Origin of the sequence: Streptomyces sp. ISL-98 (genome assembly GCF_018614055.1) — a bacterium.
GTDB classification, from domain to species: Bacteria; Actinomycetota; Actinomycetes; order Streptomycetales; family Streptomycetaceae; genus Streptomyces; species Streptomyces spiramyceticus.
Genome location: NZ_JAGGPB010000070.1, coordinates 55090 through 96666, shown reverse-complemented (window position 1 = coordinate 96666; position 41577 = coordinate 55090). Strand labels below are relative to the sequence as shown.

43 protein-coding genes (1 of these 43 only partly in view) are annotated in these 41577 nt (G+C 69.4%); 29 read left to right on the top strand and 14 right to left on the bottom strand.

Annotated features, from left to right (window positions below):
- Nucleotides 1-983: 983 nt before the first annotated feature.
- Nucleotides 984-1577 carry an SAV_6107 family HEPN domain-containing protein gene (locus tag J7I98_RS35585; protein ID WP_374225208.1) on the top strand — a complete coding sequence of 198 codons (594 nt, stop codon included), beginning with the start codon at nt 984-986 and terminating at the stop codon, nt 1575-1577.
- 83 nt (nt 1578-1660) lie between these two features.
- Here J7I98_RS35585 and J7I98_RS35580 read toward each other — a convergent pair whose 3' ends face one another.
- From J7I98_RS35580 to J7I98_RS35570, 3 genes are all read right to left on the bottom strand, one after another.
- Nucleotides 1661-1888: a hypothetical protein gene (locus J7I98_RS35580; RefSeq protein ID WP_214929193.1), complete on the bottom strand. Its 228-nt coding sequence runs from the start codon at nt 1886-1888 to the stop codon at nt 1661-1663.
- 381 nt (nt 1889-2269) lie between these two features.
- On the bottom strand, nt 2270-3517 hold the full coding sequence (locus J7I98_RS35575) for an XRE family transcriptional regulator (RefSeq protein WP_214929192.1): 1248 nt from the start codon (nt 3515-3517) through the stop codon (nt 2270-2272).
- 119 nt (nt 3518-3636) lie between these two features.
- The gene (locus tag J7I98_RS35570; protein WP_214929191.1) at nt 3637-4059 is read right to left on the bottom strand and encodes a GntR family transcriptional regulator; all 423 of its coding nucleotides are present in this window, start codon (nt 4057-4059) and stop codon (nt 3637-3639) included.
- Between the two features lie 498 nt (nt 4060-4557).
- Here J7I98_RS35570 and J7I98_RS35565 point away from each other — a divergent pair, with 498 nt between their 5' ends.
- The 4 genes from J7I98_RS35565 to J7I98_RS35550 are packed head-to-tail and all read left to right on the top strand — an operon-like array spanning nt 4558 to nt 7200.
- Nucleotides 4558-4857: a hypothetical protein gene (locus J7I98_RS35565; protein WP_214929190.1), complete on the top strand. Its 300-nt coding sequence runs from the start codon at nt 4558-4560 to the stop codon at nt 4855-4857.
- Nucleotides 4854-5180, top strand: a complete 327-nt coding sequence (locus J7I98_RS35560; RefSeq protein ID WP_214929189.1) for a hypothetical protein — start codon at nt 4854-4856, stop codon at nt 5178-5180. The genes J7I98_RS35565 and J7I98_RS35560 overlap by 4 nt, the downstream gene beginning before the upstream one ends.
- Nucleotides 5180-6865: a hypothetical protein gene (locus tag J7I98_RS35555; RefSeq protein ID WP_214929188.1), complete on the top strand. Its 1686-nt coding sequence runs from the start codon at nt 5180-5182 to the stop codon at nt 6863-6865. Before J7I98_RS35560 ends, J7I98_RS35555 begins: the two co-directional genes overlap by 1 nt.
- A complete protein-coding gene (locus J7I98_RS35550) occupies nt 6865-7200 on the top strand; it encodes an RRQRL motif-containing zinc-binding protein (protein ID WP_214929187.1) in 336 nt (111 codons plus the stop codon). Before J7I98_RS35555 ends, J7I98_RS35550 begins: the two co-directional genes overlap by 1 nt.
- Nucleotides 7201-7202: 2 nt before the next feature.
- Here the strand turns inward: J7I98_RS35550 and J7I98_RS35545 are convergent, their stop codons facing one another.
- On the bottom strand, nt 7203-7463 hold the full coding sequence (locus tag J7I98_RS35545) for a hypothetical protein (RefSeq protein ID WP_214929186.1): 261 nt from the start codon (nt 7461-7463) through the stop codon (nt 7203-7205).
- 445 nt (nt 7464-7908) lie between these two features.
- Between J7I98_RS35545 and J7I98_RS35540 the strand changes: the two genes are divergently transcribed.
- From J7I98_RS35540 to J7I98_RS35485, 12 genes are all read left to right on the top strand, one after another.
- Nucleotides 7909-9246: a hypothetical protein gene (locus J7I98_RS35540; protein ID WP_214929185.1), complete on the top strand. Its 1338-nt coding sequence runs from the start codon at nt 7909-7911 to the stop codon at nt 9244-9246.
- Nucleotides 9247-9359: 113 nt separating this feature from the next.
- Nucleotides 9360-11534, top strand: coding sequence for a hypothetical protein (locus J7I98_RS35535; protein ID WP_214929184.1), 2175 nt, complete (start codon nt 9360-9362; stop codon nt 11532-11534).
- Nucleotides 11535-11788: 254 nt separating this feature from the next.
- Nucleotides 11789-11983 carry a hypothetical protein gene (locus J7I98_RS35530; protein ID WP_214929183.1) on the top strand — a complete coding sequence of 65 codons (195 nt, stop codon included), beginning with the start codon at nt 11789-11791 and terminating at the stop codon, nt 11981-11983.
- A 214-nt stretch (nt 11984-12197) separates the two neighbouring features.
- Nucleotides 12198-12506: a hypothetical protein gene (locus J7I98_RS35525; protein ID WP_214929182.1), complete on the top strand. Its 309-nt coding sequence runs from the start codon at nt 12198-12200 to the stop codon at nt 12504-12506.
- A 28-nt stretch (nt 12507-12534) separates the two neighbouring features.
- A complete protein-coding gene (locus tag J7I98_RS35520) occupies nt 12535-12906 on the top strand; it encodes a hypothetical protein (RefSeq protein ID WP_214929181.1) in 372 nt (123 codons plus the stop codon).
- Nucleotides 12907-12916: 10 nt separating this feature from the next.
- Complete coding sequence (gene ssb / locus J7I98_RS35515; RefSeq protein ID WP_214929180.1) at nt 12917-13378, top strand: single-stranded DNA-binding protein; 462 nt, start codon at nt 12917-12919, stop codon at nt 13376-13378.
- A gap of 91 nt (nt 13379-13469) precedes the next feature.
- Complete coding sequence (locus J7I98_RS35510) at nt 13470-14201, top strand: DNA methylase (protein ID WP_214929179.1); 732 nt, start codon at nt 13470-13472, stop codon at nt 14199-14201.
- Entirely contained in the window at nt 14198-15103 is a 906-nt protein-coding gene (locus J7I98_RS35505; RefSeq protein ID WP_214929178.1) for a bifunctional DNA primase/polymerase, read from the top strand. The genes J7I98_RS35510 and J7I98_RS35505 overlap by 4 nt, the downstream gene beginning before the upstream one ends.
- Complete coding sequence (locus tag J7I98_RS41730) at nt 15100-15465, top strand: hypothetical protein (RefSeq protein ID WP_251021651.1); 366 nt, start codon at nt 15100-15102, stop codon at nt 15463-15465. The genes J7I98_RS35505 and J7I98_RS41730 overlap by 4 nt, the downstream gene beginning before the upstream one ends.
- The gene (locus tag J7I98_RS35495; RefSeq protein WP_251021650.1) at nt 15462-16904 is read left to right on the top strand and encodes a phage/plasmid primase, P4 family; all 1443 of its coding nucleotides are present in this window, start codon (nt 15462-15464) and stop codon (nt 16902-16904) included. The genes J7I98_RS41730 and J7I98_RS35495 overlap by 4 nt, the downstream gene beginning before the upstream one ends.
- Before the next feature lie 26 nt (nt 16905-16930).
- Nucleotides 16931-17212: a helix-turn-helix domain-containing protein gene (locus J7I98_RS35490; RefSeq protein ID WP_214929177.1), complete on the top strand. Its 282-nt coding sequence runs from the start codon at nt 16931-16933 to the stop codon at nt 17210-17212.
- A gap of 78 nt (nt 17213-17290) precedes the next feature.
- Nucleotides 17291-18559 (top strand): site-specific integrase, encoded by a 1269-nt coding sequence (locus tag J7I98_RS35485; RefSeq protein WP_214929176.1) that lies wholly within the window; start codon nt 17291-17293, stop codon nt 18557-18559.
- A gap of 75 nt (nt 18560-18634) precedes the next feature.
- Here the strand turns inward: J7I98_RS35485 and J7I98_RS35480 are convergent, their stop codons facing one another.
- On the bottom strand, nt 18635-19996 hold the full coding sequence (locus J7I98_RS35480) for a glutamine synthetase family protein (RefSeq protein ID WP_069929022.1): 1362 nt from the start codon (nt 19994-19996) through the stop codon (nt 18635-18637).
- A 344-nt stretch (nt 19997-20340) separates the two neighbouring features.
- Between J7I98_RS35480 and J7I98_RS35475 the strand changes: the two genes are divergently transcribed.
- The 3 genes from J7I98_RS35475 (at nt 20341) to J7I98_RS35465 (ending at nt 22964) form a co-directional block, all read left to right on the top strand.
- Nucleotides 20341-20628: a MerR family transcriptional regulator gene (locus J7I98_RS35475; protein WP_374225207.1), complete on the top strand. Its 288-nt coding sequence runs from the start codon at nt 20341-20343 to the stop codon at nt 20626-20628.
- A 287-nt stretch (nt 20629-20915) separates the two neighbouring features.
- Nucleotides 20916-21119, top strand: coding sequence for a cold-shock protein (locus J7I98_RS35470; RefSeq protein ID WP_028811307.1), 204 nt, complete (start codon nt 20916-20918; stop codon nt 21117-21119).
- 321 nt (nt 21120-21440) lie between these two features.
- The gene (locus J7I98_RS35465) at nt 21441-22964 is read left to right on the top strand and encodes a DEAD/DEAH box helicase (protein ID WP_214929174.1); all 1524 of its coding nucleotides are present in this window, start codon (nt 21441-21443) and stop codon (nt 22962-22964) included.
- A gap of 60 nt (nt 22965-23024) precedes the next feature.
- Here the strand turns inward: J7I98_RS35465 and J7I98_RS35460 are convergent, their stop codons facing one another.
- Nucleotides 23025-23513, bottom strand: a complete 489-nt coding sequence (locus tag J7I98_RS35460) for a DUF6328 family protein (RefSeq protein WP_214929173.1) — start codon at nt 23511-23513, stop codon at nt 23025-23027.
- A 153-nt stretch (nt 23514-23666) separates the two neighbouring features.
- Here J7I98_RS35460 and J7I98_RS35455 point away from each other — a divergent pair, with 153 nt between their 5' ends.
- From J7I98_RS35455 to J7I98_RS35445, 3 genes are all read left to right on the top strand, one after another.
- On the top strand, nt 23667-24005 hold the full coding sequence (locus J7I98_RS35455) for a hypothetical protein (RefSeq protein ID WP_251021649.1): 339 nt from the start codon (nt 23667-23669) through the stop codon (nt 24003-24005).
- 69 nt (nt 24006-24074) lie between these two features.
- Nucleotides 24075-24722, top strand: coding sequence for a DUF3105 domain-containing protein (locus J7I98_RS35450; RefSeq protein WP_214929171.1), 648 nt, complete (start codon nt 24075-24077; stop codon nt 24720-24722).
- A complete protein-coding gene (locus tag J7I98_RS35445) occupies nt 24722-25411 on the top strand; it encodes a DUF305 domain-containing protein (RefSeq protein WP_214929170.1) in 690 nt (229 codons plus the stop codon). Before J7I98_RS35450 ends, J7I98_RS35445 begins: the two co-directional genes overlap by 1 nt.
- A gap of 60 nt (nt 25412-25471) precedes the next feature.
- On the opposite strand, the gene J7I98_RS35440 is transcribed toward J7I98_RS35445, so the two are convergent.
- Nucleotides 25472-26374, bottom strand: coding sequence for an alpha/beta hydrolase (locus J7I98_RS35440; protein ID WP_308378046.1), 903 nt, complete (start codon nt 26372-26374; stop codon nt 25472-25474).
- The gene (locus J7I98_RS35435; RefSeq protein ID WP_214929169.1) at nt 26371-27057 is read right to left on the bottom strand and encodes a DUF998 domain-containing protein; all 687 of its coding nucleotides are present in this window, start codon (nt 27055-27057) and stop codon (nt 26371-26373) included. Before J7I98_RS35435 ends, J7I98_RS35440 begins: the two co-directional genes overlap by 4 nt.
- Before the next feature lie 170 nt (nt 27058-27227).
- On the opposite strand from J7I98_RS35435, the gene J7I98_RS35430 reads away from it, so the two are divergent.
- Both J7I98_RS35430 and J7I98_RS35425 read left to right on the top strand, forming a co-directional pair.
- The gene (locus J7I98_RS35430) at nt 27228-28067 is read left to right on the top strand and encodes a DUF4190 domain-containing protein (RefSeq protein WP_214929168.1); all 840 of its coding nucleotides are present in this window, start codon (nt 27228-27230) and stop codon (nt 28065-28067) included.
- Between the two features lie 129 nt (nt 28068-28196).
- The gene (locus J7I98_RS35425) at nt 28197-29951 is read left to right on the top strand and encodes an NAD+ synthase (RefSeq protein WP_214929167.1); all 1755 of its coding nucleotides are present in this window, start codon (nt 28197-28199) and stop codon (nt 29949-29951) included.
- A 325-nt stretch (nt 29952-30276) separates the two neighbouring features.
- Here the strand turns inward: J7I98_RS35425 and J7I98_RS35420 are convergent, their stop codons facing one another.
- Both J7I98_RS35420 and J7I98_RS35415 read right to left on the bottom strand, forming a co-directional pair.
- Nucleotides 30277-31503 carry an MFS transporter gene (locus J7I98_RS35420; RefSeq protein WP_214929166.1) on the bottom strand — a complete coding sequence of 409 codons (1227 nt, stop codon included), beginning with the start codon at nt 31501-31503 and terminating at the stop codon, nt 30277-30279.
- 111 nt (nt 31504-31614) lie between these two features.
- The gene (locus J7I98_RS35415; protein ID WP_214929165.1) at nt 31615-32640 is read right to left on the bottom strand and encodes an endonuclease/exonuclease/phosphatase family protein; all 1026 of its coding nucleotides are present in this window, start codon (nt 32638-32640) and stop codon (nt 31615-31617) included.
- Nucleotides 32641-32953: 313 nt separating this feature from the next.
- On the opposite strand from J7I98_RS35415, the gene panB reads away from it, so the two are divergent.
- The 3 genes from panB (at nt 32954) to J7I98_RS35400 (ending at nt 35787) form a co-directional block, all read left to right on the top strand.
- Nucleotides 32954-33817 carry a 3-methyl-2-oxobutanoate hydroxymethyltransferase gene (gene panB / locus J7I98_RS35410; RefSeq protein ID WP_214929164.1) on the top strand — a complete coding sequence of 288 codons (864 nt, stop codon included), beginning with the start codon at nt 32954-32956 and terminating at the stop codon, nt 33815-33817.
- A gap of 99 nt (nt 33818-33916) precedes the next feature.
- Complete coding sequence (locus J7I98_RS35405; protein ID WP_214929163.1) at nt 33917-34945, top strand: ATP-binding cassette domain-containing protein; 1029 nt, start codon at nt 33917-33919, stop codon at nt 34943-34945.
- Nucleotides 34942-35787: an ABC transporter permease gene (locus J7I98_RS35400; protein ID WP_214929162.1), complete on the top strand. Its 846-nt coding sequence runs from the start codon at nt 34942-34944 to the stop codon at nt 35785-35787. Before J7I98_RS35405 ends, J7I98_RS35400 begins: the two co-directional genes overlap by 4 nt.
- Nucleotides 35788-35808: 21 nt before the next feature.
- Here the strand turns inward: J7I98_RS35400 and J7I98_RS35395 are convergent, their stop codons facing one another.
- Nucleotides 35809-39366 (bottom strand): BTAD domain-containing putative transcriptional regulator, encoded by a 3558-nt coding sequence (locus J7I98_RS35395; RefSeq protein ID WP_214929161.1) that lies wholly within the window; start codon nt 39364-39366, stop codon nt 35809-35811.
- A gap of 4 nt (nt 39367-39370) precedes the next feature.
- Complete coding sequence (locus J7I98_RS35390; protein WP_214929160.1) at nt 39371-39904, bottom strand: DUF6578 domain-containing protein; 534 nt, start codon at nt 39902-39904, stop codon at nt 39371-39373.
- Nucleotides 39905-40032: 128 nt separating this feature from the next.
- Between J7I98_RS35390 and J7I98_RS35385 the strand changes: the two genes are divergently transcribed.
- On the top strand, nt 40033-40830 hold the full coding sequence (locus tag J7I98_RS35385) for a site-2 protease family protein (RefSeq protein WP_214929159.1): 798 nt from the start codon (nt 40033-40035) through the stop codon (nt 40828-40830).
- On the opposite strand, the gene J7I98_RS35380 is transcribed toward J7I98_RS35385, so the two are convergent.
- Both J7I98_RS35380 and npdG read right to left on the bottom strand, forming a co-directional pair.
- A complete protein-coding gene (locus tag J7I98_RS35380; RefSeq protein ID WP_214929158.1) occupies nt 40820-41017 on the bottom strand; it encodes a hypothetical protein in 198 nt (65 codons plus the stop codon). The genes J7I98_RS35385 and J7I98_RS35380 overlap by 11 nt on opposite strands.
- A 78-nt stretch (nt 41018-41095) precedes the next feature.
- Nucleotides 41096-41577, bottom strand: the 3' portion of a protein-coding gene (gene npdG / locus J7I98_RS35375; RefSeq protein ID WP_214929157.1) for an NADPH-dependent F420 reductase. Its footprint extends 265 nt past the window's final position; only the last 482 of its 747 coding nucleotides appear in the window; the start codon falls outside the window, past its right edge; it ends in the stop codon at nt 41096-41098.

Sequence of the window (41577 nt, the reverse complement as noted above, 5' to 3'; positions counted from 1 at the left end):
CAGTTACGGGACAGCCCTTAGGAAAGCAGACGCCTCAAGCGTCAACTGTGGTGTTCTCCCGAGCTCCCACCGCGGTACCCCGGTGCCAGTGCCCTGGTGTTGTTGCTGCCTTCCGGGGGCCGCTCAGACGCATTGCGGGAAGGGGAGGAAGCTCCCGTGTGGCTGGGCTGTGCTGCGGCGGATGGGCTGGCAGTGGATCGGCTCGCTGCCCGAACCGTGGGCGGGCAGCGAGCGAAGCGAGCTACTTGATGAAGTAGAGAAAGTTCTACCGCGCTCGCACAGTGATGGCTTTCAAGACCGTCGCTCTGACCACGTCCACAATGCGTGTGACCTGCCAGAACGCCGTCCTAGTCGCGCTCGACTGGCCTCCTGGCCCACAGATGGCCCAGCCGCGCATGGGCCACGACGCCAGTCATCTGTGGGAGCGCCGGCGCCCATCCGGCAGATTGACAGCGGGCTCCATCTATCACGTCTGACCTGTGATTTCCCTTCTAGATCCCGCAGTTGGGGAACGCCTGGGGGAACCAGGCTTGTGACTGTTCTGAGGGTGCTTCAGCTAGCGCACCCTCGGACCGTCGCTGACGCCAGCAACACGCCGGACTCGGTGGCTGTACGGCCGTGTCTAAATCAAGGACAACGCGGCGTTCACTCTCACGGCGCCCCCTCCCTTTGGTAGCTTGCACTGCAAGTAATTGGGGGTGGGGAGCATGGCATGGTTCGTGGCACCTCTGGTTCTGCTTACCGTTCTGGCTGCCTACGGAGCTTGGAAGCTGATCCAGGAGACTCCGCTTTTGCGGAAGCCAGCCAAGGCGCCGCTGACGCATCCAGATCCTTCGCCTGAAGATCTTCTTGCGGACGCCTACCGCCAAGCGCTCCGGTCCGTAGGTGACAACGAGTGGCTGACAACTGATCGCGCCGCCGACGCCTCGCTCACAGCGCTGCAGGCGAGATGGCGAGAGGTCAGTCGTAAGCGGCCCATCCAGCTGCATCTTGCGCCGCGAGCGCGGCCCATTCGACGCACCCCAACAGTTGGTGCCATGCCCCCCGCCGCTCTGGACCTTATCGCTCAAGCACGCGTCGGGCTCAGGGAGGCTGTAGCCCTGGGTACTCCAAATGAGCGGTACGCCACTGCTCACCTCGCCGCACTACGCACAGCAGCTGCGGTGCTTGCCGCGCGAGGGCGTCCTGAGGAACCTGAAGGTCGACAGGCTCGAATTCGTTCCGCGTGGGAGATCTTGCCCGAGGTCGCCCCTGAACTAGCCGAATGGAGTGCTCTATTCGCGGCTAGTGCTCGGACGCGAGCGCGCGCGGAGGCAGGTGTACCCGGTGCCGCAAGCGAGCGGGAAGCTGACGATCTCGTCCGCGACGCCACCATGTTTGTGCGCCTGGTGGAACGGATACTGCCGCAACTCCCGGCTCCGGACTTGTTCGAACTGACGGAAAACCAGGACACTGGCGCTGCGGTCCGTCAGCTTTCTCACGGATTCGATGAACTATTTAAAGCCCTCGGCCCTCCACCGCCAGGACTCAGGCAACTACAACCAGTACCTGACGGCGGAGGAGGGACGGAGCGATGACGCGTGAGGCAGCAGACGTCCCACGACACCAGCACACTGGCCTGGAGATCGCGATGCAATGGGCGGATCTCCCCGCCGAGCATCTACAGGTCGCCCTTAAGGCCCTTGAGCCGCAGCTGCGGCGCGAACACGAACTTCGGATGGCCGAGCAGTCGGCAATTCGCCAAATGGAGCTTGAAACTCTTCGAGCGCAGACCCGAGACGCCGCAGCACGTCGATCCCACACTCTGCTGATCGTCGGTCTTGTTGCGGGCTTCTTGTTGAGCGCTGGCATGCTCGCCGGAGCGGTGGTTGTTGGCATGGAAGGACACGTGGGCTTGGCATCTATGTTGTCGGGGCCGAGCGTGCTCGCCCTGGCTTCACTGTTTGTGCTGCGCCGATCAGACAACGCCCAGACGCGGGCGGTGGCCCGCGCCCAAGCCGCGACGGCCCAGGCAGCGGCTCCTCCCCCGTAGCCGTAGCCCTGTTCATACCAAGTGACTCGTAAAGCCAGCCGAGCGCAGCCGTTCATAATCTCAGGGGTAGGGCTCTGACCAGCCAAGAGCCGGTCAAGCGGTGCGCGACGCTTAGACCGGTCTTGATACGAAAGAAGCCCCAGGCTGCCTCTGGGTCCGGGGGCAGCGTCGTGCCCGGTTCCACTCCCGGGCCGCCTTCGCACCCCGACAAACGTTCGTGCAGGGGCTATTGCGCGATCACTGTCGCAGGAATCCAGGCTTCTCTTGGCCAAGTGCTTGCAGCCGTGCGAGGTAGTCCTGTGCCGCCGGTTCGGAGCTGTACCGGCGCTTCATCTCGGCAGCAAGTTCCCGGCTGGTCATGATTAGCGACGGCACAGACTGACGGTCCCCTTCGAGGGCTCGTTCTCCCATTGTGAGTGCCTGCTCCAAGTCGCCCTCACGCGCTGCCGTGACTCCGAGCGTGACCCGCGCTTCCGCGTTGCGCATCGGTGAGCGCTCGGTGCCGTCGAAGTCCGTTCCTGCCCTCAGCACCTCTTCGGCGAGCGTGTGCGCGAGCCTGTCCTCACCGACCAGGCGGTAGCAGTCCATCGCGTAGAAATCGAACTTGGAGGGGTCCACTACGAAGTGGTTGTCAAGGTTCTCAGGGTGCGGCATCCCTTCGAGCATCCGCCGTCCCTTGTCGAGGGCCACCTCAACCTGTCGGCGGTCCCCGAGCCGCGCCCACGCCTTGGCTTCCTGTGCGGCAAGCTGCACTGCCACACCGTGGTGCTGCGCCATGTCCGCTCCGGCCTGCGCCGCCGCGATGACGCCGCGGTAGTCGCCAGTCGTGAGCGCGAACCATGCCCGCATCTCGTGCGCCCACCCGGCCACCTCTGCGTGCTCGGCCTCGGTCGCGAGAGAGAGGGCGGCGCGGCGTGTCGACTCGGCGGCGTGACGGTCGCCCGTGTCGTACTCGACACAGCCGACCAGTAGAGCGAGCCAGCCGGACAGGGCGAGTACTTCGCGGTGCTGTGCGAGCGTGAGGCTCTTCGTGTGGAGTTCGACGACGCGGCGCAGCCACTGCCGTCCCTCGATGAGAAGCTGTTCGCTCGGCATGAACGGGTACTCCGAGGAGAGCCGGTCCGTCGTGATCCGCAGAGCATCAAGCGTGGCGTTGTCGACATCGGACCGGTTGAGACGGCTCACGATCTCCAGCGTCTCCATGCCGCTCGCTGCCAAGATCTCCTTGTTTCCGTCTCGGCGCGAGGGAGCAGGGAAGAGCGCGTGTGTCACGGTGCCGAAGACGGCCGCAATGATCGGTTGGTAGAAGTCGTTCGGTGTCTGGCCCGACTCCCAGCGCTTCCACTGGCGAATCATGCTGTCTTCCGCGGGCAGCTCCGTGGGAGCGTGCGCCCGCAATGCCCTTACGGCGTCACGTTGCGACCAGTCGCGCGCCATCCGTTCAGCCGCGATGCGCCGCGCCCACGCGGGCCTGTCGTCGGTCATGCGCCCTCCTCCGAGTGCTTGCTCCGAGTCTCGCGCGCGAGCCCGGGGGACAGGGAAGGTGACAGGGGGGTGTCACCAGACATGTCCCCTGCTCCGTTGTGCCGTCCCCTGGCTGTCACTTACTTCTCAACTCCCCTTCCTTGCATGCTGGTTGCAGATCGCGCATCACCCGGCACGGAACGGCTTTCGAGCGCTTCGAGCCTGCCGCGAAGTTCCGAGACTTGGGAGGTGAGATGTTCGAGCTGGCGCAGGACTTCGGGAAGGTCGACTCCCGCGTCGGCTTCGCTGTCTTCGGTGGTCTGCTGCGGATCGCGGGCGTAGCTGCCGCGCGACGTGGTCAGGATGAGCCCATCTTCACGGAGGATCGCAAGGGCTCGCTGGACCGTCATTCCTGAGATCTTGAACCGCGTGGTCAGGTCTCGCACGGAGCCCACGTGGCCCCCAGGCTTGATGTCACCCCGCAGGATCTCTTGCCGCAGGATGTCGGCCGCCTGCTCGGACTCCGACCTGGGGTCATCTTTAGAGATTTCAGCGCTCGTCACGCCATCGAGCGTACCCACCACTAGTACGACCTAGCACGAATCTGCGGCGCCTCCTTGCGCCGGAGCTCGTACTAGTACATGCTGTTACGCATCAGCACGGTAGGTGCCCGAAAGGGCTTCACCGGCTGTGCCTGCAAGTGCTTGACCTGCAAGAGAAGGCCCCGCGAGGGGTCAGGAGCCCCGCATCGGACGGGGGGAGGCGACCCGGCGCCTTGTCATTAGCCGGAGGGCTTAGACCGAAAGGTCATGTCTCCATACGCCTACTTCGAGGCCGGACAGCTCTACCTGAGACGGGAGCGCGGTCGCGATGAAGGAGACATGCACTACCTCAGCTTCCGCCGCGCTGCTGCGCGGCGGCCGGTTGCCTGTCCTGCCCGTCTCGTACGGGCGGGGCTGAGGGGAGCCGGATTCCCCTGGTCTCCAACGGCGCGCGGCCCCGGTGTTCGAGCACCGGGGCCGCTGTTTTGGGCCGTCCCACTGTGAAGGAGTACACGACCCATGAAGTACATCGTTGCTGGTCATGTGGCTGTTACGGCTACAGAGTTTGTTGAACTTGCGCTCGGTACCCCGTTGGAGTTGTGGCTGGGTGTTGAGGGTGAGAGTGAGATGGAGCGGGTCGCTCGTGAGGATGCTGCCCGCGACATCCTTGCCGCGTATCCGGAGCTGGTGGACACCGTGAGCCGCGTGGCTGCGGAGGCCATCGAGTCGTTCGCTCCGGACCTGTTCCAGGTCTCTGTGCTGCCCCGGCCTGCCCGTCGCCGCCGGCAGGCCGCTTCGGGGAAGCAGGTCGCAGCATGAACGCGGCGGCCACGGTGAACGACCTCGCTGTCCCGGTTCGCGGTCTGCTCGCGGTGTGTGCTGAGTTTGGGGACCTGCCGGCCTTCTACGTCGGCATTTCCTCGCTCTACCCGAAGCGGTTGGATCTGTCGTTGCACGACGGGCTCGGATCGTTCGAGCTGTGGCGGGCAGCGTTGGACATCGAGGCGCACGATGTGCGGTTCGCCGTGCAGAGCGCCGGCACGACCTGGGTGCTGGAGGGGTCCACGACGTATGCGGGGGCTGAGCTGCGGCTGATCGCCTACGGCGACGCCCCGCAGCCGCTGCCGGTCGGGGAGGGCTGATGAGCACCCTCCTCAACATCGCGTCCGGCCCGTGGGCCTGGCAGGCAGGGGCCGTTGCCGTACTGGCGGTGACGGCTCTTGTGGTAGTGGTGGCGCGGTTGCGGAAGTCGCAGTGGCTGTCCGGGATCGGCCCGCAGGCGTTCGTCGCTCTAGGTGGCGTTGCGGTCAGCGTGCACGGCCTGTGGGGCTTCGCCACCGATACCTCACACCTGCCGTCGCCGCTGGCCATCGCGTTTATCGCGGTGTTCGACGCGGCGGAGATGACGCTGCTGGTGATGATGTACCGCACCGCCAACCCCAAGGACGGGTGGACGCGGGAGCTGCGGTTGATGCACCGCACGGCGTGGCTGCTGGTCGGCTTCTCCGCGGCGATGAACGCCGTTCACGCGCCGAACTGGTGGGCCCGTCCGGTGCTTGCGTCGGTGCCGGCGCTGGCGGCGTGGCTGATCGAACTCCAGCTACGGTCCAAGCTGCACCACACCCGCCCCCACGATGGCGACGAGACTGGCCGGCCGGGGCCCGCGCGGCTGCTGGTGCTGCTGTGGCAGCACCTGTGGGCTGCGGTCTTCGCCCGGTTCGGGCTGGACGCCCGCACTTCTTCCTCGGCGATTGCCCGTGCTGCGCTGGTGCAGCGGGCAGCACGGCGCGTCTACCGGCTGCGTCTGATCCTTGAGTCCGGCAGGCCGCAGCGGGCCCGCAGGATCAACCGTCGGCGGCGCAAGGCGCAAACAGCCCTGGATCGTGCGGACGTGGCGACCGACTCCGGGCAGGCTCTCGCCCTTGTGCGCCGACTGGCCGCGCTGAACCGCGCGGACGATGTGGCATTGCTCGACTACGCCAACCCGCCGGCCGTGCTGGCCATGATCGAGGAACTCGCCGTGGTGCCGGCTGCCGAGCGCATCGAGTCGTCCGCACTCGCTGCTGAGGCGCAGGACGCGCGGCAGCGCGCGGAAGCCGCGCGGCAGGAAGCCGAGGACGCGCGGCAGCGCGCACAAGAGGCCACGGCCACCGCGCGGCAGGAACTGGAGGCCGCGCGCCGACAGCACGCCGAACTCCGCGAAGCCGAGGAGGGAGCGAGCCAGCAGACGGTAGCTGCGCGGCAGCGCGCGGAAGCCGCGCGGCAGGAGGAACAGGACGCGCGGCAGCGCGCGGAAAACATCATCACTGCTGCACGCAACGAAGCGGCACGGCTCCAGCAGCAGGCCGGCCTGGACCTTCAGCGACTGCGGGCAACGGCCGAACAGCAGCAGCAGGCGCTACGCGACATGAACGCCTTGCATCGGCAGGCCGAGGAGCAGCACGCTGCGGGACAGGCGGCGTTGCAGCAGGTCAGGCAGCAGGTGCAGGAAGCCACTCTGCTCCGTGACCGGCTGCACGGTGACCTCGCCGGCATGCAGCCGCAGGCCCCCGAAGCGGCTGTGAACGGGGACGGGCCGGTATGGAAGTCCGAAGCCAAGCAGGACGGCTGGACCCTCTACCTCCACACCCTCGACAGCACAGGCGGGCAGACAGAGCCGAGCGCCGCTGACCTTGCCACCCGGTACGGCATCGACCCCGGTAACGCGCGGAACTGGGTACGGGACTTCCGTGCCGCGCGCGCCGCGCAGCTTGCCGCGCACCCGCACGGTTCAGCCGCGCGGACACCCGCAGCAGTCAACGGCAGTGACCGCGCCGGGGCGCTGTGATGGCCGCCATCCCCGTCTACCGGTGGCACCTCGCCCCGCCTGGCTACGCGACCTTCCGGCAGCTTCGAGCGATGGGGTTGCGGCCGGGTGGGCAGGGCGTCGCCGCGGAACTCGAGCGCCTGCGGAGGCGCCGGGGGCCGTTGGTCGCCTATCTCTACCGCGTTGACCAGGCGAAGCCGGTCCGGCCGATGACACCGGCTAAGTGGGCGGCTCTCGCCAAGGCGAACGCCGCGCAGCAGGTCTGCCCGAACTGCCGCCGGGATGCCGGGTATCGCATACCGGCCTCGCTCGGCATGTGCGTGACCTGCGCAGACGCACCCGAACTCGCCGCCTGAGATCAAGGAGTCAGACCAGTGTCCGACACCAAAACTCCGCAGGCATCACCGGACACCGAGGCCGCGACCGTGACCTCGGTGGTCGATGGCCCGGACGGGCAGAGCCTGCCGATCGAGATCACCCTCAACCAGAAGACGGACGGCGCTGACACCGCCTCCACCACGAAGGGGCCGCGCAGCTCGCTGCGGGCGTGGCCGCTTGCTTTGTTCGGCACGGAGGCCGCTTCGACTGGGGCGTCCGCGCTGTATGCGTCGGCGGGCACGGCCGGGATGCTGACCGCGGCCGGTGTCGTTGCCGGCGGCGGCGTACTCGCGGTCGCCACCGCAGCCCGCCGCGCCCGCAAGTCCAACACAGCACGAACCGGTGGACGGGGCCTGCACGGTTCCGGGCATCGTTCGACGCTCGGCAGCACCGGTGCGGGCCGGTCCGGTGGCCGCGGCTTGGGTCTGGGGCGAACAGGCGGGGGCGGCAGGGCCGGTGGCCGTGGTCGTTCCTCCGGACTCGGTGCAACCAGCTCTGGTGCATCCTCGCCCCGCACCAGCCCTCACCGCTCTCCCTCTCAGGGGGGTGGGAGGTCCCAGTCGAAGACGCCTTTCGCTAAGGGCTCCTCCGCCACAGGCGCAGGTTCCGTCGGTCGGGGTGTGGCTTCGGGGAAGTCCAGGGCTGGGAACGGTGGCCGCGATGCTGCTGGTGGGCGCGGTGGGATATTGCAGCGCCTCAGCCAGCGCCGGGGCACCGGGAAGACGCCCGCCGGGCCCGGAAGTGCTGAAAAGAAGCAGGGCCCGAACAGCACCAGCGCTCTTGAGGGCAAGGGCGGTGGGCGGGCACGTTCGACGCTCGCCGCCTGGACCCGCAAGGCAGCCCGCACCGGGATGCGCGGTGTGGCTGCGGCCCGTGGTCTCGGCCGCAAGGTCGCCGAGTCCCCGACAACGCAGTCGATGCGGGAGCGGATCCGTAGCGCCCGCCGCGAGGCCGTGAAGAAGGGCAAGGCCGGTATGCGCTACCTGCTGCGCAGCGCCGCGGCAAAGGTCGCCGCCGGTGCGGTCGGCGCTCTGGCGTTGGTGCCCGGCCTGCTGCTGCGTGGCCTTGCTGCCACCGCCGGGGGCGTCCTGCGGGGTCTGCGTCTGGCACCTCGCAACGGCGTCAAGTGGGGTGCCTGCTTCACCCGCTGGAGCGTCCTGGCAGCCAAAGCCGTGCACACGCGGCTGATGCGTAGGGCCAAGGACGCCTGGATCAAGGCCACTAGGCCCGATGTCCTGACCGACTTCGACGAGCCCGGCCACACCCGATCCGCCAAGCCGGCCGATGGGTTCGGCGCTGACTATTTCGGAGGAAATCTGGTGTCTGTGTTCCAGCGTGAGACCGAGGCTGTGCGCGACGCGTACGCCACCTACGATCCGCCGATGATGCTCGCGGTCGCCGCCGAGTACTGGGGCCTGCCCGAGGGGCTGTCCTCGGCTGCTGAGGCGGTGCGGCAGCTCGCGGTGAACACGGCTGACAAGTACCCGGCCGACGCGAAGATGGCTGACCTGGTCGCCCAGGTCTATGCCCTGCTTCACCAGGCGTCCCAGAAGGCGCAGGAGATCGGGCCGCTGTTCGCGAAGGTCCACGAGCACGACCTGCGCCGCTACGAGGAGCCGCGGCCGGGTGAGCACATGTGGAACATCCTGGAGCGCCGCCAGGACGGTGGCTTCGACCAGCGTCAGCCGTCCCGGTTCGTCGCGGTCGCCCAGGACGTCGCCCATGTCTATGCCCGCTACGAGCCCGGCCACATGAACCAGGTCGCAGCCGAGTACGAGGGTGTTCCGGCGGGGATCGAGAACGTGGCCGCAGCGATCAACCTGCTCCAGGTCCGTTCCAACGACCGCTACCCCGTCGACAAGGCCATTGTCGACGCGATCGCAGATGTCCACCAGCTCCTCATGGCTGCCGCGTCTGCGGCTCAGGAGCTGATGCCGAACTTCCGGCGCCTGCACGCACCAGACATCTCCCGCCACGAGGCCCCTCGCAACGGCGAGGAAGCCGAAGGCATGTGGGACGTCTGAGCAGCAAAACACCACAGCTACACCCCCTGCGGGTCGCACACCAGCTGGTGTGCGACCCGCGCCCGTCCCGCCCAGTTCTCGCGCTTGCTCTTCCGCCTACGAAGGAGCCGTTGATGGCTGCCAAGTCCGCTGGTTTTGCCCTGGACTGGGGCTGGAACCATTCGCCCGCTACATCTGCCGCCCTGGTCGCGGGCGGCGCCTACACCGTCGCCACCGCCGGAGCCGTCACTGGCCTGCCGGCCTCGCACGCCCTGCTGGTCACCGGGATTGGTGCCGTTGCCCAGGTGGGCGCCGACTTCTACCAGCACCGCCCCACCGGCCACACCGTCGCCCGGTGCGCGGCCTGGCTCACGGCCGGAGGCTGGACCGCCGCCGTGCTGAACCACGACACCGCCCTGACCTGGGGCGCCGCCGGATGGTGGGCCGCCGGGACCGCAGCCGGTATGACCCTGGCCCGCGGCCTGGTCCGCGCCGAGGACACCGCCCGCACCGAACGCACCCAGCGCCGGTTGCAGAAGTGGGCGAACAAGCAGGCCGGCCAATGGCACGAGCGCCTGGAGCGCCTCTTCCGCTTGGAAGGCCACGAAGTCGAAGGCGTCCGGCCGTGGAAGGGCGACGTCGGCTACACCGTCCGCGTCCGGATGCCTTCCAATACCCCGGAACTCCCGGCCAACGCCGTACGCAAGCTCGCCGTCGACCTGCGCCTGCCCAAGGGCGGCGGCGTTCAGATCATGGACGGCGAGGTCTACGGGCAGACCCTCATCCGAGTCACCGCCGTGGATGTCCTGGCCAAGGTCATCGACCTGCCTGATGCCCCGGAGGACACCACTGTCACCAGCATCTACGACGGAATCCCGCTCGGCCTCAAGCCCGACGGGGAAGAGGCCAGGATCGCTGTCGTCGACGAATGCGCCCTCGTCGTCGGGCAGACAGGATCCGGCAAGACGAACACGGTCAACACCGCCAACGCCGGGGCCCTGCGCACCGACAACACGGTGGTCATGCACATCGACGTCACCGGCGCCGGTATCAGCCTTCCCTGGCTGCACGCCTGGGCCGTCGACGGCACCGCGAACGTGCCGCTGATCGACTGGACCGCCGACACCATCGAAGAAGCTCACATCCTCTGCGACACCGTCATCGCCGGAATCGGCGCCCGCAAGTCCGGCCACCAGGACCTGCTCACCGAGGACGACAAGCTCACCGTCACCCACGACCTGCCCGAAGTCCTGGTCGCGGTCGACGAGATCGCCGAGCTGACCCCCGGCCTGCTGCGCAAGCTCGACACCATCGTCAACACCGGCCGCGCCGTCCGCGTTCGCGTGCTGATCTGCGGACTGCGCGCCACCCAGGACGTCATCACCGCCGCAATGAAGAAGCAGTCCCGGGTGCGGGTCGGCATGCGCGTCTCCGACCCCGAGGAACTGTCCCACCTGTTCCCGACCGGTGGCGGGCGCATCAACCCCAAATCAGCGCCGTACAAGGGGTGCGGGTTCTACTCCTCACCCGACGAGGACGACGTCGTCAACGACCCGACGGCGTTCAAGGGCTACCGGATCAAGCCCAAGCAGATCCGGGCCCTGAGCGTCGCCTACGCCGACCGGCGCCCCAAGCTCGAGCCGGTCTTCCTGGACACCGAGCCTGCGCTCTACTACGCCAGCCGCTGGGGCCGGATCCTGCCGCGCATCTACAAGGCGAAGCAGCTCGCCCCCACGACCATCGCCTACACCGACATGGACGTCCTCTATCCGCCGGTCGACGAGTTCACCGGCATCCCGATCACCAGCAGCACCGAAGATGACGAAGACGGCAGCAGGGGGCCCCGGGTCGTATCCGGCACTTCGACTGCCTCGACCGCGGTGGGAGAGCAGGAGCAGCCGGCACGGTTCGGCAGCGACCTGCTATCCGACATGCTCAACGCCGCCCGCACGATTGACGGCGGGCACGACAGGGCCAGCACGGACGATGCGACGGTTATCCAGGCCGACTTCGGCCGCGTTATCCAGCAGGCCGGGGCACCGGAAGATCGGCCCAGCCCCGTCCCGCAGCTCCTGGCCGACGCGCATCAGCACGTCGTCGCCGCCGGCGGACGGATGTGGAGCGGAGACCTCGCAGCAGCCCACGGGCTCGAAGCACGAGCCTTCGGAACGGAGCTGAACCGGCTCCTTCGCGAGGTCGGAGTCGAGCGCCCCGGCGCCGGAACGGTGCGCATCGGAGACGACTCCAAGAGTGGCTACCTCGCCGAAACCCTCGCCGAAGCCATCAAGCGGTACCGCGACACAGAGTGACAGTCGGTACAAGCCTGCCCCACACGCCCGACCGACACAAACACCCACACGGTGATCCACACGCCCCGTGTGCCACACACACCGGCATGTAGGGAACTGAACTGCGCGTGTAGGCCGTGTGACGCACACACCGCGTGCCGGAGAAGGAGCCGAAATCCGCCCCTGAAACCCCGGGGCGGGCTTCCCGCCCCCTCCTCGGGCACGTGTCCCCCCACCACCTCACACATCACCCAACGTCACGATTGAAGGCTGCCATGGCCGTGACCATTTCCACTGTCGTCCTGCTCCTGATCACCGTCGCGATCCTGCTGCGCACGGGCTATCTCCGCTTCGGGCCCGCGCTCGCTGCCGCCCTGCTCGGCTTCTTCGCCGCCTCTACCGGCATCGCCCCCACCGTCAACTCCGCAGTCAGCAGCATCTCCTCCCTCCTCGCTCAGATCACGGCCTGACTCGTTTGTCTGGACGCCCCTGTGGGGGCCGGAAACGGCTTGTGACCTGCGGGGCGGCAAGCGACAAGACAAGGCAAGCGACAAGCCACACGACAAGTCAGACGACAAGCGACACGACAAGCGAGCGGCCTCAGCGAAGCGGCCGTGCACCGCCCCGAAGGGCCCTGCCAGAACACCTGCGGCAGGGCCCTTCCGCACCCGGAAGGGGAACGCCATGCCCGCCTACGAACCGCCCGGACCCACCACGCCGCACATACCCGCAGAGATCTACCAACAAGCCCAGCGCGAGGGGCGACCGATCATCGTCGTCCACACCCCCACCCCGCCCACCCGACGCCCGGCACGCACCTACCTGGTGCCGATCGCCCTCGGACTCGCCATAGCCATCGGCGTCTTAGGCACCGTCGCCGCTGCGCTGGCCCTGTTCGAGTTCGCCGCCCGCACCGCCGCCCTCGTAGCCGGTGCAGCAGGGCCGATCGGGCTCGGGCTCACATTCAGGCTCGCCCGCACCAAGAACAACTGACCGCGACGTAAGGAAGTCCATGAACCACATGAGCCCCCTGCCCCTTCCTCGCCCCGAAAAGCCGATCGGCCCTGAACCCCTCCCGGACACTGTGCGGGCGAGGATCCAGGCACGCTGCCTGATCTGCCGAACCTCGATCGGGTGGATCGACTGCCCGACCGGTGGCTGGTGGGCGCACGACACTCACCCGGGCGACGGCCACGACGCTGTCCCCATTCCCGTCTCCGACGGCCCCCTGGGCGCCGCCGTGGCACGCGTGGACGCCGCCCTGACGTTGGAGGCCGACAACGAGCAGGCCGCACTGCTCTACGGGCTGCTGATCCGCCTGTCCGCCGCGGAGTTCGACTTCACCGACGGGGCCGCTCTCGTTCCCGCCCACACCCTTCACCCCGAAGCCTGAGGAGTCCCGCATGTCGTTCGGAGAGACCCCGATCACCATCGTCGGCAACCTGACCGGTGACCCCGAGCTGAAGTTCACCGAGGGCGGGGCTGCGCTCGCCAAGTTCACCATCGCCGTCACCCCGCGCTCCTTCGACCGCACATCGAATGAGTGGAAGGACGGCACCACCGCGTTCTACCGCTGCGCGGCCTGGCGCACCCTCGCGGAGCACGTCGCCGAAAGCCTCAAGAAGGGCTCACGCGTCGTCGCCAGTGGGCGGATGCGACAGCACGACTGGACCACCGACCAGGACGAGAAGCGCTCCATGCTCGCCGTGGAAGTCGATGACATCGGCGCCTCGGTCCGCTTCACCACCGTGACCATCAACGCCAAGCCCGCCCAGAAGCCGGGCCCGGCAGGCGACGACCCCTGGGCCAGCAAGCGCGGCGACACTGCGGGCGGCTCGCAGTACAGCGAAGAGCCCCCCTTCTAGATACGCCAAGGGCGGCCCCCACATCTCGCCAAAGAATCCGGGGCCGCCCTTGTCCACCTACCAGCAACAGACCAACTGGAGGTCTTCCAGCATGACGCAACCCACCGACATCCGGCGAGTATCGGCGTTAGCCGAACCGTTCCGGGTGCTGGACGCCTACTGCTGCATCGGCGGCGGCACCAAGGGATACAAGCGCGGTATCCCGGGCGTGCACGTGACCGGCGTCGACCATGAGATGCAGCCGGACTACTGCGGCGACGCCTTCCACCAGGGCGACGCGATCGAGTACATCCGCGCCCACGGGCACGAATTCGACTTCATCCACGCCTCCCCGCCCTGCCAGGGCGAAGGCGCACCCACCAAGGGCACCAACGCCGCCCGCAACACGGCCATCGGCCGCACCTACCCCCGCCTCATCGCCCCGACCCGCGCCGCGCTGGAAGCAACGGGCCGGCCGTACGTGATCGAGAACGTGCCCGGCTCCGAAGTCCGCAAGGACATCCGCCTGTGCGGGGAACAGTTCGGGCTCGGGGTGCTCATGCACCGCTACTTCGAACTCGGAGGCTGGACCACCGCACAGCCGGCCCATCCACGGCACCGGGGCTACGTGCGAGGCTGCCGTCACGGCGTATGGCGTGACGGCCCCTACGTGGCCGCGTACCGCAAGGGCGGCGGCAAAGCCACCGTCGCGGAGATCCGTGCAGCGAAGGGCATCGACTGGTCCACCGACCACTTCCGACTGCGCGAGGCCCTGCCACCCGCCTACACCGAGTGGATCGGCCGCGCGTTCCTCGCCTCCGCACGGCTGGAGATCGCGGCATGACCGGCCTCAGCCTGGCCCTGCTCGCCTGGGCCCTGGACGCTGCTCACCGCGGCCGGCACGTGATCCCGCTGCGCCCGCAGGACAAGCGGCCCGCCGGGCACGCGGAGAAGCTCTGCCCCGGCACTGGGCGCTGTGCGGACGGGCATCTCAAGCCCGAGCAGCGCGCCACGACGGACGTGGAGCTGATCACCGCCGCGTGGACGCAGCAGCCCTACAACATCGGTATCGCCACCGGACCTTCCGGGCTGCTGGTCGTCGACCTCGACACGCTCACGCCTGAAGAGCCAGAAGGAACGCCTGACGGCGTCCAAAGCCTGTTGGCGCTCTGCGAGCGCGCCGGCGAGAGCATCCCGGACACCTACCAGGTGCGGACCCCCAGCGGGGGCCACCACCTGTACTTCACCCAACCCCCTGGCGTGCGGCTGCACTCCACGGCCGGACGCCTGGGCCACCACATCGACACCCGCGGCTGGGGCGGGTACGTCGTGGCCCCCGCCAGCACCACCCTTGAGGGCTCCTACAGCCTCGTGGACGACCGACCCCCCGCCGTGCTGCCCGGCTGGCTGTGCGAGGCACTCACGCAGCCGCACAGGCCCGACCGTGCGGCTTCGGCAACGCCGGTCACCACGAACGCATCCGGGTACGCCGCGGCTGCGCTGCGGGGCGAGGTGTCCAGCGTGGCCACGGCCGCGGACGGCAGCCGCAACGCCGTGCTCCTGCGGGCCGCGCGCGCTCTGGGTCGGCTGATCGCGTCCGGCGACCTCGACCGCGCGGAGGTTGAGGAGGCTCTTAGTAGGGCCGCAGGGGGAAACGCCACACAGCCGCAGCGCTACTACGACGACGTCATCACGCGTGGGCTGGACTGGTCGATCGCCCACAACCCGCAGCGGAGGGCCGCATGAGCAACCCCCCGCCTACTAAGAGCAATCCCGCCACTCCGCTGGCTCCCGGCCCCGCCGCCGTCGGGCGAGGAACAACAGGCGGGGTGCGGTCGAAGGACGACGCCGAAGGCGTCCTTTCAGCTCTTCCCTTCACCGTCCTCACCGAGGACGACAGCCGCGCCGATGACGGACGCCGGCCGATCGCCTGGCTGATCGTCCGCACCCCGTACCGGCGCACTCCGACCGCAGAGTCCACCTGCGTGTGCGGACGGCACAACGTCGCCGCCGGGCACGCCGACGTGTGGGCGCTGATCGACGACCACGAAGCCCATCGTGACCTGTGCCCGATCCGCACTCTCCAGGAAGGGAGGACAGCCGCATGACCGAGAGCGAGGAACTGCCCGCGCCCTCCAACCCGATGGCGGTTGCCCGACGGGTCATCCCGGATTGGCAGTCCCCCGACGGACGGCTCACCTTCCGGCGCTGGCGGGCATCGTGGATGCGGTGGAACGGCTCCTGCTGGCGCGAGGCGGAAGAAGCACAGATCCGCAAGGCGATGTACACCCGCCTCGAACACGCCGTCTACCAGGCGCCGGGCAAGGACGGGCAGACCGAGGAACGCGACTGGGCGCCCACCAAGCAGAAGATCGGCAACCTTCTCGATGCCCTCGGATCGATCACTCTGCTGCCCACCGACACCGACGCCCCCGCGTGGATCGACGACCAGGGCGACACCGGACGGGATGAAGGCCCCATCGTGGCCTGTGTGAACGGGCTGTTGCGGATCCGGGATCGTGCGTTGCTGCCGCACGTGCCGGCCTTCTTCAACCTCGTCTCCGTGCCGTTCGCCTACGACCCGGGCGCGAGCGCGCCGACGTGGGAAGGCTTCCTGCATCAGGTCTGGCCCGACGACCCCGACGCCATCACCGCGTTGCAGGAGTGGTTCGGCTACATCCTCTCCGGGCGCACCGACCAGCAGAAGATCCTGCTCATCGTCGGCCCGTCCCGCTCCGGCAAGGGCACCATCGCCCGCGTGCTGAAAGAGCTGGTCGGCAAGGAGAATCTGGCCGGGCCGACCCTAGCCGGCCTCGGTACGAACTTCGGCCTGTCCACCCTGGTGGGCAAGTCCCTCGCGGTCATCTCGGACGCCCGCCTGTCCGGCAACGACAACACCCAGGTCGTAGAGCGGCTGTTGACGATCTCCGGTGACGACACGATCGACATCGACCGCAAGTACCGCGAACCGTGGACCGGCAAACTGCCCTCCCGGCTGATGATCCTGTCCAACGAACTGCCGCACTTCGGCGACTCATCCGGCGTCATCGCCAACCGGTTCGTGCTGCTCAGCATGAGGCTGTCGTGGCTCGGCAAGGAAGACCCCACCCTCATCGACCGGCTCATCGCAGAGATGCCCGGCATCCTCAACTGGGCGCTGGAAGGACTCGCCCGCCTCCAGCGCAACGGGCGGATCACCCAGCCGCCGTCCAGCCGCGAGGCAATCACCACCATGCAGGACACCGCCTCACCCACCAGCGCATTCGTCCGCGAACGCTGCACCACCGGACCCACATGCAGCGTCCCCGTGGACACCCTGTGGAACGTCTGGCGCGAGTGGGCCGAAGACAACGGCGTCCGCCCCGGCACCAAGCAGGTCTTCGGCCGCAACCTGCTCTCCGTCGTCCCCCAGCTCAACCGCACCCGCCCCCGCGACGCCTACAACCGGCAGGTGGCCACCTACACCGGAATCACGGTGAAGCCGTCCGAACCACATTTGCCTGAGTCGCGACTCATCGCGACTCAAGCCCCCTCCAGCCCCCTTTGAGTCGCGATGAGTCGCGACTCAAAGCAATGTCACTCCAACATTCGGAGGACAAAGTGACCCCACTCCCACTCCCCCTCTCCGAGGAGACCGACCCCCGCTCTGTCCTCCGGGGCGGCCTACCCGACCGGTATCTCAAGCCCGATGACATCGCCGAGATCTTCGACGTCCCCGTCGAGACCGTCTACCAGTGGCGAAAGAAGCGCACCGGCCCGCCCGGCTTCCGCATCGGCAAACACCTCCGCTACGACCCCGCCGACGTGCGCACCTACGTCGTGCAACGCAAGAGCGCCGACCAGGCAGCCGCCTGAGGCCACGCACCGCTTCTTCCCGAGGGAGGGCCACACCGTGGCCCTCCCTTCCCCTTGCCCCGAAGGGAACGCCGCAGCATGGCAGGCCACATTCAAGATCGCTGGTTCAAGACCGAGACCAATGCCAACGGCAAGACCGTGCGCGTGAAGACTGAACGCCACGGTTCCGGCCTCCGCTACCGCGCCCGGTACATCGGCCCTGACGGCACCGAGAAGTCCAAAAGCTTCCCCGACGGACAGAAGCGCCTTGCCGAGAAGTGGCTGACGAAGATCGCAGCCGACATGGACAGCGGCCGGTACATCGACCCAAACGCTGGCCGAACCACTTTCCGGCAGTACACCGAGAAGTGGCTTGCAGCCCAGACCACGGAAATGACAACGCGCGAGTCGGTAGATGTGCAGCTCCGCCGCCACGCAATCCCCTACATGGGATCGCGCCCCCTGGGTTCGTTCAAGCCTGAGCACATCCGCGATTGGCTCAGCGAGCTGGAGCGGGCCGTGCCTGCCTCCTCGTACCGCCGCGTCATCTACGCCAGCGTGTCGGCCGTATTCACCGCAGCCGTAGAAGACGATCACGTGCATCGGAATCCCTGCAAGGCCAGCACCGTGCGCGCCCCTGCCCCCAATCAACGCCGTGTCGTTCCATGGACGGCGAAGCGCACATTCGCTGTGCGGTCATCGTTGCCGCTGCAGTATCAGGCAGCGGTTGATCTCGGAGGCGGATGCGGACTTCGGCAAGGCGAAATCTTCGGGCTTCCGGTCGACGAAATCGGCTTTGACACCGGCTGGCTGCACGTCGGCTACCAGGTCAAGGTCGCAGGGGGGAAGCTTGTCTTCGCCCCTCCCAAGCGCAACAAGGAGCGGGATGTGCCGCTGTCTGACCGGGTGGCTCACGCGCTCAAGGCGCACATGGACGCGCATCCGCCGGTTGAGGTCACGCTGCCGTGGTTACGCCCGGACGGCGACGCACTCACCAAGCGTCTGTTGTTCGTGCGTCCTGACGGGGACGGCGCCGTTAGGCGTACGGACTTCAACAACCGGTACTGGAAGCCTGCGCTCGTCGCGGCCGGCATCATCCCCGCGCCCAAGCCAGGTGAGCGCTTCCAGGCGGCACGAGAACATGGGATGCACGCGCTGAGGCACTTCTATGCCTCCTTGCTCCTGGACGCCGGCGAGAACATCAAGGCACTGAGCACCTACCTGGGGCACACCGACCCTGGCTTCACGCTCCGGGTCTACACGCACCTTCTGCCGAGCAGCGAAGGGCGCGCCCGGAGGGCCGTGGACAGCATGTACAAGGGCACCGTTTCCGGGCCGGACGGCCCACAGACGGCCCAGGCGCAGTGAAGTTAGGCGCGGGGCCTGCGGTCATCGACCGCAGGCCCGTTCGCCGCATGCAGGCAAAGCCGCTCCGACCTGCGCTTACAGCACCGGAAGGTTTTTGCGGAGCTCGAAGGCGGTGACCTCGCTCCGGTACTCCTCCCACTCCTGCTTCTTGTTCCTGAGGAAGAAGTCGAAGACGTGCTCGCCCAGCGTCTCGGCGACGAGTTCGCTGCGCTCCATCAGCGCGATCGCCTCGCCGAGGTTCTGCGGCAGCGGCTCGATGCCCATGGCGCGGCGTTCGGCGTCGGAGAGCGCCCAGACGTCGTCGTCGGCGCCCGGGGGCAGCTCGTAGCCCTCTTCGATGCCCTTGAGACCGGCGGCGAGCAGGACGGCGTACGTCAGGTACGGGTTCGCGCCGGAGTCGATCGAGCGGACCTCGACACGCGCCGAGCCGGTCTTGCCGGGCTTGTACATGGGGACGCGGATCAGCGCGGAGCGGTTGTTGTGGCCCCAGCAGATGTACGAGGGAGCCTCGCCGCCGGAGCCGGCTGTGCGGGTGGAGCCGCCCCAGATGCGCTTGTACGAGTTGACCCACTGGTTGGTGACGGCCGAGATCTCCGCGGCGTGCTTGAGCAGGCCCGCGATGAAGGAACGGCCGACCTTGGAGAGCTGGTACTCGGAGCCCGACTCGTAGAACGCGTTGCGGTCGCCCTCGAAGAGGGAGAGGTGGGTGTGCATGCCGGAGCCGGGGAACTCCGAGAACGGCTTCGGCATGAAGGTGGCCTGGACGCCCTGTTCGAGCGCGACCTGCTTCATGACCAGGCGGAACGTCATGATGTTGTCGGCCGTCGAGAGCGCGTCGGCGTAGCGGAGGTCGATCTCCTGCTGGCCGGGGGCGCCCTCGTGGTGGCTGAACTCGACCGAGATGCCCATGGATTCGAGCATGGTGATCGCCTGGCGGCGGAAGTCCATGCCGACGTTCTGCGGGGTGTGGTCGAAGTAGCCGGAGTTGTCGGCCGGGGTGGGCCTGGTGCCGTCGAGCGGCTTGTTCTTCAGCAGGAAGAACTCGATCTCGGGGTGGGTGTAGAAGGTGAAGCCCAGATCCGAGGTCTTGGCGAGGATGCGCTTCAGTACGTACCGGGGATCGGCGAAGGACGGCGAGCCGTCCGGCATCAGGATGTCGCAGAACATCCGGGCCGTGCCCGGGGCCTCGGCCCGCCACGGAAGGATCTGGAAGGTGCTCGGGTCCGGCTTGGCGATCATGTCGGACTCGTACACCCGGGCAAAGCCCTCGATCGCGGAGCCGTCGAAGCCGATGCCCTCGTCGAAGGCCTGCTCAAGCTCGGCCGGGGCCACCGCGACCGACTTCAGGAAGCCGAGTACGTCGGTGAACCACAGGCGCACGAACCGGATGTCGCGCTCCTCAAGTGTACGGAGCACGAATTCCTGCTGCTTATCCATTTCCACCCATCCTTGCTGGTCAAGCCGCCTGCTCCCACGCCTCGGGCGCACGTCGGGGCACCTGAGCATCCCACCACACGGTTACCGGCAGATTGCGGCCCCTGGTACGGATGTCCTCCGGACACTCTCCATAGTGCCCATGGGACATCCGGTGGGTCATCCGGCCGGACACGGACTGGTCCGACGACACCCGGAAATCTGTCGTGGCGGGTGCAGACATGCCACACTCGTAGTGTCCGCTCCACGCGTTACAGAAGATGGTGCAAGTGACCGCTGAGACCCACCGGAATGGCAGGACCGACCGCTTGGACCGCTTGGACGACGACGACTTCCCCGCGTACACCATGGGCCGGGCCGCCGAGATGATCGGCACCACCCCCGCATTCCTGCGGGCCGTCGGCGACGCACGGCTGATCACCCCCCTTCGTTCCGAGGGCGGCCACCGCCGCTACTCCCGGTACCAGCTGCGGGTGGCGGCCCGCGCTCGCGAGCTGGTCGACCAGGGCACCCCGATCGACGCCGCCTGCCGGATCGTGATCCTCGAGGACCAGCTGGAAGACGCTCTGCGCATCAACGAGCAGCTGCGCCGGCCCGCCCGCCACACCTCCGCCGAACCGCAGCAAAATATCTAGTGCGGCAACAACAGAATTTAATGCGGCGCGCGTGGAGAGATCGCGTGGAGGGATTACGACACCACGACAGGTGTGACTAAAGACCCCTGGCGGTCCGCACGCATCGTGCTACTGTGGATCTCAGTTGCAGTTGTGGTTCCCAAAACTTCAAGTGCTCCCGCGGCTTCCACAGCTACGGGCGCACTTTCGTATTTCCGGTGCTTTATTTCCGGACGGGGCATCATCGCGGCAACGCGACTCGGAGTCCGCACAGGGCGGGCCCCGGCACTGCTCCAAAGGAGAATGACATGGCTTCTGGCACCGTGAAGTGGTTCAACGCAGAAAAGGGCTTCGGCTTCATCGAGCAGGAGGGCGGCGGCGCCGACGTCTTCGCTCACTACTCGAACATCGCCACCCAGGGCTTCCGTGAGCTCCAGGAAGGCCAGAAGGTGACCTTCGACGTCACGCAGGGCCAGAAGGGCCCGCAGGCCGAGAACATCGTTCCCGCCTGACGCTGACGCGTAAGACACGGTCGGGGCCCGCACCTGAGGGTGCGGGCCCCGACTCGTTGTCTTGAATCGTCGCCCCGACCCGGTCGCCGTACTCCGCGACCGGCTCATAAGCGGTCGGCCACGATTCACGCCGATCCAATTTCCTTCCGCGCTTTCTCCGCGCGGATTCCAGCCACTTCGAAGCGCCCGATCCGAAGGCATCCAAACCTTCTGGGCCCGCTTCATTTCGGCTTCTTATTTACCGGCTCGTTCTTGCGATTCCTTGCGGCAGTCACTGCTGCCCGGAATTCCTCGATACGTGCCCATCGAGGAAGGTTCTGAATGAACCGCGCAGCACGTTCGAACGACCGTGAACGATTCGCCCGTACCCGCGCCGGCGGCAACTACGCCGGCCGCAGCGAAAACCGCACCGACCGCGGCGAGCGCTTCCGCCCGGCCGCACCCGGCCGCTCGCAGGCACCCGGCCGCTCCTCCGGCCGGCCCCCGCAGCGCCGGTCCTCCGCCCCGCAGGGTGAGTTCGCCCTGCCGGTGAGCACCACCCCCGCGCTTCCCTCCGTCGAGGCCTTCGACGCGCTGGACATGCCGGCGCCCCTGCTCGCGGCACTCACCGCCGAGGGCGTGACCGTGCCGTTCCCGATCCAGGGCGCCACCCTGCCGAACTCGCTGACCGGGCGCGACGTCCTGGGCCGCGGGCGCACCGGCTCCGGCAAGACCCTCGCTTTCGGCCTCGCGCTGCTGGCCAGGACCGCCGGCAAGCGCGCCGAGCCGCGTCAGCCGCTGGCTCTGGTGCTCGTACCCACCCGCGAACTGGCCCAGCAGGTCACCGACGCGCTCACCCCCTACGCCCGCGCCGTGCGGCTGCGGATTGCCACGGTCGTCGGCGGCATGTCGATCGGCCGCCAGGCCGGTGCGCTGCGTACCGGGGCCGAGGTCGTCGTGGCGACCCCGGGCCGGCTCAAGGACCTGATCGAGCGCCGTGACTGCCGCCTGGACCAGGTGAAGATCACGGTTCTCGACGAGGCCGACCAGATGACCGACATGGGCTTCATGCCGCAGGTCACCGAGCTGCTGCAGCAGGTCGCCCCCGAGGGCCAGACGATGCTGTTCTCGGCCACCCTGGACCGCAATGTCGACAAGCTGGTACGCAACTACCTGACCGACCCGGTGGTGCACTCGGTCGACCCGTCCCAGGGCGCGGTCACGACGATGGAGCACCACCTGCTGCACGTCCACCCCGCCGACAAGCAGGCCACGGCCACCGAGATCGCGGCCCGCGACGGCAAGGTGATCATGTTCCTGGACACCAAGCACGCCGTCGACCGGCTGACCCGGGACCTGCTGGCCAGCGGTGTACGGGCGGCGGCGCTGCACGGCGGGAAGTCGCAGCCGCAGCGCACGCGCACGCTCGACCAGTTCAAGAGCGGGCACGTGACAGTGCTGGTCGCGACCAACGTCGCGGCACGCGGCATCCACGTCGACAACCTCGACCTGGTCGTCAACTTCGACCCGCCGACCGACCACAAGGACTACCTGCACCGTGGCGGCCGTACCGCCCGTGCCGGTGAGTCCGGCAGTGTCGTCACGCTGGTGCAGCCCAACCAGCGCCGCGAGATGGCCCGCCTGATGCAGGCCGCGGGTATCACCCCGCACACCGCCCAGGTCCGCTCCGGCGACGCCGAGCTGACCCGGATCACCGGTGCGCAGGCCCCCTCGGGTGTCCCGGTCATCATCTCGTCGCCGGTCAGCGAGCGGCCGAAGCGCAGTGCCTCGTCGCAGCGCGGGCGCCGCAGCGCACCGGCGCAGTCGCGTCGCCGTGCGTCCGCCCCGCGTGGCGGCGCCGCGTAGGCACCGCCGCCGTAACGGCGACAGCTCACACGCTCCAGTGCGGCCAAGGACTGACTCAGGTCAGTCCTTGGCCGCACTGGCATGCCGGGCCCAGACCGGCAGGGCGAACCAGCACAGCACGAACCAGACCACCAGTCCCACGACCAGCCACAGCGCGAAGGTGTCGTGCAGCGCCATCCTCAGGATGAGGAGGAGGGCCGAGGCCATGGTGCAGAGCATGAGCACCAGCCCTACGACCGTCAGGCGCGAGGCCCAGGTCACCGTCTGCGGCTTCAGCCGCAGCCCGGTGACGAGCCGGTGGAAGGACACAGGGCCGACGAGTGCGCCCACCGTCGCCGCTCCCAGCACGACGGTGACGACGTAGATGTCCCGGTCGGTCGTCGAGAGTTCGTCGAAACGCGGCTGGAAGACAACGGTCAGCAGGAAACCGAACATGATCTGCACGCCGGTCTGCGCGACCCGCAGTTCCTGGAGCAGCTCGGCCCACCGCCGGTCCGCGCGCTCCTCCGGCGTCTCGTCGCGGCCCCGGCGGTATTCCTTTTGCGACATGCAAGAGGGGTAGCCGAACCCTACCGCGTGAAACCTCCGGCCCAGTGGCCACAACCCGTATGACCGGTGTCCGGCCGTCGCCCACTACGATCTCCGCCTATGGGGGGATCGCGGCAATCCCGCACCGGGCGCATCAGGCGCACCGTACGTCCCATGGCGCTGCTGAGCGCCGTGGCGACGCTGCTCGTCGCGCTCTTCGTCTGCCTCGGTGCCGCCGCGGCAGAGCCCCGGGCGCACCACGACGCGGCTGCCGCCTACAGCGCCGCCCCTCCCGCGCCGGGCGCCGCGGCGTACATCTGCCCGTACGACTCCCAGCACTGCGGCGCCTTCGCACACCTCTCCCCCGCCGTGCTCACCGCGCCGCCGCCGGCCACCCCGGTGGCCGCCGAGCCGCTGCACTTCGCGCCTCCGGCCCCCGCGAATCCGGTCCGTGGCGCCGGGGCCCTTCCCCGCGCGCCGGGACGCCATGCCCTTCAAGTGATGCGGACGTAGCCGGGCCGCCCGATTCATTCCGGGCTTTCGTCATCCCTCAATCCCTTTTCGCAGGCAGAAGGACACACCATGGCTTCCACCAAGACCTCCAACGCGTCGCGCAAGGCCCGAATAGAGGAGATGCGCCGCGCCGAGCAGTCGCGCGAGCGCCGCAACCGGTTCCTGACAATCGGCATCAGCACCGTCGTCGTGGTCGGCCTCGTCGGCTTCGGTTCCTACGTCTTCCTCCAGCAGTCGGAGAAGAAGGAACAGAAGGTGGCCCTGGCCAAGGCGCCCGTGAAGAAGGAGAAGTCCTGGGACGCGAAGAAGCTGGGCCGCAATCACGTCACCAAGGAAGTCTCCTACCCGATGACGCCGCCGGTGGGCGGCGACCACAGCCAGGTCTGGATGAACTGCGAACGGGATGTCTACAAGAAGGAAATCCCGAAGGTGAACGCGGTGCACTCGCTGGAGCACGGCGCGGTGTGGGTGACGTACAACGACAAGGCGTCGGACGCGGACGTCAAGAAGCTCGAGGAGAAGGTCCGCAAGACGTCGTACTCGCTGATGAGCCCGGTCAAGGACCAGTCCGGTGCGCTCATGCTCAGCGCGTGGGGCAAGCAGGTGACGGTGGACAGCGCCTCCGACCCGCGGGTCGAGCAGTTCTTCACCAAGTACGTGCAGGGGCCGCAGACGCCTGAGCCCGGTGCGCCGTGCACGGGCGGAATGACCCTGTGATGACCCGTACGCACTGGGCCGCCGTCACGGCGGTCGTCCTGGCGCTGCTCTTCGCAACGGCGGCCGTCACCGCGGCCGCCGGGAGCGGGGGCGAGGACGATACCCACGGTGTCGGTACGCCCGCCGCGGACTCCGCGGACGCGGGCTTCGCGCGGGACATGTCGGTGCATCACCAGCAGGCGGTGGAGATGTCCTTCATCGTGCGCGACCGTACGAAGGACGAAGAGGTGCGCCGGCTGGCGTACGACATCGCCAACACCCAGGCCAACCAGCGGGGCATGATGCTCGGCTGGCTCGACCTGTGGGAGCTGCCGAAGGTGTCGTCGGACGAGCCGATGGCCTGGATGGCGGGCGCGGGGGGCTCCTCCGGACACGGCGGTCACGGTGCCGTCGGCGGTGCGGCGCATGGGGCGCATGAGGTGCGTGACGGGGCGCTCATGCCCGGCATGGCCACCAAGAGCGAGCTGGACAAGCTCCGCGAGGCGGACGGCAAGCAGGCGGAGATCCTCTATCTCCAGCTGATGACCGACCACCACAAGGGCGGCGTCACGATGGCTCAGGGCTGTGTCGAGCGGTGTGAAGTCGGCACAGAGCGGGCCCTGGCCCAGGGCATGGTCGACGCGCAGGAATCGGAGATCGCCCTGATGACGGATCTGCTCAAGGCGCGGGGTGCGGCTCCGCGTTCCTGAGTCTGCCCCAGGGGGTGTCCGGTCGGTCTCCGCGGCGTCGCGGAGACCGACCGGACACCCCTAGCGCTGAATCTCCTGGACCGCCCGGACCACCAGGTCCGGGCGGTCCAGCATCATCAAGTGGCCGGACGGCTCGGCGACTTCGAAGCGGGCGCCGAGCTGTCCGGCGAGGGCCCGCTGCCGGTCGAGCCAGCGCAGCGAGGAACGGCCACCCTTGCCGTCGTGCGCCGCCAGGACCGCCACCGGGACGCCGTCGGGCAGCGGGGAACGGTCGCGCAGCGCGAGGAGTTCGGCGGCGACCGCGCGGTAGTGGGCGTTCTCCAGGAGTGCGCCGCGCAGGACGCGCGAGGTGCGGTAGCAGCGGCGTACGAGAGCGTCGGGCGCCGGATCACCGCCGTCGCCGGTGCGGCTCAGGCGGACCGTCGCCCGGCGGGCGAGGGGGCCCAGCGCCGCCGGGGCGCCGGTCGCGGTGAGGGCCGCGGCGAGGGTCCGGGCGGCGGCGGTGCGCAGGGCCGGCGCGCCGGGGGTGCGGGCGTGCTCCTCGACGCTGGAGTCGACCAGCACGACGGCTGCTGTACGGGCCGGGTGGAGGCGGGCGAAAGCCTCCGCGTGGAATCCGGCGACGGAATGACCTACGACGGTGGCGGGCCGGCCGGCAGTGGGCCTGCTCGCGACGGCGGGCAGCGCATCGAGGATCGCGGCGATACGGTGCGCCTCACCGGCGGCGGTCGGCGGCGTGGTCGCGGGGCCGCTGAGGCCGTGCCCGGGGCGGTCGAACCGTACGACCGTGAAGGACGGCGCGAGCAGCCGTGCCACGGGGTCCCAGTCGAACCAGCTCATCCCGAGCCCTGTGCTCAGCACACACACCGGGCCACTGCCGTCGACGACCACATGGTGCGGTACGCCGCCGATCCGGATGAAACTGCGGTGTGAGGAGGAAGCCGAAGTCGAGGTCGAAGTCACTCGTACAGCTTCTCGCGTGCCACTGACAATGCGAGCACAGCCAGCCAGACCGCCACCAGCAGCACCTGGATCCGCTGTCCGGTCCCCAGCAGCCAGGTTCCCTGTCCGGCCTCGAAGGCGGCGATTGCGGCCAGGGTCCATACGGTGGCGAGGAGTTCGACGGTGACGATGACGGGTCCGGTACGGGCGAGGGGCGCCCAGCGGCCGTACCGGCGGGCCGCGAGCGTGAGCGCCACCATCGCGACGACGGCTCCGGTCGTCGCGAGGCTGCTGCTCCACGAGTGCGCCGCGTGCGTGACCGGGACGAGGCCCGCCGCCTCGCGGGCCGCGCACTGAGGGTCGGCGGTCGGCGCGCAGCTCAGCGGCAGCCGGGAGTCGGCGGCGGTGACGGCGCCGAAGAAGGCGATGCCGGCCCAGCCGGTGACCGTCCAGAGCCTGCGCGGGCGGTACCTGACGAAGGCCCAGAGCGCGCCCGCGAGCACCAGCAGGCCCGCGATCAGGTCGGTGGCCCGGAAGAGGCCACCGCGCGGCTGGTCGGCCGCGGCGAGCTCACTCACGTACGTTCGCGCGGGGTCGAGGCCGGTCACGAGGACGGCCTCAAGTGCCCAGGCGGTGTACGTGACGGCGCCGAACGCGAGGAGGGCGGCGACGGGCCGGGTACCGCGGAGCAACTCAAAGGACATGGTTGGCGCAACGCTACTGCGGAATCGGGGCGCGTCGGCCGTCTTTCGCGCCCTCGTACGCCGCCGCAACCGGGTGGGCTCGGCTACCGGCGCATATGGGACTACGGGACACATGTGTGCCCTGTTAATGTCATCGAACTCTTATTCGCCCATGGCCTGAAGGACGTCGGATGACCATGCCCGCCCCGCCCAGCGGCCAGAGTCCGTGGGGCCCGACGCCGGCCGGCTTTCAGGGGCCGCCGCCCCAGATGACGCAGCCGCGCAACGGCCTGGGCGTCGCGGCCCTGGTGCTCGGCATAGCCGGTGTCGTCCTCGGCCTGGCCGTGTTCCTGTTCTGGATGTCCTGGCTGCCCGCCCTGCTGGCGCTGGTCTTCGGCATCATCGGACTCGGTAACGCCCGCAAAGGTCTGGCGACCAACAAGGGCATGGCCCTCACCGGCCTGATCCTCGGCGCGGTGGGCCTCCTGCTCGCCGTGGGCGGTGGGGTGTTCACCGTCACGAAGGTCACGGAGATCACCGACGACATCCGCGCGGAGGTCGAGTCGGCGGAGGCGTCCGCGAAGGCCTCGGCATCGGCGGAAGCCTCGGCGTCCGCCGCGGCGGAGGCGGCCAGGAACCTGGAGTTCGGTGAGACGTACACGTACGAGAACGGCCTGAAGATCACCGTCTCCAAGCCTCAGCCATACGTTCCGGATGATTACGTACTCGGTCACGCAAAAGGCAACAAGGCGGTCCAGGTGATAGTCACCGCCGTCAACGACGGCACCGCGAAGGTCGACTTCAAGACGGGCCTGCCGAACGTCAGCGACGCCGACGGGGCCGATGCGGAGCTCCTGATCGACGGCAGCGGCCGGCAGAAGGTCCTCACCGGCAACCTCCTCCCCGGGAAGCGGGCCGTCGGCAAGTACGCCTACTCCCTGCCTCCCGGCGCGGCAGACCGGATACAGGTTGAGTTCAGCCCCGACGTGATGGAGTACGACGACGCGGTCTGGACCGGCCCGGTGAAGTGAAGCGGTGCGCGGAGGCGTCCTCGGGAGGCCAGGAGGGCGCGGGTGTCGGCCGCCGGAGTGGGGCGCCCCACACGTGTACGTACGACTCCTGCCAGGACATCGCGTCAATCTGACGGTTAGGCTGGCTACGTGCCTCAACTACGCCTCGCTCTGAATCAGATCGACTCGACCGTCGGCGACCTCTCCGGCAACGCGGAAGCGATCGTCCACTGGACCCGCCACGCCGCCGAGCAGGGCGCCCACCTAGTGGCGTTCCCCGAGATGGCGCTGACCGGGTACCCCGTCGAGGACCTCGCCCTGCGGTCGTCCTTCGTCGAGGCGTCGCGCGACGCCGTCCGGTCGCTCGCGGTGCGCCTCGCCGAGGAGGGCTTCGGGGAGATCCCGGTCGTCGTCGGCTACCTCGACCGCTGCGAGAAGGCCCAGCCCCGCTACGGCCAGCCCGCCGGGTCGCCGCAGGACGCCGCCGCCGTGCTGTACCGCGGCGAGGTCGCACTGTCCTTCGCCAAGCACCACCTCCCCAACTACGGCGTCTTCGACGAGTTCAGGTACTTCGTGCCGGGCGACTCGATGCCCGTCATCCGCGTCCACGGCGTCGATGTCGCCCTCGCCATCTGCGAGGACCTCTGGCAGGACGGCGGTCGCGTCCCGGCGACCCGGTCCGCCGGAGCGGGGCTGCTCGTGTCCATCAACGCCTCGCCGTACGAGGTCCACAAGGACGACAGCCGGCTCGACCTGGTGCGCAAGCGCGCCCAGGAGGCGGGCTGCACGACGGCGTACGTCGCGATGATCGGCGGCCAGGACGAACTGGTCTACGACGGCGACTCGATCGTCTGCGACAAGGACGGCGAAGTCATCGCGCGTGCGCCGCAGTTCTCGGAGGGCAGCATGCTGCTCGACCTGGACCTGCCGGCCGCGAGCGGGGACGCGCCGACCGGAATCGTCGACGACGGGCTGCTGATCGACCGCGTCGTTCTCTCCGAGGAGCCGGTCGCGGCGTACGAGCCGGAGCTGACCGGCGGTTACGCGGAGCGCCTCGACGACGACGAGGAGGTGTACTCGGCGCTGGTCGTGGGCCTGCGGGCGTACGCCGCAAAGAATGGTTTCAGCAGCGTCCTGATCGGGCTGTCCGGCGGCATCGACTCGGCACTCGTGGCCGCGATCGCGTGCGACGCGCTGGGCGCGCAGAACGTGTACGGCGTTTCGATGCCGTCGAAGTACTCGTCGGACCACTCCAAGGGCGACGCGGCGGAGCTGGCGCGGCGTACCGGGCTGAACTACCGGACCGTCGCGATCGAGCCGATGTTCGACGCGTACATGGACGCGCTGGGCCTGACCGGGCTCGCCGAGGAGAACCTCCAGTCGCGGCTGCGCGGCACGACGCTGATGGCGATCTCCAACCAGGAGGGCCACATCGTGCTCGCACCGGGCAACAAGTCCGAGCTGGCGGTGGGCTATTCGACGCTCTACGGCGACTCGGTCGGCGCGTACGGTCCCATCAAGGACGTCTACAAGACGTGGGTCTTCGCGCTTGCGCGGTGGCGCAACAAGGCGGCGGAGGAGCGGGGCCAGACGCCGCCGATCCCGGAGAACTCCGTCTCCAAGCCGCCGAGCGCGGAGCTCCGGCCGGGGCAGGTGGACACGGACTCCCTCCCGGACTACGACGTCCTGGACCGGATCCTGGAGATGTACGTCGACAAGGACCAGGGCCTGGAGTCGATCGTCGCGGCGGGCTACGACCGGGAGTTGGTCGCGAAGACGCTGCGGATGGTGGACACGGCGGAGTACAAGCGGCGGCAGTACCCGCCGGGCACGAAGATCTCCGCGAAGGGCTTCGGCAAGGACAGGCGCCTGCCGATCACCAACCGGTGGCGCGAGTCGGTCTGAGCGGTGGGTGGCCACCCCGCCTGCCCGTTCGGGGGGCGCGAGACGGTGGACGCCTCCCGTGGGGCACCGGGCGGGTGCGGGCCGGTGGGCGGTGCGCCCGCCTGCGGCGGGCACTTGCCCCACCCCGCCCGCCCGTTCAGGGGGCCACGGCGGTGGACGCCTCCCGTGGGGCGCTGGGCGCCGTCGGCCGTCGGAAGGGCCGCCCCGGTTGATTTTTAGGCCGTCCGGCGTCTGAGGACCACGCCCGGAGGGCGTCCAGGGGGCCGAGGGCCTGGGGGCTTGTCCCCAGTTCGGGAAGGGGCGGGGTGGGGAAAAGAACCCCCCGTCACGCCACCGCGTCCCGCGCCCGTTCCCGCGCGCTGCGGGAGGCTACTACGCGCGAGCGCGACGGCGACGCCGACCGGGCCAGGACGCCCGCCGTCGCCGCGATTCCCAGGCCCGCCGCCGCCAGCCCCGCCCCCACCAGCGTCGGCGACATCCAGCCCCAGCCCGCCGTGATCGCCATGCCGCCGAGCCACGCGCCGCCCGCATTGGCGAGGTTGAACGCCGAGTGGTTGGAGGCGGAGGCCAGGGTCGGGGCGTCCTTGGCCGCCTTCATGACCAGCATCTGGAGCGGCGTCGTGGTCATGAAGCCGACCGTGCCCAGCACCACCACCGTGACCAGCGCAGCCCACTGCACATGGGCGGTGTAGTTGAAGGCGAGCAGGACGACCGCGAGGGCGGCCAGAGAGCCGTAGAGGGTGGGGCGGGGGGCTCGGTCCGTCAGCGGGCCCGCCGCCAGCGCACCCAGCGTCATGCCCGTGCCGAAGAGGGCGAGGATCAGCGTTACTGACGACTCGCCGAAGCCCATGACCTCGGTCGTCATGGACGCCAGGTAGGAGTACACGGCGAAGACGCCAGCGAAGCCGAAGACCGCGGTGAGCAGGCCGAGGAGGACCTGGCCGTTGCGCAGGGCGCGCAGTTCGCGGGCCACGCTCTGCTGTGCGTCCACGGGGACGTACGGGACAAGGCGGGCCAGCGCGGCCATCGCGACCAGGCCGATCGCCGCGACCACCAGGAACGTCGCGCGCCAGCCGAGGTGCTGGCCGAGCAGCGTCGCCGCCGGTACGCCGACGATGTTGGCGACCGTAAGGCCGAGGAACATCGTCGCGACGGCCCGCGCCTGGCGCCCGTCCGCCACCAGCCGCGCCGCGACCACAGCGCCGACCCCGAAGAACGCCCCGTGCGGCAGCCCGGCGAGCACCCGGCCCGCCACCAGCCAGCCGAAGCCGGGCGCCAGGGCGGAGGCCAGATTGCCGACGGTGAACAGGGCCATCAGGAGGAGGAGCATCCGCTTTCGGGGGATGCGCGAGCCCAGGACCGTGAGCAGCGGGGCCCCGATCACGACACCTATCGCGTACGCCGATACGAGATGGCCGGCGCTCGGTACGGAGGTGTTCAGGTCGTCGGCGACGTTGGGCAGCAGGCCCATCATCACGAATTCGGTGGTTCCGATGCCGAAGGCGCTCACAGCGAGGGCGAGCAGGGCGACGGGCCGGGGCGGCCTGGGCATGGGTGACCTTTTCCACGAGAGAGAGGGAGTACGTTCCTGTGCGGAACAAAGTCTCTCAGGTGAAGTGCTCCGCGACGTAAACGCCGGGTTGCGACAGAGCGTGCGCGCCCGTCAGATCTCCACCCGCGCCGCGATCGGCAGATGGTCGCTGCCCGTGTCCGGCAGCGCCCAGGACGACACCGGGTCGATCCCCTTCACCATGATCTGGTCGATCCGCGCCATCGGGAACGCCGCCGGCCAGCTGAAGCCGAAGCCGTCGCCCGCCGCGCCCTGCGTGGACCGCATCTGGGAGGTGACCGCGTTCAGGGCCCTGTCGTTCATGGTGCCGTTGAGGTCGCCGAGGAGGACGACCTTGCCGAGGGGCTCGCGGGCGATGGCCTCGCCGAGGGCGTCCGCGCTGTCGTCGCGCTGGCCGGCCGTGAAGCCGGCGTTGACCTTGACCCGTACGGAGGGGAGATGCGCGACGTACACGGCGACCTCGCCCTCCGGCGTCGTCACCGTGGAACGCATGGCGCGGGTCCAGCCCATCTTGATGTCGACGGGCCGGGTGTCGGACATCGGGTACTTGCTCCACAGCCCGACGGTGCCCTGCACCGAGTGGTACTTGTACGTGCCGGACAGAGCGCTCTCGTACGACGGCACCGCGCTCGCCTTGAGCTCCTCAAGGGCCACCACATCGGCACCGGATTCGGCCAGTTTGCGGGCCGTGCCTTCGGGGTCGGGGTTTTCGGCGTTGACGTTGTGGGTGGCGACCGTCAGGTTGCCACCCGTGCCCGCCTTGTCCGTGAGCAGGCCGCCGAAGAGATTCAGCCAGACAATCGCCGGCAGGAGCAGGGCGACCAGCGCGGTCGCCGAGCGGCGCACCAGCGACATGACGAGCAGCACAGGGATGCCGACCACGCCGAGCCACGGCAGGAAGGTCTCGGTGAGGCTGCCGAGGTTGCCGACGGTGTTGGGGATCTCCGCGTGGAAGACCATCAGCAGTGTGAGCAGGACCGCGCAGACCGCGAGGACGACGCCGCGCCGCCAGATGCCCCTGTCGCGGCGCCAGCGGTCGAGGCGGAGCCGGAGACGGGACCCCGAACGCTCGGATTCCGAGCTGCCGTTCCCCGAGTCCGTCTTGTACGCCTGTGCCATTCCGCTGTCCTCACTGCCTTGCCATGCCCTGCACACCGGCCACGCCTGTGACCCTAGGGGATTGCCGGTGCCTTTCTCTGCCGCCCAACACGGCGGCCGTCTTGACACGAGGACGACGGGGCGGGGGTGCGGGTTCCGGTTCCTGTGCGCGGAGGGCCCGCTGTGACGAAACGCGCACAAACCAGCCAGCGGCGCGGACAGCCCTCAGCAGCCGCACCGCCCCCACTTCCCGTAAGCCCCGGTGGGGTGTCACCATGGTTGTGGTCCGGGGACGCCGTCAGGGCGCCTCGAGATTTCGAAGGAGCCGTTAGCCATGACGCTTCAGGCTGCCCACAAGACACCCGCCGACAGCAGCAAGGCGCTGTACGGCGGCAAGGGCACTCGCCGCATCACGGTCCATGACATCGCCGCCGCCAAGGAGCGCGGCGAGAAGTGGCCCATGCTCACCGCGTACGACGCCATGACCGCCTCGGTCTTCGACGAGGCCGGTATCCCGGTCATGCTCGTCGGCGACTCCATGGGCAACTGCCACCTCGGTTACGACACCACTGTGCCGGTCACTCTCGACGAAATGACCATGCTGTCCGCCGCTGTCGTACGGGGCACGAGCCGCGCCCTCGTTGTCGGCGACCTCCCCTTCGGCTCCTACCAGGAGGGCCCCGTCCAGGGCCTGCGCAGTGCTATCCGGCTGGTCAAGGAGGCCGGGGTCGGCGCGGTCAAGCTGGAGGGCGGCGACCGCTCACTGGCCCAGACCGAGCTGATCGTGCAGTCCGGGATCCCGGTCATGTCGCACCTGGGCCTGACCCCGCAGTCCGTGAACACCATGGGTTACCGGGTGCAGGGCCGCGACGACGAGACCGCCCACAAGCTGCTCCGTGACGCGAAGGCCGCGCAGGACGCGGGCGCGTTCGCGGTCGTGCTGGAGCTCGTACCGGCCGAGCTGGCCGCCGAGGTCACGCGGTCGCTGCACATCCCGACGATCGGCATCGGCGCCGGTCCCGACACGGACGCCCAGGTGCTCGTGTACACCGACATGGTCGGTCTCACGGGCGGCAAGGTGCCGCGCTTCACCAAGCAGTACGCGAACCTCCGGCAGACCCTCGGGGACGCGGCGAAGGCGTTCGCCGACGAGGTGGTCGGCGGGGCGTTCCCGCAGGAGGAGCACACCTTCCACTAGCCACTGCCCGCACCAGAGACAGCCCGCCGACTTCCCCCATCGGCGGGCTGTCGGCGTTCTGTCGGTGCGTTGTCAGTGGCGGCTGTTCTCATAGTCGGCATGACGCGAATCGACAAGAACCCCACAGGCGGCGCGGCCAACGCCGTCGAGGTAAGGGGACTGGTCAAGCACTACGGCGAGACCAAGGCACTGGACGGCGTGGACCTGGTCGTACAGGAAGGCACCGTGCTCGGTGTCCTCGGGCCCAACGGGGCCGGAAAGACCACCCTCGTGCGCTGCCTGTCCACCCTGATCCAGCCGGACGCCGGCACGGCCGTCGTGGCCGGTTACGACGTGGTGAAGCAGCCCCGGCAGCTTCGCCGCACCATAGGCCTGACCGGGCAGTACGCATCGGTCGACGAGAAGCTCGTCGGCTGGGAGAACCTCTACATGATCGGGCGGCTGCTCGATCTGTCCCGCAAGGACTCGCGCAGGCGCGCGGACGAGCTGCTGGAGCGGTTCTCGCTGACCGAGGCCGCGAAGAAGCCGGTCATGCAGTACTCCGGCGGTATGCGGCGGCGCCTCGACCTGGCGGCTTCCATGATCGGGCAGCCCTCCGTGCTCTACCTGGACGAGCCGACGACCGGACTCGACCCGCGTACCCGCAACGAGGTGTGGGACGAGGTGAAGCGGATGGTGGGCGAGGGGGTCACCGTCCTGCTCACCACGCAGTACATGGAGGAGGCCGAGCAGCTCGCGAGCGAGCTGACGGTCATCGACCGGGGCCGGGTCATAGCGGGCGGCAAGGTCGACGAGCTGAAGGCAAAGGTCGGCGGCCGCACCCTGGAGGTCCGCCCGTCCGACCCGGCGCAACTGACCGAGATGGCAAGGGCGTTGAGCGAGGCGGGGCTCGACGGGATCGCAGGGTCGAAGGCCGACGAGGGGATGCTCTACGTACCGATCCTCAGCGACGAGCAACTGACCGCGGTGGTCGGCCTGCTGGGTGCGCGGGGCTTCGGCATCGCGGAGATCGGGACCCATCTGCCCAGCCTGGACGAGGTGTTCCTGGCCATTACGGGCGAGAAGACGAGCGACGCGCTCACCGAGAACGTCGAAGACATCAAGCAGCACGAGGGGGTCGCGGCATGAGCGCGGCGACAGTGACACCGACAACGGCGCCCGAGTCGCCCGCGAAGGCGCGCGGCGGCGGTGAGGGCCGGATCGGTCTGCGGGCCAACGCACGGCACATCGTGGCTCTCGCCCGCCGCAACGCCATGCAGATCAAGCAGGACCCGGAGTCGATGTTCGACGTCCTGCTGATGCCGATCGTCTTCACCCTGCTCTTCACCTTCGTCTTCGGCGGCGCGGTCGCGGGCCCGGGCAAACAGTCCGAGTACGTCAGCTATCTGGTCCCCGGCCTGATGGCGATGATGGGCATGAACGTCTCGATGGCGGTCGGCACCGGCGTCAACGAGGACTTCCAGAAGGGGGTCATGGACCGGTTCCGGACGATGCCGATCGCCCGGTCCTCGGTCCTCATAGCGAAGATCGTCGTCGAGATCGGCCGCATGATGGTCGCCTTCGTGATCCTGCTGAGCGTGGGCTTCGTCCTGGGTATGTCGGTCGAGACTTCGCCGCTGCACATCCTGGGCGCGATCGCGCTTTCGCTCCTCTTCGGCGCCTCGCTGATGTGGATCTTCATCCTGATCGGGCTGACCGTGAAGACGGCGCAGGCTGTGCAGGGCATGGCGTTCATGGTGCTGATGCCCCTGCAGTTCGGGTCGTCGATCTTCACGCCGCCCTCGACGATGCCGGGCTGGTTGCAGACCTTCACCGACTACAACCCGCTGTCGAGCCTGGCGGACGCGGCCCGCGGGCTGTTCATCGGCGGTCCCGTCGCCCGCGACGTGTGGATGGTGCTGGCGTGGACGGTGGCCATCACGGTGGTGACGGCTCCGCTCGCGGTGTCCAAGTTCCGCAAGAAGACCTGACGTACGGTCCCGCCGGTCGCGTCAGCGTCCGGCGGCCAGGGCGGCGGCCTCGTCCAGAGTGAGGCCGCTGCCTTCGGCGTACGCCGCCTCGTACGCGGTGTCGCCGAGCGCGGCGCGGGCAGCCGCCTCGGCGTCCGCCCTCGTCTCGCGCTCCTGCGTCGTCACGAAGTGGCCCGGCGGGAGCAGGGCGTCGTGCGCGTGGAGCAGGCGTGCGGCGTCGCGGGCCATGCCCGGGCCGCCGAGTCCGGCCAGGGCACGGGCCGCGATCATCAGCTGGATCGCGGGCATGTGCGGGGCGACCATCCGCGACAGCGGCACGCAGGACCGTTCCAGCGCCTGACGTGCCTGGTCGAGCGCGGCGGCGTACCGGCCGTCCAGATTGTCCAGCCAGGAGAGGAGGCCGAGCACGAAGCCTTCGAAGATCGCCAGGGTCGACTTCTTGAAGTCCCTCCGCACGCGCTCCAGTTGTTCGCGGCCCTCGTCCCTGCGACCGCTGCGGGCGAGCCACGTCGCCAGGTATATGCGGGCTGCGGGCTCGCACTCGTGGCCGCTGTGCTCGACCTCGGCGAGGACAGCGCGCAGCATCGCCTCGGCCTCCTCGCCGTCGCCCGTCTCCACCATGACGCCCGCGAGCCGCACCCGCAGCAGCGCGACCTGCTCCTTGGCTCCGAGCTGCCGCGCGTGGCCGATCGCGGCGCGGAAGTCCTCGGCGGCGAGGGCGAACCTGCCTGTGCGCTCGCGGGCCTCGCCACGCGCCGACAGGGCCTCGGCCGCGCCCCACGCGTCTCCGAGCCGGGTGAAGATCTCCAGGCTCTCGTCGGCGTCGCGGCCGGCGTCACCGGCCCAGTCGCTGCGGTTGGCGAGGATGTTGGCCCGCATCTGGAGCGCGGCGGCGAGCTCCCATACGTAACCGAGCTCCCGGCAGGTGTCGACCGTCCGGTCGATGACCTCCTTCAGCTGCCCCGGGCTGCCGGTGAGCATGATCGCGTAGAACCAGAGCGTCCCGGGTGTGCGGCAGGTCTGCGGCAGACCCGGCCGGTAGACGTCGACGACGCGGCGCAGCCACTCCATGGCGTCGCCGGAGGTCCACTCGTCGAGGTCGTGGTTCATGCTCGCCAGATGGATCATCCACGCTCCGCGCCGCGCCTCCAGCAGCTGTTCCGGTGCCATGGGCGGCGGTGTGTCCGTACACCGCTCGTACAGGGCGGGGGCGGGGGCGGCCGGCGGTGCGAAGGGGTCGGGGCCGAGTTCGGCGGCGGCCAGGGACCAGTGGCGGGCCTCGCTGCGGAGATCGCGGATCTGCCAGTACCAGGCGAGTGAGTGCACGAGGCACAGCGCCTCGTGCTCGTCGCGGGCCGCGATGGCTCGGCGCAGTGCGGTGCGGAGGTTTTCGTACTCGAGCTGGAGGCGGCTGATGCCGGCGAGCTGTTGGCGGCCGCGCAGCAGGGGGTCGGCGTGGCGGGCCAGTTCGCGGAAGTGGACAAGGTGGCGGTGCTCGGTGGCGTCTCGTTCGCCCGACTCGTCGAGGCGTTCGGCGGCGTACTCGGCGACGGTTTCGAGGAGGCGGTAGCGCATGCCGCCGCTGCTGCGGCCCGCGCCTTCGCTCTCGCCGCCTTCGCCTTCGCCTTCACCGTCGCCCTCGCCCTCGCCCTCGCCCTCGCCCTCGCCCTCGCCCTCGCCCTCGCCCTCGCCCTCGCCCTCGCCCGAAGGGGAGGCCACCACAAGGGACTTGTCGACCAGCGAGCCGAGTACGTCGAGCGCGTCGGGCCCGCAGACCGCCTCGGCGGCGGGCAGGTCGCAGCCGCCCGCGAAGACGGACAGGGCGCGCAGAGCCGCCCTTTCCGGCTCGTCCAGCAGGTCCCAGGACCAGTCGACGACCGCGCGCAGGGTCTGCTGGCGCGGCAGCACGGTGCGGCTGCCGCCGGTGAGGAGCCGGAACCGGTCGTCCAGGCGGTCGGCGATCTGGCGCGGGGTGAGCATCCGGAGCCGGGCGGCGGCGAGTTCGATGGCGAGGGGGAGTCCGTCGAGGCGCCGGCAGATCTCGGCCGCCGCGGCCGGATCGTCGTCCGTACGGAACCCGGGCTTCGCGGCGGCACCGCGTTCGGCGAGCAGGCGCAGCGCCATGGGGTCGGGCAGGGGTTCCACGGGCCGTACGACCTCGCCGGGCACACCCAGCGGTTCCCGGCTGGTGGCCAGTACGGTCACGCCCGGGCAGCGGGCGAGCAGCTCCTCGGCGAGGTGGGCGGCGGCGTCGATCACGTGCTCGCAGTTGTCCAGCAGGAGCAGCATCTGGCGGCGGTGGCAGTGCTCGACGAGGCGTACGAGCGGATCGTCCCCGTGCCGGTCGACGGCCCGCAGCTCCTCGGCGCCGGCCCCGCGCAGCACGGTCTCGCGCGCCCCGAGCGCGACGAGTACGGCCTCGGGCACGGTGGCGGGGTCGTCGACGGGCGCGAGCTCTGCCAGCCATACGCCGTCCCGCCAGGCCCCGTCGGCCGCCTCGGCGGCTTCCTGCGACAGCCGTGTCTTACCGGCGCCACCGGGCCCGAGCAGCGTGACGAGCCGGGCACCGGCGAGGTCGCCCCGGATGACGTCGATGTCGGCCTCGCGCCCGACGAAGGAGGTCAGACGGGCGCGCAAGTTGCCGTGGGAGGTCTGGGGTTGGGGCACGGTGCGTGGGTCCGTGGGGGGCGGAGTGCGCTGCTGGGCACCGTGAGCCTGCGCGGCATCGGGGGCGGCGCTTCCTTCCCCTCCCCCGCCCCTTCCCGGCTGCGACATTGTGCGGCTGCCGCCGCGTGGGGGGCCAAGCCCCCCGGCCCCCGGGCGGGCTGAAGTTACCGCGGCCTCCAGCACGGGGGGCGGAGTCGGGGACAGCAATTCCGCGTGCAGAGCGCGGAGTTGGGGCGACGGATCCGTGCCCAGGCGCGTTGCCAAGTCCTGGCGCAGGTCCTCGTAGGCCGCCAGTGCCTGTGCCGTGCGGCCCGCGTCGCGCAGGGCGCGCAGGCGCAGCGCCTGGAGCTGCTCGTCGATCGGGTGGTCGTCGCAGAGCGCGGCCAGTTCCGGCAGCGCTTCTTCCGCGCGGCCCAGCGCCAGCGCCGACGCCAGGCGGGTGCGGCGGGCGGCCAGGCGGCGGGTCTCCCAGCGGGTGGCTTCGCCCGTACGGTCGGGGAGGTCGGCCAGGGCCTGGCCCTGCCACAGGCTCAGCGCCTCGTCGAGCAGGGCCGCCGCCTCGGCCGGGTCCCCGGCGTCCAGGGCGCGCTCGCCCTCCCCCGCGAGGCGCTCGAAGCAGTACAGGTCTACGTCCTCGGGGCGGGCGCACAGCCGGTAGCCGCCGTCCACGGAGGTGATCGCCGCATGGCCGAGGGCCCGGCGGAGCCTGCCGACCAGGGCCTGGAGTGCGCCGGTCGCGTCGGCGGGCGGGTCGGCTGCCCACACCGCGTCGGTGAGGGCGCCGGCCGGCACCGTACGCCCCGGCCGCAGCGCCAGCGCCGTCAGCAGGGCGCGCAGCCGCGCTCCGCCGACGGCGACGGGCGTGCCGTCGTCGCGGAGTGCCTGGGTGGGGCCGAGGATGCGGTAGCGCACGGCCCTATTGTCCGGGACTCACGTCGCGTCGGCCGACGGGCGTCTCCAGGGTGACGAGCACCCCGGTCTCGTGGCGCCGGTATCCGCGTCCCCGGCGGGCCTGGCCGGGCTCGTTCGCGAACCACTTGGGGCACGTGTCGACCGCCCGCAGCCACCGCTCGCCCGCCACCGGGGCGTACGTACGCGACCCGGCGTGCGTCGCGGCGTACCCCTCGGTGACGACCTGGATCGAGCGGACCGTGCCGACGGTCTCAGGTACGTCGTGCGGGCCCGGCCCGTGCGCCTCCACCGCGAGCAGGCCGACCGGGCGGGCGAGGATGCGCTCGCCGGATGTCCACAGGGCGGTTGCGCCGGGGCCCCGCACGAGGCCGCTCCCCGCCGGTTCCAACTCGCTGAAGCTGTCCCCCCACGTCGCGGCGTCGGCCCCCTCCTCCGGTGTCCTCAGCGCCAGTTGCCACCGCACCTCGTCGCCGACCGAGAACGGTTCGCCGCAGCATTCCATTTGCCAGTCGTCGTACTTGATCTTCCACAGCGCCATGAACCCAGCTTCGCCGGAACTACCGTTGCCGCGCGAGACGTTTTCGCTGTGTCGCCAGTACGGTCGGGCAGGCCGCCCGACGCCCACCCGGGCGTATGCCCGTCGCCCACACCTCAGGAGACCCGCCCATGACCACCGCCCTTACCCGTCGCGACCGGCGAATCAGTCCCGTCTTCCTCGGGATCGCTGCCGTCATGGCGGTCTCCGGGTGGGCGGTGTGGACGGAGTTCTCGGCGAGTACCGGCTTCGCCGTCTTCCTCTTCGTCACCTCCGCATGGATCGTCTCGCTCTGTCTGCACGAGTACGCGCACGCCCGTACCGCGCTGCACAGCGGCGACATTTCCATTGGCGCGAAGGGGTATTTGACCCTCAATCCCCTTAAATACACTCATGCGCTGCTGAGCATCGTCCTGCCCGTGCTCTTCGTGATCATGGGCGGTATCGGTCTGCCGGGCGGCGCGGTCTTCATCGAGCGCCATCGGATCCGGGGGCGCCTGAAGCACAGCATCATCTCGGCCGCCGGGCCGCTGACCAATGTGCTGTTCGCGATCGTGTGCACCGCGCCGTTCTGGCTGGGGGCGCTGGACGGCGTTCCCGATCCGTTCCGTTACGCGCTCGGGTTCCTCGCCCTGCTCCAGGTGACGGCCGCGATCCTGAACTTCCTGCCGGTGCCGGGGCTCGACGGCTACGGGGTGATCGAGCCCTGGCTTTCGTACACCATCCGCCGCCAGGTCGAGCCGCTCGCGCCGTTCGGGCTGCTGCTGGTCTTCGGCGTGCTGTGGATTCCCGCCGTCAACCATGTGTTCTTCGACGCGGTCGACGCGATCCTGCGGGGGCTGGGCGTCAGCGACTGGGACACCTACTGGGGCCAGCAGTTCTACCGCTTCTGGCAGGGCGAGCCGGAGGTGCCGGCGATCACCCCGTAGCGGGCGTCTCGCGGCCGGTCTGCGTCTTGGCCTTCGCCGTGCGCAGGTAGTACCAGGCCATGTTGGAGGCGACCCCGGCCAGCAGGATCCAGATGACCCCGAGCCAGCTGCCCTGGGCGAAGGACACCACTGCCGCGGCGACGGCGAGGGCGCAGACGACGAGGGCGTACAGAGCGAGGCGGGGCATGGGGGCGGCTCCTGTGCGGGTGTCCTGTGGCTGGTGCTCGGTGCTTCCCGTCCAGTGTCCCCCATGCCCCGATCGTGCTTATACGTCGGTCACGCGCAGGCCCGCGTGCGCCTTGTAGCGGCGGTTCACCGAGATCAGGTTGGCCACCAGGGACTCGACCTGGTGGGCGTTGCGCAGGCGGCCTGCGAAGACGCCGCGCATGCCGGGGATGCGGGCCGCCAGCGCCTGCACGATGTCGGTGTCGGCGCGGGCCTCCCCCAGCACCATCACGTCGGTGTCGATCTCCTCGATCGCCTCGTCCTGGAGCAGCACGGCCGACAGGTGGTGGAACGCGGCGGTCACCCGCGAGTCCGGCAGCAGGGCGGCGGCCTGTTCGGCTGCGCTGCCCTCCTCCGGCTTGAGGGCGTACGCGCCCTTCTTGTCGAAGCCGAGCGGGTTGACGCAGTCGACGACGAGCTTGCCGGTCAGCTCCTCGCGCAGCGATTCGAGCGTCTTGGCGTGGCCGTCCCACGGCACGGCGACGATCACGATGTCGCTGCGGCGGGCGCACTCGGCGTTGT

Excerpts from the sequence above, each read along its gene's own strand:
- J7I98_RS35430 (WP_214929168.1), top strand. The coding sequence starts at position 27,228 with ATGACCATGCCCGCCCCGCCCAGCGGCCAGAGTCCGTGGGGCCCGACG.
- J7I98_RS35560 (WP_214929189.1), top strand. The coding sequence starts at position 4,854 with ATGAACGCGGCGGCCACGGTGAACGACCTCGCTGTCCCGGTTCGCGGT.
- J7I98_RS35455 (WP_251021649.1), top strand. The coding sequence starts at position 23,667 with ATGGCGCTGCTGAGCGCCGTGGCGACGCTGCTCGTCGCGCTCTTCGTC.
- J7I98_RS35550 (WP_214929187.1), top strand. The coding sequence starts at position 6,865 with ATGGCCGCCATCCCCGTCTACCGGTGGCACCTCGCCCCGCCTGGCTAC.
- J7I98_RS35505 (WP_214929178.1), top strand. The coding sequence starts at position 14,198 with ATGACCGGCCTCAGCCTGGCCCTGCTCGCCTGGGCCCTGGACGCTGCT.
- J7I98_RS35525 (WP_214929182.1), top strand. The coding sequence starts at position 12,198 with ATGCCCGCCTACGAACCGCCCGGACCCACCACGCCGCACATACCCGCA.
- J7I98_RS35565 (WP_214929190.1), top strand. The coding sequence starts at position 4,558 with ATGAAGTACATCGTTGCTGGTCATGTGGCTGTTACGGCTACAGAGTTT.
- J7I98_RS35490 (WP_214929177.1), top strand. The coding sequence starts at position 16,931 with ATGTCACTCCAACATTCGGAGGACAAAGTGACCCCACTCCCACTCCCC.
- J7I98_RS35400 (WP_214929162.1), top strand. The coding sequence starts at position 34,942 with ATGAGCGCGGCGACAGTGACACCGACAACGGCGCCCGAGTCGCCCGCG.
- J7I98_RS35420 (WP_214929166.1), bottom strand. The coding sequence starts at position 31,503 with ATGCCCAGGCCGCCCCGGCCCGTCGCCCTGCTCGCCCTCGCTGTGAGC.
- J7I98_RS35465 (WP_214929174.1), top strand. The coding sequence starts at position 21,441 with ATGAACCGCGCAGCACGTTCGAACGACCGTGAACGATTCGCCCGTACC.
- J7I98_RS35575 (WP_214929192.1), bottom strand. The coding sequence starts at position 3,517 with ATGACCGACGACAGGCCCGCGTGGGCGCGGCGCATCGCGGCTGAACGG.
- J7I98_RS35415 (WP_214929165.1), bottom strand. The coding sequence starts at position 32,640 with ATGGCACAGGCGTACAAGACGGACTCGGGGAACGGCAGCTCGGAATCC.
- J7I98_RS35380 (WP_214929158.1), bottom strand. The coding sequence starts at position 41,017 with ATGCCCCGCCTCGCTCTGTACGCCCTCGTCGTCTGCGCCCTCGCCGTC.
- J7I98_RS35460 (WP_214929173.1), bottom strand. The coding sequence starts at position 23,513 with ATGTCGCAAAAGGAATACCGCCGGGGCCGCGACGAGACGCCGGAGGAG.
- J7I98_RS35475 (WP_374225207.1), top strand. The coding sequence starts at position 20,341 with ATGGGCCGGGCCGCCGAGATGATCGGCACCACCCCCGCATTCCTGCGG.
- J7I98_RS35555 (WP_214929188.1), top strand. The coding sequence starts at position 5,180 with ATGAGCACCCTCCTCAACATCGCGTCCGGCCCGTGGGCCTGGCAGGCA.
- J7I98_RS41730 (WP_251021651.1), top strand. The coding sequence starts at position 15,100 with ATGAGCAACCCCCCGCCTACTAAGAGCAATCCCGCCACTCCGCTGGCT.
- ssb (WP_214929180.1), top strand. The coding sequence starts at position 12,917 with ATGTCGTTCGGAGAGACCCCGATCACCATCGTCGGCAACCTGACCGGT.
- J7I98_RS35535 (WP_214929184.1), top strand. The coding sequence starts at position 9,360 with ATGGCTGCCAAGTCCGCTGGTTTTGCCCTGGACTGGGGCTGGAACCAT.
- J7I98_RS35435 (WP_214929169.1), bottom strand. The coding sequence starts at position 27,057 with ATGTCCTTTGAGTTGCTCCGCGGTACCCGGCCCGTCGCCGCCCTCCTC.
- J7I98_RS35520 (WP_214929181.1), top strand. The coding sequence starts at position 12,535 with ATGAGCCCCCTGCCCCTTCCTCGCCCCGAAAAGCCGATCGGCCCTGAA.
- J7I98_RS35510 (WP_214929179.1), top strand. The coding sequence starts at position 13,470 with ATGACGCAACCCACCGACATCCGGCGAGTATCGGCGTTAGCCGAACCG.
- J7I98_RS35485 (WP_214929176.1), top strand. The coding sequence starts at position 17,291 with ATGGCAGGCCACATTCAAGATCGCTGGTTCAAGACCGAGACCAATGCC.
- J7I98_RS35480 (WP_069929022.1), bottom strand. The coding sequence starts at position 19,996 with ATGGATAAGCAGCAGGAATTCGTGCTCCGTACACTTGAGGAGCGCGAC.
- J7I98_RS35495 (WP_251021650.1), top strand. The coding sequence starts at position 15,462 with ATGACCGAGAGCGAGGAACTGCCCGCGCCCTCCAACCCGATGGCGGTT.
- J7I98_RS35405 (WP_214929163.1), top strand. The coding sequence starts at position 33,917 with ATGACGCGAATCGACAAGAACCCCACAGGCGGCGCGGCCAACGCCGTC.
- J7I98_RS35445 (WP_214929170.1), top strand. The coding sequence starts at position 24,722 with ATGACCCGTACGCACTGGGCCGCCGTCACGGCGGTCGTCCTGGCGCTG.
- J7I98_RS35470 (WP_028811307.1), top strand. The coding sequence starts at position 20,916 with ATGGCTTCTGGCACCGTGAAGTGGTTCAACGCAGAAAAGGGCTTCGGC.
- J7I98_RS35530 (WP_214929183.1), top strand. The coding sequence starts at position 11,789 with ATGGCCGTGACCATTTCCACTGTCGTCCTGCTCCTGATCACCGTCGCG.
- J7I98_RS35390 (WP_214929160.1), bottom strand. The coding sequence starts at position 39,904 with ATGGCGCTGTGGAAGATCAAGTACGACGACTGGCAAATGGAATGCTGC.
- J7I98_RS35450 (WP_214929171.1), top strand. The coding sequence starts at position 24,075 with ATGGCTTCCACCAAGACCTCCAACGCGTCGCGCAAGGCCCGAATAGAG.
- panB (WP_214929164.1), top strand. The coding sequence starts at position 32,954 with ATGACGCTTCAGGCTGCCCACAAGACACCCGCCGACAGCAGCAAGGCG.
- J7I98_RS35385 (WP_214929159.1), top strand. The coding sequence starts at position 40,033 with ATGACCACCGCCCTTACCCGTCGCGACCGGCGAATCAGTCCCGTCTTC.